The sequence below is a fragment of the Bacillus sp. FSL K6-1366 genome (genome assembly GCF_037976695.1).
In the GTDB taxonomy this organism is placed as follows: Bacteria; Bacillota; Bacilli; order Bacillales; family Bacillaceae; genus Bacillus; species Bacillus subtilis.
In genome coordinates this window covers 1550610-1608280 of the sequence record NZ_CP150268.1, presented here as the reverse complement: position 1 = coordinate 1608280, position 57671 = coordinate 1550610, and the positions used below count along the sequence as shown (strand labels likewise).

At 43.6% G+C, this 57671-nt stretch carries 55 protein-coding genes and 1 pseudogene (2 of these 56 cut by a window edge); 44 read left to right on the top strand and 12 right to left on the bottom strand.

Annotated features, from left to right (window positions below; all coding sequences use genetic code 11):
- The 14 genes from MHI44_RS08475 to minJ form a co-directional block, all read left to right on the top strand.
- A protein-coding gene (locus MHI44_RS08475) for a flagellar hook-associated protein 2 (protein WP_014481042.1) crosses the window boundary here: on the top strand, positions 1–283 show its end. 1214 nt of this gene lie to the left of the window's left edge; only the last 283 of its 1497 coding nucleotides appear in the window; its start codon lies beyond the left edge, outside the window; the stop codon is at positions 281–283.
- A 21-nt stretch (positions 284–304) separates the two neighbouring features.
- Positions 305–706: a flagellar export chaperone FliS gene (fliS, locus tag MHI44_RS08470; RefSeq protein ID WP_003243747.1), complete on the top strand. Its 402-nt coding sequence runs from the start codon at positions 305–307 to the stop codon at positions 704–706.
- The gene (fliT, locus tag MHI44_RS08465) at positions 703–1044 is read left to right on the top strand and encodes a flagella biosynthesis regulatory protein FliT (protein WP_042975227.1); all 342 of its coding nucleotides are present in this window, start codon (positions 703–705) and stop codon (positions 1042–1044) included. Before fliS ends, fliT begins: the two co-directional genes overlap by 4 nt.
- A 9-nt stretch (positions 1045–1053) precedes the next feature.
- Positions 1054–1431, top strand: a complete 378-nt coding sequence (locus MHI44_RS08460) for a hypothetical protein (protein WP_029318318.1) — start codon at positions 1054–1056, stop codon at positions 1429–1431.
- 190 nt (positions 1432–1621) lie between these two features.
- Positions 1622–2191 (top strand): ribosome hibernation promotion factor, encoded by a 570-nt coding sequence (gene hpf / locus MHI44_RS08455; RefSeq protein ID WP_003228031.1) that lies wholly within the window; start codon positions 1622–1624, stop codon positions 2189–2191.
- Positions 2192–2358: 167 nt separating this feature from the next.
- Positions 2359–4884, top strand: coding sequence for a preprotein translocase subunit SecA (gene secA, locus MHI44_RS08450; protein ID WP_024571530.1), 2526 nt, complete (start codon positions 2359–2361; stop codon positions 4882–4884).
- 69 nt (positions 4885–4953) lie between these two features.
- Positions 4954–6055, top strand: a protein-coding gene (prfB, locus tag MHI44_RS08445) for a peptide chain release factor 2 (protein WP_010886623.1) whose coding sequence is annotated in 2 segments (ribosomal slippage) — positions 4954–5025 and positions 5027–6055 — 1101 coding nt in all. Because the reading frame shifts where the segments join, the coding sequence is not laid out codon by codon here.
- A 166-nt stretch (positions 6056–6221) separates the two neighbouring features.
- Entirely contained in the window at positions 6222–7067 is an 846-nt protein-coding gene (locus MHI44_RS08440) for a YitT family protein (RefSeq protein ID WP_003242677.1), read from the top strand.
- A 48-nt stretch (positions 7068–7115) separates the two neighbouring features.
- Positions 7116–7454 (top strand): cytochrome c551, encoded by a 339-nt coding sequence (gene cccB, locus MHI44_RS08435; protein WP_003242725.1) that lies wholly within the window; start codon positions 7116–7118, stop codon positions 7452–7454.
- 233 nt (positions 7455–7687) lie between these two features.
- Positions 7688–8374, top strand: a complete 687-nt coding sequence (gene ftsE / locus MHI44_RS08430; protein WP_003228039.1) for a cell division ATP-binding protein FtsE — start codon at positions 7688–7690, stop codon at positions 8372–8374.
- A complete protein-coding gene (gene ftsX / locus MHI44_RS08425; protein WP_015251119.1) occupies positions 8367–9257 on the top strand; it encodes a permease-like cell division protein FtsX in 891 nt (296 codons plus the stop codon). The genes ftsE and ftsX overlap by 8 nt, the downstream gene beginning before the upstream one ends.
- Before the next feature lie 139 nt (positions 9258–9396).
- On the top strand, positions 9397–10839 hold the full coding sequence (gene ctpB, locus MHI44_RS08420; protein WP_192858045.1) for a carboxy-terminal processing protease CtpB: 1443 nt from the start codon (positions 9397–9399) through the stop codon (positions 10837–10839).
- 383 nt (positions 10840–11222) lie between these two features.
- On the top strand, positions 11223–11576 hold the full coding sequence (swrA, locus tag MHI44_RS08415; protein ID WP_015251121.1) for a swarming motility protein SwrAA: 354 nt from the start codon (positions 11223–11225) through the stop codon (positions 11574–11576).
- A 78-nt stretch (positions 11577–11654) separates the two neighbouring features.
- Complete coding sequence (gene minJ / locus MHI44_RS08410; protein WP_003228042.1) at positions 11655–12848, top strand: cell division topological determinant MinJ; 1194 nt, start codon at positions 11655–11657, stop codon at positions 12846–12848.
- A gap of 47 nt (positions 12849–12895) precedes the next feature.
- On the opposite strand, the gene MHI44_RS08405 is transcribed toward minJ, so the two are convergent.
- The 3 genes from MHI44_RS08405 to MHI44_RS08395 form a co-directional block, all read right to left on the bottom strand.
- On the bottom strand, positions 12896–14230 hold the full coding sequence (locus tag MHI44_RS08405) for an MFS transporter (RefSeq protein ID WP_032726943.1): 1335 nt from the start codon (positions 14228–14230) through the stop codon (positions 12896–12898).
- Positions 14231–14260: 30 nt separating this feature from the next.
- On the bottom strand, positions 14261–14830 hold the full coding sequence (locus tag MHI44_RS08400) for a TetR/AcrR family transcriptional regulator (RefSeq protein ID WP_003244088.1): 570 nt from the start codon (positions 14828–14830) through the stop codon (positions 14261–14263).
- A gap of 75 nt (positions 14831–14905) precedes the next feature.
- Positions 14906–17401: a PEP/pyruvate-binding domain-containing protein gene (locus MHI44_RS08395; RefSeq protein ID WP_181217479.1), complete on the bottom strand. Its 2496-nt coding sequence runs from the start codon at positions 17399–17401 to the stop codon at positions 14906–14908.
- Between the two features lie 446 nt (positions 17402–17847).
- On the opposite strand from MHI44_RS08395, the gene MHI44_RS08390 reads away from it, so the two are divergent.
- From MHI44_RS08390 to hag, 4 genes are all read left to right on the top strand, one after another.
- Positions 17848–18078, top strand: a complete 231-nt coding sequence (locus MHI44_RS08390) for a CsbA family protein (RefSeq protein ID WP_003228053.1) — start codon at positions 17848–17850, stop codon at positions 18076–18078.
- Positions 18079–18263: 185 nt separating this feature from the next.
- Entirely contained in the window at positions 18264–20249 is a 1986-nt protein-coding gene (uvrB, locus tag MHI44_RS08385; RefSeq protein ID WP_003243787.1) for an excinuclease ABC subunit UvrB, read from the top strand.
- Positions 20250–20256: 7 nt separating this feature from the next.
- Positions 20257–23130, top strand: coding sequence for an excinuclease ABC subunit UvrA (gene uvrA, locus MHI44_RS08380; protein ID WP_080529851.1), 2874 nt, complete (start codon positions 20257–20259; stop codon positions 23128–23130).
- Between the two features lie 338 nt (positions 23131–23468).
- On the top strand, positions 23469–24308 hold the full coding sequence (gene hag / locus MHI44_RS08375) for a flagellin Hag (RefSeq protein ID WP_050258599.1): 840 nt from the start codon (positions 23469–23471) through the stop codon (positions 24306–24308).
- A 198-nt stretch (positions 24309–24506) separates the two neighbouring features.
- Here the strand turns inward: hag and MHI44_RS08370 are convergent, their stop codons facing one another.
- Positions 24507–24737 (bottom strand): hypothetical protein, encoded by a 231-nt coding sequence (locus MHI44_RS08370; RefSeq protein ID WP_003235419.1) that lies wholly within the window; start codon positions 24735–24737, stop codon positions 24507–24509.
- A gap of 217 nt (positions 24738–24954) precedes the next feature.
- Between MHI44_RS08370 and yvlA the strand changes: the two genes are divergently transcribed.
- Genes yvlA through MHI44_RS08350 form a run of 4 tightly spaced genes read left to right on the top strand, consistent with a single transcriptional unit; the run spans position 24955 to position 26966 of the window.
- On the top strand, positions 24955–25281 hold the full coding sequence (gene yvlA / locus MHI44_RS08365; protein ID WP_003244375.1) for a protein YvlA: 327 nt from the start codon (positions 24955–24957) through the stop codon (positions 25279–25281).
- A 24-nt stretch (positions 25282–25305) separates the two neighbouring features.
- Positions 25306–26403 carry a DUF4097 domain-containing protein gene (locus MHI44_RS08360; RefSeq protein ID WP_163131435.1) on the top strand — a complete coding sequence of 366 codons (1098 nt, stop codon included), beginning with the start codon at positions 25306–25308 and terminating at the stop codon, positions 26401–26403.
- A 4-nt stretch (positions 26404–26407) separates the two neighbouring features.
- Entirely contained in the window at positions 26408–26605 is a 198-nt protein-coding gene (locus MHI44_RS08355; RefSeq protein WP_015384763.1) for a PspC domain-containing protein, read from the top strand.
- Position 26606: 1 nt separating this feature from the next.
- A complete protein-coding gene (locus MHI44_RS08350) occupies positions 26607–26966 on the top strand; it encodes a phage holin family protein (RefSeq protein WP_003228066.1) in 360 nt (119 codons plus the stop codon).
- 27 nt (positions 26967–26993) lie between these two features.
- Here the strand turns inward: MHI44_RS08350 and MHI44_RS08345 are convergent, their stop codons facing one another.
- The gene (locus MHI44_RS08345) at positions 26994–28205 is read right to left on the bottom strand and encodes an MFS transporter (RefSeq protein ID WP_003228068.1); all 1212 of its coding nucleotides are present in this window, start codon (positions 28203–28205) and stop codon (positions 26994–26996) included.
- Between the two features lie 20 nt (positions 28206–28225).
- A complete protein-coding gene (gene pchR / locus MHI44_RS08340; RefSeq protein WP_029318331.1) occupies positions 28226–28735 on the bottom strand; it encodes a pulcherriminic acid biosynthesis transcriptional regulator PchR in 510 nt (169 codons plus the stop codon).
- 425 nt (positions 28736–29160) lie between these two features.
- On the opposite strand from pchR, the gene pchC reads away from it, so the two are divergent.
- The gene (gene pchC, locus MHI44_RS08335) at positions 29161–29907 is read left to right on the top strand and encodes a cyclo(L-leucyl-L-leucyl) synthase (RefSeq protein WP_003242712.1); all 747 of its coding nucleotides are present in this window, start codon (positions 29161–29163) and stop codon (positions 29905–29907) included.
- Positions 29908–29922: 15 nt separating this feature from the next.
- Positions 29923–31140, top strand: a complete 1218-nt coding sequence (gene cypX, locus MHI44_RS08330; protein ID WP_212059090.1) for a cytochrome P450, cyclodipeptide synthase-associated — start codon at positions 29923–29925, stop codon at positions 31138–31140.
- Between the two features lie 40 nt (positions 31141–31180).
- On the opposite strand, the gene MHI44_RS08325 is transcribed toward cypX, so the two are convergent.
- Positions 31181–31654 (bottom strand): MarR family transcriptional regulator, encoded by a 474-nt coding sequence (locus tag MHI44_RS08325; RefSeq protein ID WP_339203314.1) that lies wholly within the window; start codon positions 31652–31654, stop codon positions 31181–31183.
- Positions 31655–31818: 164 nt separating this feature from the next.
- Here MHI44_RS08325 and MHI44_RS08320 point away from each other — a divergent pair, with 164 nt between their 5' ends.
- Positions 31819–35688: a metallophosphoesterase gene (locus MHI44_RS08320; protein WP_339203313.1), complete on the top strand. Its 3870-nt coding sequence runs from the start codon at positions 31819–31821 to the stop codon at positions 35686–35688.
- 19 nt (positions 35689–35707) lie between these two features.
- Here MHI44_RS08320 and nagR read toward each other — a convergent pair whose 3' ends face one another.
- Genes nagR through nagA form a run of 3 tightly spaced genes read right to left on the bottom strand, consistent with a single transcriptional unit; the run spans position 35708 to position 38372 of the window.
- A complete protein-coding gene (gene nagR / locus MHI44_RS08315; protein WP_134154552.1) occupies positions 35708–36439 on the bottom strand; it encodes an N-acetylglucosamine utilization transcriptional regulator NagR in 732 nt (243 codons plus the stop codon).
- A 17-nt stretch (positions 36440–36456) separates the two neighbouring features.
- Positions 36457–37185, bottom strand: a complete 729-nt coding sequence (gene nagB, locus MHI44_RS08310) for a glucosamine-6-phosphate deaminase (protein ID WP_153256542.1) — start codon at positions 37183–37185, stop codon at positions 36457–36459.
- The gene (nagA, locus tag MHI44_RS08305; RefSeq protein WP_069703637.1) at positions 37182–38372 is read right to left on the bottom strand and encodes an N-acetylglucosamine-6-phosphate deacetylase; all 1191 of its coding nucleotides are present in this window, start codon (positions 38370–38372) and stop codon (positions 37182–37184) included. The genes nagB and nagA overlap by 4 nt, the downstream gene beginning before the upstream one ends.
- 181 nt (positions 38373–38553) lie before the next feature.
- Here nagA and hprK point away from each other — a divergent pair, with 181 nt between their 5' ends.
- Genes hprK through hprF form a run of 5 tightly spaced genes read left to right on the top strand, consistent with a single transcriptional unit; the run spans position 38554 to position 42440 of the window.
- Complete coding sequence (gene hprK, locus MHI44_RS08300) at positions 38554–39486, top strand: HPr(Ser) kinase/phosphatase (RefSeq protein WP_003228097.1); 933 nt, start codon at positions 38554–38556, stop codon at positions 39484–39486.
- A gap of 13 nt (positions 39487–39499) precedes the next feature.
- On the top strand, positions 39500–40309 hold the full coding sequence (gene lgt, locus MHI44_RS08295) for a prolipoprotein diacylglyceryl transferase (RefSeq protein ID WP_119899816.1): 810 nt from the start codon (positions 39500–39502) through the stop codon (positions 40307–40309).
- 23 nt (positions 40310–40332) lie between these two features.
- Positions 40333–41271: a nucleoside recognition domain-containing protein gene (locus MHI44_RS08290; protein ID WP_167408466.1), complete on the top strand. Its 939-nt coding sequence runs from the start codon at positions 40333–40335 to the stop codon at positions 41269–41271.
- Entirely contained in the window at positions 41268–41918 is a 651-nt protein-coding gene (ppaX, locus tag MHI44_RS08285; protein ID WP_116315805.1) for a pyrophosphatase PpaX, read from the top strand. Before MHI44_RS08290 ends, ppaX begins: the two co-directional genes overlap by 4 nt.
- Before the next feature lie 3 nt (positions 41919–41921).
- Positions 41922–42440, top strand: coding sequence for a heptaprenylglyceryl phosphate O-acetyltransferase (gene hprF / locus MHI44_RS08280; protein ID WP_003244270.1), 519 nt, complete (start codon positions 41922–41924; stop codon positions 42438–42440).
- Between the two features lie 19 nt (positions 42441–42459).
- On the opposite strand, the gene pelC is transcribed toward hprF, so the two are convergent.
- Both pelC and MHI44_RS08270 read right to left on the bottom strand, forming a co-directional pair.
- Positions 42460–43125: a pectate/pectin lyase PelC gene (pelC, locus tag MHI44_RS08275; RefSeq protein WP_003242578.1), complete on the bottom strand. Its 666-nt coding sequence runs from the start codon at positions 43123–43125 to the stop codon at positions 42460–42462.
- A gap of 239 nt (positions 43126–43364) precedes the next feature.
- Positions 43365–44117 (bottom strand): C39 family peptidase, encoded by a 753-nt coding sequence (locus MHI44_RS08270; RefSeq protein ID WP_015251136.1) that lies wholly within the window; start codon positions 44115–44117, stop codon positions 43365–43367.
- A gap of 250 nt (positions 44118–44367) precedes the next feature.
- Between MHI44_RS08270 and MHI44_RS08265 the strand changes: the two genes are divergently transcribed.
- The 14 genes and pseudogenes from MHI44_RS08265 to MHI44_RS08200 form a co-directional block, all read left to right on the top strand.
- A complete protein-coding gene (locus tag MHI44_RS08265; protein WP_015251137.1) occupies positions 44368–45543 on the top strand; it encodes an ATP phosphoribosyltransferase regulatory subunit in 1176 nt (391 codons plus the stop codon).
- Positions 45536–46177 carry an ATP phosphoribosyltransferase gene (gene hisG / locus MHI44_RS08260; RefSeq protein WP_339203308.1) on the top strand — a complete coding sequence of 214 codons (642 nt, stop codon included), beginning with the start codon at positions 45536–45538 and terminating at the stop codon, positions 46175–46177. Before MHI44_RS08265 ends, hisG begins: the two co-directional genes overlap by 8 nt.
- Positions 46174–47457 carry a histidinol dehydrogenase gene (hisD, locus tag MHI44_RS08255; protein WP_121572494.1) on the top strand — a complete coding sequence of 428 codons (1284 nt, stop codon included), beginning with the start codon at positions 46174–46176 and terminating at the stop codon, positions 47455–47457. Before hisG ends, hisD begins: the two co-directional genes overlap by 4 nt.
- On the top strand, positions 47454–48038 hold the full coding sequence (gene hisB / locus MHI44_RS08250; protein WP_015714780.1) for an imidazoleglycerol-phosphate dehydratase HisB: 585 nt from the start codon (positions 47454–47456) through the stop codon (positions 48036–48038). Before hisD ends, hisB begins: the two co-directional genes overlap by 4 nt.
- Positions 48039–48677: an imidazole glycerol phosphate synthase subunit HisH gene (hisH, locus tag MHI44_RS08245; RefSeq protein ID WP_121572493.1), complete on the top strand. Its 639-nt coding sequence runs from the start codon at positions 48039–48041 to the stop codon at positions 48675–48677. It begins immediately after the preceding gene.
- Positions 48674–49411, top strand: a complete 738-nt coding sequence (gene hisA, locus MHI44_RS08240; protein ID WP_121572492.1) for a 1-(5-phosphoribosyl)-5-[(5-phosphoribosylamino)methylideneamino]imidazole-4-carboxamide isomerase — start codon at positions 48674–48676, stop codon at positions 49409–49411. Before hisH ends, hisA begins: the two co-directional genes overlap by 4 nt.
- The gene (hisF, locus tag MHI44_RS08235; RefSeq protein WP_015384749.1) at positions 49408–50166 is read left to right on the top strand and encodes an imidazole glycerol phosphate synthase subunit HisF; all 759 of its coding nucleotides are present in this window, start codon (positions 49408–49410) and stop codon (positions 50164–50166) included. Before hisA ends, hisF begins: the two co-directional genes overlap by 4 nt.
- The gene (hisIE, locus tag MHI44_RS08230) at positions 50163–50786 is read left to right on the top strand and encodes a bifunctional phosphoribosyl-AMP cyclohydrolase/phosphoribosyl-ATP diphosphatase HisIE (protein ID WP_339203304.1); all 624 of its coding nucleotides are present in this window, start codon (positions 50163–50165) and stop codon (positions 50784–50786) included. The genes hisF and hisIE overlap by 4 nt, the downstream gene beginning before the upstream one ends.
- 263 nt (positions 50787–51049) lie before the next feature.
- Positions 51050–52708: a DUF2339 domain-containing protein gene (locus MHI44_RS08225; protein WP_181217470.1), complete on the top strand. Its 1659-nt coding sequence runs from the start codon at positions 51050–51052 to the stop codon at positions 52706–52708.
- Positions 52709–52838: 130 nt separating this feature from the next.
- Positions 52839–53570, top strand: a complete 732-nt coding sequence (locus MHI44_RS08220) for a lipoprotein YvcA (RefSeq protein ID WP_181217469.1) — start codon at positions 52839–52841, stop codon at positions 53568–53570.
- 133 nt (positions 53571–53703) lie between these two features.
- Positions 53704–54398: pseudogene (locus MHI44_RS08215) on the top strand (lipoprotein YvcA).
- A 384-nt stretch (positions 54399–54782) separates the two neighbouring features.
- Positions 54783–55505: a lipoprotein YvcA gene (locus MHI44_RS08210; protein ID WP_116315812.1), complete on the top strand. Its 723-nt coding sequence runs from the start codon at positions 54783–54785 to the stop codon at positions 55503–55505.
- 5 nt (positions 55506–55510) lie between these two features.
- The gene (locus MHI44_RS08205) at positions 55511–57418 is read left to right on the top strand and encodes a DUF6792 domain-containing protein (RefSeq protein WP_119899808.1); all 1908 of its coding nucleotides are present in this window, start codon (positions 55511–55513) and stop codon (positions 57416–57418) included.
- A gap of 14 nt (positions 57419–57432) precedes the next feature.
- Positions 57433–57671 carry the 5' portion of a hypothetical protein gene (locus tag MHI44_RS08200; protein ID WP_116315814.1) on the top strand. 121 nt of this gene lie beyond the right edge of the window, so only the first 239 of its 360 coding nucleotides appear in the window; its start codon is at positions 57433–57435; the stop codon falls past the right edge of the window.

Genomic DNA, 57671 nt, shown 5'->3' with positions numbered 1-57671 from the left:
GAACAGCAGCGCCTATAGTGATAAAGGGATTATGAAACGCATCGGTGACACCCTGAAAAGTACGGTGAAGAGCATTGAAGCAAAAGCCGGCAACTCGACAATGGGAACCAATGATTATTCAATCGGTAAAAATTTAAACACGATCAGCACTGATATTACCAAAATGCAGGACCGGTTGACCACAATAGAAAACCGCTATTATTCAAAATTCAGTGCAATGGATTCTGCGATTCAAAAAATGAACGAACAAGCGTCCTATTTATCACAGCTTCTTGTACAATAAATGTAATTTGGAGGATGACACATGGCGATCCAAAATCCATATACAGCCTATCAGCAAAATTCAGTGAATACGGCTACACCCGGGGAGCTGACGCTTATGCTGTATAATGGCTGTTTGAAATTTATAAGACTTGCCGCTCAGGCCATTGAGAATGATGATATGGAACGTAAAAATGAAAATCTGATTAAAGCGCAAAATATTATTCAGGAATTAAATTTTACACTTAACCGTAACATAGAGCTTTCCGCTTCCATGGGTGCGATGTACGATTATATGTATCGCAGATTGGTACAGGCAAATATCAAAAATGATACGGGCATGCTGGCTGAGGTTGAAGGCTATGTAACAGATTTTCGCGATGCTTGGAAACAAGCCATTCAAAGTGAGCGGAAGGACCGGCACGGATCAGGCGGGATCGCATGAATAATATAGATCAACTATACACTGAGACGAAGAGTATGCTGTCACACATACAAAATACGCCGGAAAGCGATGAACTTTTAAAGCAAATTGAAGACTTTGTGGCTACACGGTCTGAACTGATTCAGGAGATATCTCTGCCGCTTTCAGAAGAAGAGCGAAAGCAGATGAAGCTTGTGCTGACATGGGATCAGCTTATTGTGAAGGAAATGGAACGACTGAAGCAGTCAATCGCAGCAGAACTTCAGCAGATGAAAAGAAAACGTGTGATGCATACGACGTATTTAAATCCTTATAACAACATTACGATTGACGGCACATATTATGACAAGCGTAAATAGGTGAGTGCCTTGAAGAGCATTGAAGATTATACGCTTTTATCAGCTTATTATCATCTTCTTTTTACCATTGAAGAAGGGCTGTGTTATTTGATAGAGGCTGAAGAGAATTTATCAAAAACAGAAGGGGATCGGATCTACCAAGATCTGATCCAAGCCTTTTTTTATTTGGATTCAACACATTCAACACTTCTCTTCATTATGGATTCACGGTGTGCTGAAATTTGTGTGAAAGCATTTGACCAAATTTTTGCGGAGTTTGATCAATTGGTCTCTTTCTCTTTTCCCTCTCATGAGTTCTGTGAGTATTTAAAGGAATATTTTCTGATTCATTATAGAAAATGGATGCTGTCTATTCATCAATGTATGGAACCCTTTTTAATCAATTAGGCGTGTTTGAGGTATTTGTTTCGTTCAATCAGCATATACATATACCTCCGAACCGCCAATAACAGAGCAAATACAAACAAAATTCGACAAAGTTCACTGAATTTTCACAAAAGATTTATGTTTCAGCAGGAATTGTAAAGGGTAAAAGAGAAATAGATACATATCCTTAATAAAAGGGAGGCGTTCTTTGATGAACTATAACATCAGAGGAGAAAATATTGAAGTGACACCCGCGTTAAAGGATCATGTCGAGAGGAAGATCGGCAAGCTGGAGCGCTATTTTGACCATAGCGTGGATGCCGATGTGAACGTCAACTTGAAGTTTTACAATGACAAGGAGTCTAAGGTTGAGGTTACGATTCCGATGACAGATCTGGCGCTTCGGTCCGAGGTGCATAACGAGGATATGTACAACGCAATTGATCTCGCAACAAACAAACTGGAACGTCAAATCCGTAAGCATAAAACGAAAGTAAACCGTAAATTCCGTGAGCAGGGCTCTCCAAAATATTTATTGGCAAACGGTCTTGGCTCTGATACAGATATTGCGGTTCAGGATGACATAGAAGAGGAGGAGAGCTTGGACATTGTCCGTCAGAAACGCTTTAATTTAAAGCCGATGGATAGTGAAGAAGCGATCTTGCAAATGAATATGCTTGGCCATAATTTCTTTGTTTTCACAAATGCGGAAACAAACCTTACAAATGTCGTGTACCGCAGAAATGACGGGAAATATGGCTTAATTGAACCGACTGAATAATGAAGAGAAGCCTTCCGTGATGTCCGCGGAAGGTTTTTGTTTTTCTTATTTGCAAATTCTTTGGAAATAACAAAAGGTATGATATGATAATGAGAGGTATACATGGACTAGTAAATTATTTATACATGCCTTTAAAATAGGCATGTGATGATAGAGGAGCGTTATAAATGCTTGGAATTTTAAATAAAATGTTTGATCCAACAAAACGTACGCTGAATAGATACGAAAAAATTGCTAACGATATTGATGCGATTCGCGGAGACTATGAAAATCTCTCTGACGACGCGTTGAAACATAAAACAATTGAATTTAAAGAGCGCCTTGAAAAAGGGGCGACAACGGATGATCTTCTTGTTGAAGCTTTCGCTGTTGTTCGAGAAGCTTCACGCCGCGTAACAGGCATGTTTCCGTTTAAAGTCCAGCTCATGGGGGGCGTGGCGCTTCATGACGGAAATATCGCGGAAATGAAAACAGGGGAAGGGAAAACATTAACGTCTACTCTGCCTGTTTATTTAAATGCGTTAACAGGTAAAGGCGTACACATCGTGACTGTCAACGAATACTTGGCAAGCCGTGACGCTGAGCAAATGGGGAAAATTTTTGAGTTTCTCGGTTTGACTGTCGGCTTGAATTTAAACTCAATGTCAAAAGACGAAAAACGGGAAGCTTATGCCGCTGATATTACTTACTCCACAAACAATGAGCTTGGCTTCGACTATTTGCGTGACAATATGGTTCTTTATAAAGAGCAGATGGTTCAGCGCCCGCTTCATTTTGCGGTAATTGATGAAGTTGACTCTATTTTAATTGATGAAGCGAGAACACCGCTTATCATTTCTGGACAAGCTGCAAAATCCACTAAGCTGTACGTACAGGCAAATGCTTTTGTCCGTACGTTAAAAGCGGAGAAGGATTACACGTACGATATCAAAACAAAAGCTGTACAGCTTACTGAAGAAGGAATGACGAAGGCGGAAAAAGCGTTCGGCATCGATAACCTCTTTGATGTGAAGCATGTCGCGCTCAACCACCATATCAACCAGGCCTTAAAAGCTCACGTTGCGATGCAAAAGGACGTTGACTATGTAGTGGAAGACGGACAGGTTGTTATTGTTGATTCCTTCACGGGACGTCTGATGAAAGGCCGCCGCTACAGTGAGGGGCTTCACCAAGCGATTGAAGCAAAGGAAGGGCTTGAGATTCAAAACGAAAGCATGACCTTGGCGACGATTACGTTCCAAAACTACTTCCGAATGTACGAAAAACTTGCCGGTATGACGGGTACAGCTAAGACAGAGGAAGAAGAATTCCGCAACATCTACAACATGCAGGTTGTCACGATCCCTACCAACAGGCCTGTTGTCCGTGATGACCGCCCGGATTTAATTTACCGCACGATGGAAGGAAAGTTTAAGGCAGTTGCGGAGGATGTCGCACAGCGTTACATGACGGGACAGCCTGTTCTAGTCGGTACGGTTGCCGTTGAAACATCTGAATTGATTTCTAAGCTGCTTAAAAACAAAGGAATTCCGCATCAAGTGTTAAATGCCAAAAACCATGAACGTGAAGCGCAGATCATTGAAGAGGCCGGCCAAAAAGGCGCAGTTACGATTGCGACTAACATGGCGGGGCGCGGAACGGACATTAAGCTTGGCGAAGGTGTAAAAGAGCTTGGCGGGCTCGCTGTAGTCGGAACAGAACGACATGAATCACGCCGGATTGACAATCAGCTTCGAGGTCGTTCCGGACGTCAGGGAGACCCGGGGATTACTCAATTTTATCTTTCTATGGAAGATGAATTGATGCGCAGATTCGGAGCTGAGCGGACAATGGCGATGCTTGACCGCTTCGGCATGGACGACTCTACTCCAATCCAAAGCAAAATGGTATCTCGCGCGGTTGAATCGTCTCAAAAACGCGTCGAAGGCAATAACTTCGATTCGCGTAAACAGCTTCTGCAATATGATGATGTTCTCCGCCAGCAGCGTGAGGTCATTTATAAGCAGCGCTTTGAAGTCATTGACTCTGAAAACCTGCGTGAAATCGTTGAAAATATGATCAAGTCTTCTCTCGAACGCGCAATTGCAGCCTATACGCCAAGAGAAGAGCTTCCTGAGGAGTGGAAGCTTGACGGTCTAGTTGATCTTATCAACACAACTTATCTTGATGAAGGTGCACTTGAGAAGAGCGATATCTTCGGCAAAGAACCGGATGAAATGCTTGAGCTCATTATGGATCGCATCATCACAAAATATAATGAGAAGGAAGAGCAATTCGGCAAAGAGCAAATGCGCGAATTCGAAAAAGTTATCGTTCTTCGTGCCGTTGATTCTAAATGGATGGATCATATTGATGCGATGGATCAGCTCCGCCAAGGGATTCACCTTCGTGCTTACGCGCAGACGAACCCGCTTCGTGAGTATCAAATGGAAGGTTTTGCGATGTTTGAGCATATGATTGAATCAATTGAGGACGAAGTCGCAAAATTTGTGATGAAAGCTGAGATTGAAAACAATCTGGAGCGTGAAGAGGTTGTACAAGGTCAAACAACAGCTCATCAGCCGCAAGAAGGCGACGATAACAAAAAAGCAAAGAAAGCACCGGTTCGCAAAGTGGTTGATATCGGACGAAATGCCCCATGCCACTGCGGAAGCGGGAAAAAATATAAAAATTGCTGCGGCCGTACTGAATAGTTCGCCCCGGCAAGTTTACTGACCGCGGCGCCTGCAGGCGCCTGCGGATCTTTTAATGAGGTGAATGAAATGGAATTATCAGAAATTAGAGCAGAGCTCGAAAATATGGCTTCTCGTTTAGCGGACTTTAGGGGGTCTCTTTGACCTCGAATCAAAGGAGGCCCGCATTGCTGAGCTAGATGAACAAATGGCTGATCCGGAATTCTGGAATGATCAGCAAAAAGCTCAAACGGTTATAAATGAAGCAAACGGTTTAAAGGATTATGTCAATTCGTATAAAAAATTGAATGAATCCCACGAAGAATTACAAATGACTCATGATCTTTTGAAAGAAGAGCCGGACACTGATCTCCAGCTTGAGCTTGAAAAAGAACTAAAATCATTAACAAAAGAGTTCAATGAGTTTGAGCTTCAGCTTCTTCTCAGCGAGCCGTATGATAAAAATAACGCGATTTTAGAACTGCACCCTGGTGCTGGCGGTACAGAGTCACAGGACTGGGGCTCTATGCTTCTTAGAATGTATACAAGATGGGGAGAGCGCCGCGGCTTTAAAGTAGAAACACTCGATTACCTTCCAGGTGACGAGGCGGGAATCAAGTCAGTGACATTGCTCATCAAAGGACACAACGCTTACGGGTATCTCAAAGCAGAAAAAGGTGTCCATCGTCTTGTGCGGATCTCACCATTTGACTCATCAGGCCGCCGCCACACATCTTTCGTTTCATGTGAAGTCATGCCTGAATTTAACGATGAAATTGATATTGATATTCGTACGGAGGATATTAAAGTTGACACGTACCGTGCAAGCGGCGCGGGCGGACAGCACGTCAATACGACGGATTCAGCCGTTCGGATTACTCACTTGCCGACGAACGTAGTTGTGACATGCCAAACGGAGCGCTCACAAATTAAAAACCGTGAAAGAGCCATGAAAATGCTGAAGGCCAAGCTGTATCAGCGCAGAATTGAAGAGCAGCAGGCAGAGCTGGATGAAATTCGCGGTGAACAAAAAGAAATCGGCTGGGGCAGCCAAATCCGTTCTTATGTATTCCATCCGTATTCCATGGTAAAAGACCATCGGACCAATACAGAAATGGGGAACGTTCAAGCTGTAATGGATGGTGACATTGATACGTTTATTGATGCCTACCTGCGTTCTAAGCTTTCATAAGCTGAAAAAACACACCTGATGCATACGGGTGTGTTTTTTTATTTCTTATATCCTTGATTTCACTGCTGCTTTAGCATATTACCACTGTATTTGGGTGTTATTTACATCTAATCAGGGAAGGATTAAAATGCTATCGGAGAGCATTGGAAGAAACGGAGGATATATGATGGACGTACGGAATAAAACATTGTGGATTTTGCGGGATTATGTATACATATTGATAGGAGCAGCGATTACGGCCGTGTCCTTTAATGTATTTTTGCTTCCGAACAAGATTGCCGCCGGCGGTGTCAGCGGGATCAGTACGATTTTACAATCATATGGTTTTGAAGCAGCGTATGTACAGTGGATTATTAATATCCCTTTATTTATTGCTGGCGTCATTTTGCTCGGCGGGAAATTTGGACTAAAGACGCTTGCAGGTTCTGTGTTTTTGCCGCTAGTAGTGTTTCTGACAAGGGATATTCAGCCCGCCACTCATCATGAACTCTTGGCGGCGATTTTTGGCGGTGTCGGGATAGGTATCGGAATTGGTATTGTGTACTTAGGGAAAGGATCGACGGGAGGAACAGCCTTGGCTGCACAGATCATTCATAAGTACTCCGGTCTGTCATTGGGGAAGTGTCTCGCCATCATTGACGGAATGATCGTTGTTACGGCTATGATTGTATTTAATATTGAGCAAGGCTTATATGCCATGCTTGGCGTCTATGTGTCCAGCAAAACCATTGATGTTGTGCAAGTCGGCTTTAATCGTTCAAAAATGGCGCTCATCATTACAAAGCAGGAGCAGGCTGTCAAGGAGGCTGTCTTACAGAAGATTGACAGAGGCGTGACAAAAATTTCTGCAGTCGGCGGATATACTGACGATGACCGTCCGATTTTAATGTGCGTGGTTGGGCAAACTGAATTCACCAAATTGAAACAAATCGTCAAACAGATTGATGAGTCAGCTTTTGTAATTGTAGCAGACGCGAGCGAGGTGCTGGGCGAGGGTTTCAAACGCGCTTAAACGAGGTTATAATATGGAAGAGATCGTAAAGGAGTTGTGCTTCTCAACATGAAATCAAAGTTATCGATACTAATGATTGGATTTGCGCTTTCTGTTCTGTTGGCTGCCTGCGGATCAAACGATGCAAAAGAAGAGAAGACAGACACTGGCAGCAAGACGGAAGCCACTGCATCTGAAGGGGAAGAATTATATCAGCAAAGCTGCGTAGGCTGCCACGGCAAGGATTTAGAAGGTGTGTCAGGGCCTAATCTCCAAGAGGTCGGAGGCAAATACGATGAACACAAAATTGAAAGCATTATTAAAAACGGCCGCGGCAATATGCCAAAGGGGCTTGTAGATGATAACGAAGCCGCTGTTATTGCCAAATGGCTGTCAGAAAAAAAGTAAGATAAAAACATCCTTGTCGAGTGCCGGCAAGGATGTTTTTATGCCTTGACAATATGAATGAAAAGAAACTGTAATAGTATTATGTCTAAATTTGACGTATAATGAAGTGTATTGAAAAAGGGAACTTTCAGATTTTTCATCTTTTTACAAATGAATGGGTCATAAATTGTCGAATGCATTCGAAGAGTATGACCGTGTGATAGATAAAATGATATAAAAGATTAGGTGATTTCATGATAGAGATGAAGGAAGTATATAAAGCCTATCCGAACGGCGTAAAAGCGCTCAATGGGATTTCTGTTACCATTCATCCCGGCGAGTTTGTGTATGTTGTTGGTCCGAGCGGAGCAGGTAAATCTACTTTTATTAAAATGATTTACAGAGAAGAAAAACCGACAAAAGGACAAATTTTAATCAATCATAAAGATCTCGCGACAATTAAAGAAAAAGAGATTCCTTTCGTGCGCCGAAAAATAGGCGTTGTCTTTCAAGATTTCAAGCTTCTTCCGAAACTTACTGTTTTTGAAAATGTGGCATTTGCCCTTGAAGTGATTGGAGAACAGCCGTCTGTCATTAAGAAACGGGTGCTTGAAGTGCTTGATCTTGTGCAGCTGAAGCATAAAGCGCGACAATTTCCTGACCAGCTTTCAGGCGGGGAGCAGCAGCGTGTATCTATTGCAAGATCAATTGTGAACAACCCTGATGTTGTCATTGCTGATGAACCGACAGGAAACCTTGATCCGGATACGTCTTGGGAAGTCATGAAGACGCTGGAGGAAATTAACAACCGCGGGACAACAGTCGTGATGGCGACACATAATAAAGAAATCGTAAACACCATGAAGAAACGTGTCATTGCAATCGAAGATGGTATCATTGTGCGTGATGAGTCAAGAGGGGAGTATGGTTCATATGATTAAAATTCTCGGGCGCCACTTGCGTGAGAGTTTTAAATCTCTCGGGAGAAACACATGGATGACATTTGCATCCATTAGTGCTGTAACCGTTACGCTGATTTTAGTCGGCGTGTTTTTAGTGATTATGCTGAATTTGAATAACATGGCCACGAATGCAGAAAAACAAGTCGAAATCAAAGTGCTGGTTGATCTGACTGCAGATCAGAAGGCACAGGACAAGCTTCAGAACGATATTAAGGAACTGAAGGGCATTCAGAGTGTCACTTTTTCATCTAAAGAAAAAGAGCTTGACCAGCTGGTTGACAGTTTTGGTGACAGCGGAAAATCCCTGACAATGAAGGATCAGGAAAACCCGCTTAATGATGCGTTTGTCGTCAAAACGACAGATCCGCATGATACGCCGAACGTGGCGAAAAAGATCGAAAAAATGGATCATGTTTATAAAGTCACTTATGGAAAAGAAGAGGTCAGCCGTTTGTTTAAAGTGGTCGGCGTTTCCCGCAACATCGGAATCGCGTTAATTATCGGCCTGGTATTTACGGCGATGTTCTTAATTTCCAACACCATTAAAATTACAATTTTCGCAAGAAGAAAAGAAATTGAAATCATGAAGCTTGTCGGCGCGACAAACTGGTTTATCCGCTGGCCGTTTTTCCTTGAAGGATTGCTGCTAGGCGTATTCGGTTCTGTGATTCCGATTGCACTGGTGCTGAGCACTTACCAATACGTCATCGGATGGGTCGTTCCAAAGGTTCAAGGATCATTTGTCTCTCTTCTTCCTTATAATCCATTTGTATTCCAAGTTTCGCTAGTGCTGATTGCAATCGGCGCAGTAATTGGAGTATGGGGAAGTCTGACTTCCATCCGCAAGTTTTTGCGAGTATAAAGTGAAAAAGCCGTTCCGTTTTCGGGACGGCTTTTCATTTGCCTTCTTTTTCTTCTATGATTACATGAAATCTCCATCCTTTACATATACTATCTCTAGGTTTTGGTAAAGACAGTCTGGCATACAGGAGGAGTAAAGGATGAATCAAAAAATAATGGCTGTGATAGCAGCAGGGAGCATGCTGTTCGGAGGCGCCGGTGTATATGCGGGAATCAACCTGCTTGAGATGGATAAGCCCCAGACTGCAGCAGTTCCCGCGACGGCACAAGCTGACTCTGAACGGGATAAAGAAATGGACAAAATCGAAAAAGCGTATGAGTTAATTTCGAATGAGTACGTAGAAAAAGTAGATAGAGAAAAGCTGCTCGAGGGAGCCATCCAGGGAATGCTGTCTACGCTAAATGATCCTTATTCTGTTTACATGGACAAGCAGACAGCTAAGCAATTTTCTGATTCTCTTGATTCCTCATTTGAAGGCATCGGGGCTGAGGTTGGAATGGAAGACGGCAAAATTATTATTGTTTCTCCATTCAAGAAATCGCCAGCGGAAAAAGCCGGGTTGAAGCCTAATGATGAAATTATCAGCATCAATGGAGAATCGATGGCCGGCAAGGATTTAAACCACGCTGTGTTAAAAATAAGAGGAAAAAAAGGGTCCAGCGTTTCAATGAAGATTCAGCGGCCTGGAACGAAGAAGCAGCTGTCATTCCGGATCAAGAGAGCTGAGATTCCGCTCGAAACGGTTTTTGCATCAGAGAAAAAAGTACAGGGGCATTCTGTCGGATATATCGCCATCTCTACTTTTTCTGAGCACACCGCAGAGGATTTTGCAAAAGCGCTGAGGGAGCTTGAGAAAAAAGAAATAGAAGGACTTGTCATTGATGTACGCGGCAACCCGGGCGGATATCTTCAAAGTGTGGAAGAAATTCTTAAGCATTTCGTTACAAAGGACCAGCCGTATATTCAGATTGCTGAACGCAATGGAGATAAAAAACGTTATTTTTCAACATTGACCCATAAAAAAGCGTACCCTGTCAATGTGATTACGGATAAAGGAAGTGCCTCTGCATCAGAAATTCTTGCCGGCGCATTAAAGGAAGCTGGCCATTATGATGTTGTAGGCGATACGTCTTTTGGAAAGGGAACGGTTCAACAGGCTGTGCCAATGGGGGACGGCAGCAACATCAAATTAACGCTTTACAAGTGGCTGACGCCAAATGGAAATTGGATTCATAAGAAAGGAATTGAACCGACCATTGCGATTAAGCAGCCCGATTATTTTTCTGCCGGGCCCTTACAGCTGAAAGAGCCGCTTAAAGTGGACATGAACAATGAAGACGTCAAGCATGCGCAGGTATTGTTAAAAGGTCTCAGCTTTGATCCGGGACGTGAGGATGGCTATTTCAGCAAAGACATGAAAAAAGCGGTTATGGCTTTTCAGGATCAAAACAAGCTGAATAAAACCGGTGTGATCGACACTCGCACTGCAGAGACATTAAATCAGCAGATAGAAAAGAAAAAATCAGATGAAAAAAATGATTTGCAGCTTCAAACAGCATTGAAATCATTATTTGTCAATTAAAGGAGATGGTATTCCATCTCCTGTTTCTTTGTGCTTAAAGAGATTATGGATCATAAGTCACATAAAAAATGAGTTTTTGACAAGAAATTAAAAAAATTTTCACAAATAAACATTTATAAAGGACTGTTATTACCCGATATCAATATATGAGAGAGACTTTCTAACGAGTTAATATGCATTTAAAATGAAACTTTTGCAAGTTGCCTAGTCTTTGTTTACTTCATACAATATAAGAAGGTTCTAAAAAGAACAGTAATCAGGTTAATGGCAGCTGAACGACAGGTATTTAAAGAGTAACGTTAGCGAGAATGCTTGTTAGCACTCCAGTACTGCTGCTTATACTGGCCCGTGCTTATCTGTATAAAGAAAATGGGGGTTCACAATTGAAGAGGGCAAGTATTGTGCGTGAAAAAAAATATTATGAATTAGTGGAACAATTAAAAGACAGAACACAAGACGTAACATTTTCAGCTACAAAAGCACTAAGTCTTCTTATGCTGTTCAGCAGATATTTGGTCAATTACACCAATGTCGAATCAGTAAATGACATTAATGAGGAATGCGCCAAACATTATTTTAACTACTTAATGAAAAACCATAAGCGATTAGGAATTAATCTGACAGATATAAAAAGGTCGATGCATCTAATCAGCGGGTTATTGGATGTGGATGTAAACCACTATTTAAAGGATTTTTCACTATCGAATGTCACGCTGTGGATGACGCAAGAGAGATAAACTCTCCTGAGGATATCCAAGCCATTTAATATTTGATAGAATATGAGTAACATGTTTGGCTTGAGGCGGTGAGAGAGAGTGTCTGTTCAATGGGGAATTGAACTGTTAAAAAGCGCGGGCTTGTTCTTCTTACACCCGCTTTTCTGGTTTTTTATCATCATAACCCTGGCTTTCGGCTATGTAAGAATCAAACGGGAACGAAAAACCTTTCATACAAGAATAGCAGATATTTATGATGATCTGAAATTTACATATACAAAGGGACTGATTCCAGGTCTTCTTTTGTCAGTTATTTTAGGTGGACTCGGAATATCGATTCCTCTCGGTTTACTTGCGATTATTGCCGTTATCACTGCAGCGGCAGCGTTCACTCTTCGCGCAAACTGGATGTCTGCTGCATATATCGTCAGTGTGAGTATGCTGATAGGTTTTGGACTGCAAATATATCAGGCGGAGCCCTTTCTAGAGAGATTTCCGCAAGGATTTGCAGTTGTTTGGCCGGCTGTGGCTGTGTTTCTAGGTTTGCTGATTATCACTGAAGGAGCGGTTGCTTATCGTTCTGCGCATGTGAGAACATCACCGGCACTTGTCGTAAGCAGCCGCGGTTTGCCGATCGGACAGCAGCTGGCAAACCGGGTTTGGCTTTTGCCGCTGTTCCTTCTCGTGCCCGGCAATGGTTTAGAATCGCACCTTAGCTGGTGGCCCGTGTTTACTGTTCCCGGCGGCTCATTTCATTTTCTATGGATTCCTTACTTTGTCGGATTTGGACAAAGGGTACAGGGATCGCTGCCTGAAACGAGTATAAGGATCACAGCGAAACGCGTTTGTATTCTCGGTCTTGCCGTCGCAGTTCTCGGTGCAGCGAGCTTACTGTGGACGCCGCTTGCGGGTGCAGCGGTCTGTACTGCTTTGTTAGGGCGCATTTTTTTGTCCATAAAGCAAAGAGTGAATGATAACGCGGCTCCGTTTTATTTCTCGAAAAGGGATCAGGGCTTAATGGTGCTTGGGATTATCCCCAATACGCCGGCTGAGGATCTGGAATTGAAAATCGGGGAAATCATAACGAAAGTCAATGGCATACCGGTTAAGAACGTTTCTGATTTCTATGAAGCGCTTCAGCATAACCGTGCATATGTAAAGCTTGAAATTATCGGTTTGAATGGAGAAATCCGTTTTGACCAGCGAGCTTCTTATGAAGGAGAACATCATGAATTGGGCATCCTCTTCGTAAAGGATGACCGTGAAGACGAAGCAGCCGCTTCTGGATCATAAAAGGCAGCCCGGCACCGCAGGAAGATGCGATGCCGGGCTGTTTTGCGTTACGCTGAGTTTTTTTCTATCCGTGCCGTTTCATCAGATTTGATGCCCAATGAAACAAAAACGCCGATGATGGATACAGCAAAGAGAATCATAAATAGGATGTGATATCCCGAAATCAGGCCAATTAAGGCTGATGAAATGATGCTTCCGAAATAACGGAAGGTCGAGAAAATCCCAGATGCCACTCCTGACATACCGGGGTCTACTGTGGCAAGGGATGAAACCTGCATGCTGGTCAGACCGACTCCGGAAGCGAGCCCGCCAAGGATAAGAGAGAGCATGAGGAACAAGACAGAATGCGAGCTGCTTAACAGCAAAAATAATAGATTCGCACCAGCCATCATGGCAAATGAAAGAAAAATGATTTTTTTGGCTCCCCATTTGTGATGGAGCTGCGCGCCCACCCAGTTGCTGGCTGACATGAAGATCGAAAATACAGAAAGCGCCATCCCGCTGTTAGATGTATTAAGCCCAAATTGGTTCGTCATAAATAACGGCATAATCAATAAGACGGCATACATCATCAAATTGCTTAACAAGACTGATAAATTCGCATTTGTAAAGGTTGAGCTTTTAAACAGTGCAAAGTCAATGATAGGGTGCTTGGTACGTTTTTCTCTTCTGAAAAAAAGCGGAACAAAAAGAAGTATCAATACACTGTATACCGCATATCCCCATGGAGCCTCATTTTTCGTCAGCAGGATAATGGAAACGATGCTGCCTGCAAGCAAGAGAGAGCCGATGATATCCAGCGGCGCGTCAGATTTATTTTCTTTATATTGAGGAAACATCGTTAATGCCGTAAATAAAGCAATAGCGAGGAACGGGATGTTGACCCAAAAAATCGAATGCCAGCTGAAGCTGTCAATCAGTATAGAGCCGATAAAAGGCCCGAGTGCTGCACCAAGTCCCGCACCCAGTCCGAAAAATCCAAACACTTTCGGTAGGCGTTTTTCAGAAACAACATGCCGGATAATGGCAATGCTGTTTGGCGTAAGCAATGCCCCGCCGACAGCCTGCAATGCCCGAAAAACAATTAACAGGAGCAGACTCGGTGAAAGGGCGCAGCCTAGAGATGCGATTAGAAAAAGGCCGACTCCCCATAAGTACATTGTTTTATTGCCGTACATGTCACCGAGCTTTCCTGCAATCGGCTGTGTGACTGCCATCACGATTAAATAAACGGTAACCACCCAAGTGATGCTTGCGATGGACTCGTTATACGTATGGGAAATAGATGAGAGCGCGACCGCGATCATCGTTGAATTAATGGGAGCCAGAATGGCCCCCAATAATAGCGAGACGATCAGCGCCCATTCTTTTCTTGAGCTCATTGGGATCCTCCTTTTTATTATGCCAAGGAGTTAATCAGCAGAAATTCCTTTGACAAATAGAGCTGTGCTGTGCTCCAGCATTTTTTCCTGGGGCATTGATATGACCCGGTCTCCTAAGTGGAGACGGTGAATGAAATAACCGAAGATAATCGACATGAACACGTCGGCATGCTCCGCTTCATTTCCTGTCTGAATAACCCCTTTCTCACCCATTGTTTTGAGATAATCAACCAATAGCTGTTTCATAGATTGGGGATATTCAGTGACGTGGTTAATGACATCCTGAAACATGGCCGGTTCACGAAAGCTGATTTTAATGATATCTTTTCTATGTTCGAGCTCCTCCAAGAGACAGGTTCCGATATGAAGCAGGTCTTTGTACAAATCCCCTTCTGTTTGTTCCAAAATGCTGCCTCTGTTTGAAGAATGCTGAGAAAGCAAAGCCTCAACTAGTCCTTGTTTGTTTTTAAAGTTCCTGAAAATCGTCGCTTCACTTACATTTGCTTTTTCTGCAATTTCTTTTGTAGTTGTTGCGCGATATCCTTTTTTGACGAGCAGCTGCATGGCAGCGTCAAGGATTCTCTTGTTTGTCGGTCTCAATACGTTTCACCTCACGAGTATACTGGCAGGACAAGTATACACCCGCCCCGCTTGTATAAGAAAGAGGGGGACGCATCAGGACCGGCTGACAACTGTGATTTTGCCGCTGCTTCCGTCAACAGTGATGATGTCACCGTCTCGCAGTCTTTCGGTTGCCGTGCGTGTGCCGAGAACGGCTGGAATGCCGTATTCACGGGCAATAATCGCAGCGTGAGACAAAATGCCGCCTGTGTCTGTAATAATCGCTTTGGCGTCTTGAAACAGGCTGGTCCATAGCGGTGTGGTCATCTTGCAAACGAGTACGTCCCCAGGCGCGAATTGAGAAAATTCATTGGCGTCCCGAATGATTTTCACCGGACCTGTCGCAATGCCGCTTGATGCCGCAATGCCAAAAATATGATTCTCTGTGTTTTTTTCATCCTCTATCACAGCGCCGACAATTTCTTCAGCTGCTTTGAGCTGTTCTTTTGTCGGGGTGCCGAGGTAGGCAGGGGCTTGGGCCAGCTCATACTCATGAAAAATCTGTCTGCGTTTTTCAGCCTTTTCTTGCAGGGATACAGGGTGAAGAAGCGCTTGTTCCACTTCGTCGTCATATAAAAACCAAAGGTCCTCACGATCTTGAATGACACCGTTTTCCGCCAGCAATTCACCTATCTTCAGCAGAAAGATTCTCGCCTTGGCATCCAGCATGGCGTCAATATAAAAGTGGTGATCATCTTTTATATTTGCAGAGTTCAGTGTCCATTGATAATAGCGGTCAAATTCGGTGCGCAAACCGGGATCTTCTATGCTTTCCAAGAATTCATTGTATAATTTCTCTCGTTTTTCTTTCGTTTTCTGAAATTCATTGTCAAAATGATAGCCATTACGGACATAATTTTGAATATTAGCCAGAGCGAAATACGGATTTTCCACCCAGATTTGTTCAATCAGATCATGACTTTTAACAGATCTCCATCCGTATTCTTGCAAGAATTCATGGACGTTCTTCAGGAAGTGTCTCCCCTCATCTGTTTGTTCCAATTTCTCCTGGAGCTGTTCAGGCTTGTTGTTTTCAAAAATGGTCAGAAGGTTCGGGTTCTCCTGAACTTCCATAGAAAATAGCCATAAGCAACGGTCCGTTTCCAGTGATTTGTTCATTTTTCCTGTCAGCATCTCGTAAAAATGAGCGTTTTCGGACTCTCCTTGAATGTCCTGATACATCGCTTGCAGTTTGTTTGTTAAAAGGATTTGCGGGAAAACGATATTAAAGTGCTCTTCATAAGCCGTGAGATAAAAGGCCTTTAGTTTTTGAAAAGCTTCCAGTGCGCTTTCTGCGGTATGCTCAGTTTGTGCGAGCTGGTCCAGTGTCCGGTAAAAAGGGAGGTATGTGTGATTGATGATGTCATACATATGCTCCGATAAAATCGGGAAAAGCTCTTTGCCACAGTCTTCAGAAGGAGGCTGCTGTCCGCCTTGGTTTTTGGAATAAATATGTCCGCGATAAAGTTTTACTTCATCAACAACTACACCAATCGGAAACTTTTGCATGCTCTTCTTCAAGCCATATTCCAATGCCGGCACGATGAAGGATGAAAATAACGGACTCACCGGACCTTCAATATTAGACTCCATGTTAAGCCAGAAATCATTCATATCAGTGTCGGTAATCATGAAGCTGCGTTTTTCTTCTGCCGCTTTTTTGTCCTGATCAATGGTTGTAATCGGGCGAGCTTGCAGAAGGTATATTTGATGATCAGCAATTCCAAATTCTATATCAACAGGATATCCGTACAGGTCTTCGGTTTTTTTTGTGATTTCAGCCAATTCAATCACTTGTTCATCTGTAAGGCAAAAACGGCTGCGCATGTCTTCACTCGTTTCTTTTTCAGCAATTCCTTCTGCCGCAGACTCCATGTAGATTTCCTTTGCACCTATTTCTTTCTGAATCTCAAACGAAGATTTATTAACAATGAACGTGTCTGGGGTAACACTTCCTGAAACAACAGCTTCACCCAACCCGTAGCTGGCGCTGATTAAAAGCTCTCTATCATCATGGGTAACAGGGTTGCGGCTGAAGATAACACCTGACATTTCTGAATCGATCAGCCCCTGAACGACTATTCCCATTAACGGCTCTGCGATTTGATTGTTCATTTTTTTCTTATAGCTGCTGACCCGCCCAGAAAAAAATGAGGCCCAGCATTCTTTCACTTTAGCCAGAAACTCTTCCTCTGTTTTGATATTTAAGTAGGTTTCATATTGACCCGCGAATGAGGCGCCTTCTAAATCTTCCGAAGCAGACGAAGAACGCACGGCTACGGATCGATATGATTCTCTAAGCTTATAAAAGGAACTAGTCAGCTCATCTTTCAGCTCATCCGAAAATGTTCCGGAAATGATCCCGCCTTCGACGTTTTCACTAGTCTCTTGAAGCTGGTTGTCCTCCATAAAACGTGCGAGCGCATTCGTTTGAATAATAAACCCGTCCGGAACAGGAAGACCGTGTTTGGTCAATTTAATCAAATTCATTCCTTTTGCTCCAGCCAGTTGGCTGGACTCTTCTGCCTGGCGAAATAAAACAGAATACATATTTGAAACCCCTCTTTTCTTCATTCATTTTGTTTTTCTCTCTAGTCTTATTATTGCGGAGCCTGTGTTTTAAAAAATGATAGTAAACACTATCATTCAATTGTAGGTTTTCAGGAAAATGCTGTCAAACGCAGAAAGTCCTAAATAAAATGAATAGTTAAGTTAGTTAGATTATCATGAAAAATGCGGCCGTACTGGTACTGTATGCCTATTTTCTTTTATTCTCGGAATCTGGCGGCGGACTTGATGATGTAATAAAAAAAGTGCCGCTGATTAGAACAGCGGCACCATGGAATAAGTTTTGACCGGCACCAAAATGCAAATATGGTGATTGATTTTGGCTGAAAAGGGGTATGGTGTAGTAGAGGGAGCGAATGCACGATTGTCCGATTCTTCATTTTTTACTATAATCAGATCAGATGAAGAATCCCTGAGGAGGGTTTTTGTTGATTACAAAAGCCGTTTTTGCATTGTTTTTCCCTTTTATGCTTGTTGTTCTATTTACTAGAGTCACCTTTAATCATTATGTGGCGATCGCTTTAACAGCTGCATTGCTGTTTGCCTCTTATTTAAAAGGCTATACAGAAACGTATTTTATTGTAGGATTGGATGTTGTGTCTCTTGTGGCTGGCGGACTGTATATGGCCAAAAAAGCTGCAGAGAAAAAAGAAGAATAAATCGGACATAATGAATATAAAGACCGAATACCTGCTTTTACGTTTTAAAAGCAGGTTTTTTATACACAAAAACAGCTGGAAATAAAAAACCACCGAACTTTAGTTCGTATTTTTAGTGATTTTGCTTTCCATTGTGTTACTATATCTATAGGAAGATTTCGTTAAAGAAACGGAGGCTTATTTTTGTGAAAGATCGCTTTGAGTTAGTCTCGAAATATCAGCCCCAGGGAGATCAGCCGAAAGCCATTGAAAAGCTTGTGAAAGGAATTCAGGAGGGCAAGAAGCATCAGACTCTGCTGGGTGCAACAGGAACTGGGAAAACATTTACGGTGTCTAATTTGATTAAAGAAGTCAATAAGCCGACTCTCGTGATTGCCCATAACAAAACCCTTGCTGGACAGCTTTACAGTGAGTTCAAGGAATTTTTTCCGAACAATGCTGTCGAGTATTTTGTCAGCTACTATGATTATTATCAGCCGGAGGCGTATGTGCCTCAAACGGATACATTTATAGAGAAAGACGCTAGTATTAATGATGAAATTGATAAACTGAGACACTCCGCCACATCAGCTTTGTTTGAGCGCAGAGATGTCATTATTATTGCGAGTGTGTCTTGTATATACGGCCTCGGTTCGCCTGAGGAATACCGGGAAATGGTCGTGTCACTGCGGACTGAAATGGAAATTGAGCGCAACGAGCTGCTCAGAAAACTTGTAGACATCCAATATGCCCGCAACGATATCGACTTTCAGCGCGGTACATTTCGTGTGCGCGGGGATGTAGTGGAAATCTTTCCGGCATCCCGTGATGAGCATTGTGTCAGAGTTGAATTTTTCGGTGACGAAATCGAACGGATTCGGGAAGTGGATGCGCTGACAGGAGAAATTCTCGGCGACCGAGATCATGTTGCGATTTTCCCGGCATCCCACTTCGTAACGCGGGCCGAGAAAATGGAGAAGGCGATTCAAAATATCGAGAAGGAGCTTGAGGAGCAGCTAAAGGTCATGCATGAAAACGGAAAGCTCCTTGAAGCGCAGCGTTTAGAACAGCGGACAAGATATGATCTTGAAATGATGCGTGAAATGGGTTTCTGCTCCGGCATCGAGAACTATTCAAGACATTTGACGCTGCGGCCTCCAGGTTCAACGCCGTATACGCTTCTTGATTATTTCCCAGACGATTTTATGATCGTGGTGGATGAGTCGCATGTGACAATTCCTCAGGTGCGCGGCATGTTTAACGGAGACCAGGCGCGGAAACAGGTGCTCGTGGATCACGGCTTCCGGCTTCCATCAGCGCTTGATAACCGTCCGCTTCGTTTTGAGGAATTTGAAAAGCATATGCACAATATCGTGTATGTATCAGCAACACCAGGGCCGTACGAGATTGAACATACAGATGAAATGGTTGAACAGATCATTCGTCCGACGGGGCTTCTTGACCCGCTTATTGACGTCCGTCCAATCGAAGGTCAGATTGACGACTTGATCGGCGAAATTCAAGCTAGAATCGAGCGGAATGAACGGGTGCTTGTGACAACTTTGACGAAGAAGATGTCAGAGGATCTGACCGATTATTTAAAGGAAATCGGCATTAAAGTAAACTATCTGCATTCTGAGATCAAGACGCTTGAACGGATTGAAATTATCCGCGACCTGCGCCTTGGCAAGTACGATGTGCTTGTCGGCATCAACCTGCTAAGGGAAGGTTTGGACATTCCCGAAGTATCCCTTGTTGCGATTTTGGATGCGGATAAGGAAGGTTTCCTTCGTTCGGAGCGGTCGCTGATCCAGACCATCGGACGGGCAGCGAGAAATGCGGAAGGCCGCGTCATTATGTACGCCGATAAAATAACGAAGTCTATGGAAATTGCGATTAATGAAACAAAACGCCGCCGCGAGCAGCAGGAGCGGTTTAACGAAGAGCACGGCATTACGCCGAAAACGATAAATAAAGAAATTCGCGATGTCATTCGTGCCACAGTAGCAGCTGAGGATAAAGCGGAATACAAAACAAAAGCCGCGCCGAAGCTGTCGAAAATGACGAAGAAAGAACGCCAGAAAGTCGTTGAACAGATGGAGCATGAAATGAAGGAAGCCGCCAAGGCGCTTGACTTTGAAAGAGCCGCGGAGCTTCGCGATTTACTTTTAGAGCTAAAAGCGGAAGGATGATGAACAAATGGCTATGGATCGGATAGAGGTGAAGGGAGCCAGGGCGCATAACCTGAAAAATATAGATGTAACGATTCCGAGAGATCAGCTTGTCGTTGTCACGGGTTTGTCCGGATCAGGTAAATCCTCCCTTGCCTTTGACACGATATATGCTGAAGGACAGAGACGGTATGTCGAGTCGCTGTCTGCTTATGCCCGCCAGTTTTTAGGGCAAATGGATAAGCCTGATGTGGATGCAATTGAGGGGCTCTCTCCCGCCATCAGCATTGATCAGAAAACAACGAGCCGCAATCCGAGGTCTACTGTCGGTACGGTAACTGAGATTTATGATTATCTGCGTCTTTTATATGCGAGAGTAGGGAAGCCTCATTGTCCGGAGCACGGAATTGAGATTACATCCCAGACCATCGAGCAAATGGTGGACAGAATTCTGGAATACCCGGAACGGACGAAGCTTCAGGTGCTGGCGCCGATTGTCTCGGGCCGAAAAGGCGCTCATGTCAAAGTGCTTGAACAGATTAGGAAACAAGGCTATGTCAGAGTCAGAATTGACGGCGAGATGGCTGAGCTTTCCGACGATATCGAATTAGAAAAGAACAAGAAGCATTCTATTGAGGTAGTCATTGACCGGATTGTCGTGAAAGAAGGCGTGGCAGCCCGGCTGTCAGATTCATTGGAAACGGCGCTTCGTTTAGGTGAAGGACGGGTTATGATCGATGTCATCGGTGAGGAAGAGCTGATGTTCAGCGAGCATCATGCCTGTCCGCACTGCGGATTTTCAATTGGTGAGCTTGAGCCGCGTCTGTTTTCGTTTAACAGTCCGTTCGGGGCGTGTCCGACGTGTGACGGTCTCGGAATGAAGCTTGAAGTGGATGCCGATCTTGTCATCCCCAATCAAGATTTGTCATTGAAGGAGAATGCGGTCGCCCCTTGGACACCGATCAGCTCACAATATTATCCTCAGCTGCTTGAGGCAGTCTGCACCCACTACGGGATTGATATGGATGTGCCGGTCAAAGATTTGCCGAAGCATCAACTGGATAAAGTGCTGTACGGCAGCGGGGATGACCTGATTTATTTCCGATATGAAAATGATTTTGGACAAATACGCGAAGGTGAAATTCAATTTGAAGGCGTATTGCGCAACATTGAAAGACGCTATAAGGAGACAGGCTCTGATTTCATCCGTGAGCAAATGGAGCAGTATATGTCTCAGAAATCTTGTCCGACGTGCAAAGGCTATCGGTTAAAGAAAGAGGCGCTTGCCGTACTGATTGACGGCCGCCACATTGGAAAAATTACCGAGCTGTCTGTCGCCGACGCACTTGCCTTCTTTAAAGACCTTACCCTTTCTGAGAAGGATATGCAGATCGCCAATTTGATTTTGCGCGAAATTGTGGAGCGCTTAAGCTTTCTGGACAAAGTCGGCCTCGATTACCTGACATTGAGCAGGGCAGCGGGTACATTGTCCGGGGGAGAGGCGCAGCGCATCAGGCTGGCGACTCAAATTGGCTCGCGCTTATCCGGTGTGCTTTATATTTTAGATGAGCCGTCTATCGGTCTGCATCAGCGTGATAACGACCGCTTGATCAGCGCTCTGAAAAATATGAGAGAACTCGGGAACACGCTGATTGTTGTCGAACATGATGAGGACACGATGATGGCAGCAGATTATTTAATAGATATTGGACCGGGAGCCGGCATTCACGGCGGACAGGTGATATCTGCGGGTACACCGGAAGAAGTGATGGAAGATCCAAACTCATTAACGGGCAGCTATTTATCAGGGAAAAAGTTTATCCCATTACCTCCTGAAAGAAGAAAGCCGGACGGACGTTACATTGAAATTAAAGGTGCTTCAGAAAACAACCTGAAAAAAGTGAATGCCAAGTTCCCGCTTGGGACGTTTACAGCAGTTACAGGTGTTTCCGGTTCAGGAAAGAGTACACTCGTTAATGAAATTTTGCATAAGGCGCTGGCGCAAAAGCTTCATAAAGCGAAAGCGAAGCCCGGCAGCCATAAAGAGATTAAAGGTTTGGATCATTTAGATAAAGTCATTGACATTGACCAGGCGCCAATCGGAAGAACGCCGAGATCCAACCCTGCGACATACACCGGTGTATTTGATGACATTCGTGATGTATTCGCGCAGACAAATGAAGCGAAGGTCCGCGGCTATAAAAAAGGCCGTTTCAGCTTCAACGTGAAGGGCGGACGATGTGAAGCCTGCCGCGGAGACGGGATTATTAAAATTGAAATGCACTTCCTTCCTGACGTATACGTTCCATGCGAGGTGTGTCACGGCAAACGCTATAACCGTGAAACGCTTGAAGTGACGTACAAAGGAAAAAGCATCTCTGATGTGCTTGATATGACGGTTGAAGATGCTCTTTCTTTCTTTGAAAATATCCCGAAAATCAAACGCAAGCTCCAAACCCTTTATGATGTTGGTTTAGGTTATATTACGCTCGGCCAGCCGGCGACGACCTTGTCAGGCGGAGAAGCGCAGCGCGTGAAGCTCGCGTCAGAGCTGCACAAACGCTCAACCGGACGCACGCTCTACATTTTAGATGAGCCGACGACAGGTTTGCATGTCGACGATATCGCCAGGCTTCTTGTCGTGCTGCAACGGTTGGTAGACAACGGAGACACTGTACTGGTTATTGAGCACAACCTTGATATCATTAAGACGGCCGATTACATTGTGGATTTGGGACCGGAAGGCGGAGCCGGGGGCGGAACCATTGTCGCGTCAGGAACGCCTGAGGAAATCACTGAAGTGGAAGAATCGTATACAGGCCGTTATTTGAAGCCTGTTATCGAACGTGACAAAACACGCATGAAATCGCTCTTGAAAGCGAAAGAAACAGCTACATCTTAAAACCCTCTGTTAAGAGGGGACAGCTTGTCAGCAAGTCCATCCTTGGGCTTAGCAGGCAAGCTTTTTCTTTACGGCATAATAGGTTTAGAATCGTCTTTGGGTAAAATTTCTTTGGGAAAACGCCTAAACATTTACAAATTGCTGTCGATATATGAATTGAAAGGCGAATGATGATTTCCAAATTAAGCAGACAAACCCTATTAAGGGGCTTAAAGGCATCCTTAAGCAATAACTGAATCTACATAGGTTAGAAGCTTTATTGGAATCTGATACGCCAGAAATCAAAGAAAAGGAAGTCTTTGATTTCAAAAACATATACACATGGAGGTATTTTTCACATGAGAATCAACCACAATATTGCAGCGCTTAACACACTAAACCGTTTGTCTTCAAACAACAGTGCGAGCTCAAAAAACATGGAGAAACTTTCTTCTGGTCTTCGCATCAACCGTGCGGGAGATGACGCAGCGGGTCTTGCGATTTCTGAAAAAATGAGAGGACAAATCAGAGGTCTTGAAATGGCTTCTAAAAACTCTCAAGACGGAATCTCTCTTATCCAAACAGCTGAGGGTGCATTGACTGAAACTCATGCCATCCTTCAACGTATGCGTGAACTTACTGTTCAAGCAGGAAACACAGGTACACAGCAAGATGAAGATCTTGGTGCGATTAAAGATGAAATGGATGCGCTTATTGAGGAAGTTGACGGTATTTCAAATCGTACTCAATTCAACGGAAAGCAATTGTTAGATGGAACTGAAACTAATGGTTTCACATTCCAAATTGGTGCGAATGCTGGTCAACAGCTTAACGTTAAAATTGATAGCATGGCAGCAAAAGACTTAGGTAGTGATACTGTTAAATTGAATACTCTTGATGTAACAAAATTTGATACTACTTCTTTTGATGATCAGCTTAAAGGCATTGATGCAGCCATCAATCAAGTTTCTACTCAACGTGCTAAACTTGGTGCGGTACAAAACCGTCTAGAGCACACAATCAACAACTTAAGCGCTTCTGGTGAAAACCTGACAGCTGCTGAGTCCCGTATCCGTGACGTTGACATGGCGAAAGAAATGAGCGAGTTCACAAAGAACAACATTCTTTCTCAAGCTTCTCAAGCGATGCTTGCTCAAGCAAACCAACAGCCGCAAAACGTGCTTCAATTGTTACGTTAATTTTGAACGGCTATCTCTTTCTGATAGTTACAGCTTGCCGACAGAGTCCATTAACTGGATGTGCCGGCAGGCTTTTTTTGTTACAATCATTTTGTGACAGCCAGGGAATCACTTGTTTTTTCAAAACAAAAAAGGCAAGATATTGTCATCTAACCTTTAACTTTGTTTCAGTTATAATGAATGATATGTTTTCCGCAATTACAAAGTCTTCTTATACAGCTGCTTACTTACACTCATTAAATCTTGAACAATATGCGTGTTGCTGCTGTCGAGCAGCACTTTTATATATTGGATATCGTGAGAGATCGGGAAGGGTCCGTGAATCTGCTCAAGCTCGGCGATCATTTCACGATTCATTCTTTTTTGTTCATGAATCAGCTTTAACACTGATTCTTGTGTTACTGTATAGTCACTGGGATCTTTCTCCATTGCTTGTCCAGCCTCCTTGGTTGCCGTAAGCTTTTTACATATTGTAATCGGTATAGCCGGAAGATTCTACTTCTAAAACTTTTTAAAATCCAATTTCCGTAAATCGGAGCATGTCTAAAGAATGAATTTGAAACCTGAAGAGATTTTAAACGTATAAATAAGTAAAACGTCCCTGATCTTTTGTCATGGACAATTCACAATAGGAGTGTGGAATGAATTGAACCGTAATCAAGCTATTATTGCATCACTTTGTTATTTCAGTGTGTTCATTGCGCCAATCATTGTGCCGATTGTCGCATATTTTGTTGTAAATGAGAAAGAAACAAAACGCCATGCGATACGCTCTCTTATTTCTCACATTGTTCCGTTTGTCGGCTGGCTGTTCCTTTTTATTGCTTTACTTGGCGGAGCCGTTGCGATTGATGGAGACAGCTTGCTTCCTGTATTTGTAATCATCGGGGGAGCGGTTATTTATTTCTTAGTTGTCATTGGCATTATCATTTGGAATGTGATTCAGGGCATTAAGGTCCTGCGTGCAGCATAAGTAGACAATGGGGAGGAGATCGTAATGAAGCAAGAAAAGGAACGAATCCTTAAGCTTGTTGAGGAAGGAAAGCTTACAGCACAAGAAGCTTTGACACTGATTGAAAAGCTTGACAGCGACTACAAGGAAAAAGAAGAGAAAATCACAGCGCTCTCAGTTCACGTTCATGACGAGGAAGAGCCATTTACAACGGCAAAAAAAGAAAGCGGCAAACCGTCTTTAGGAGCCAAGCTGTTTGACTGGATTGATTCTGCTGTGAAAAAGGTCAAGGAAGTTGACCTTGATTTAAACTTTGGCCATGCGTATGATGTTCAGCACATTTTTCAATTTAAAGATACTGACTTTTCCAGTGTTGAGCTGCAAATTGCCAATGGCAGCGTAAATATCGTCCCTTGGGAAGATGACGATATCAGAGCGGAATGCCAGGCGAAGGTATATCGCGCTGACAGCCAGGATGCGGCGAGACACGCATTTCTTCAGCATATTGAATGTGAAATCAAAGGTAATAAGTTTTTTATCCGTACTGAGAAAAAGACGATGAAAACGAATGTCACTTTGTATATTCCTCAGAAGGAGTATGATAAGATTCGGGTGAAGCTGTTTAACGGTCCGGTCAGAGGGGAACATTTACATGTAAAAGAGTTCTCAGCGAAAACGACAAACGGCGTGCTGTCGTTCTCGTATTTAACAGCCGAAAAAGCCATAGCTGAAACGGCCAACGGGCAAATTAAGCTCGCAAGCCACAGCTGCGGTACGATAGAAGCGGAAACCATTAACGGATTGATCGATCTCCGAGGGAAAAGCGAATCCATTGACGTTCAAAGCTTTAACGGAAATATTGCGATTAACGTAACAGAATCAGACTGCCGCTCCATTTATGCAAAAACAACGACTGGAAATGTAGAGCTTGCAATTCCGGACGATCTGGCAGTGAAGGCGGAACTCAAAAGCAATCTGGGTTCGCTGTCCCATGAATTAATGGATGTTGAGATGCTGAAGGAAAAAAATGATACCATTCAAAAAGAAATGATGTTCACTTCAAATCAGGCACATGATCAAAACATCACCGTCTTCTCAGAATCACTAACAGGCGCCATCAAACTAAAGTACTCACAGAGGTGATCGAATGAATAAGCTTTATCGCTCAGAAAAAAATAAGAAAATCGCCGGTGTTATCGGAGGTCTCGCGGAATATTTCAATTGGGACGCATCACTCCTCAGAGTCATAACTGTCATCTTAGCCATTATGACAAGTGTCTTCCCGGTTTTGCTCATTTATATCATTTGGATTTTTATCGTCCCGTCAGAAAGGGATATGAAATGACATGGTAAAATGGGCAGTCAGCATTTTAGTCAATGCATTGTTATTAATCGTCATTGATGGATATATTGACTCCATCCATATCAGCAGCATTGGGGCAGCGATTATCGCCAGCCTCATTTTATCGATCTTAAACGTGCTGATTAAACCGCTTTTAATTATCTTTACACTGCCGGTCACCATGGTGACGCTTGGGCTCTTCTTGTTTGTGATTAACGCCATCACGCTTATGATGACCGCATCCATTATGGGTGACAGCTTTCAAATCGACGGCTTCGGCACAGCGATATGGGCATCCGTTATCCTGTCGGTCTTCCATTTGCTAATTCAAAAAGGCATTTTAGAGCCGCTTAGAAAAAAATAAAAAAAGCTGCCCGCAAAGGCAGCTTTTTTACATGTGGTGCTTTTTTTGTTTCGTGCGCTTCTGCGGCGAAAACATTGGCGGAAGAAGGCAAAAGCTCAATGCGGCAAATCCAAGGCCTAGGAGGCTAAAGGACATGGCAGACGGCATCATTGTGAGCAAGTAGGCAGATACCATCGGACCTGCTGCCATGCCTGTATATCGGATAAAGTTAAACATTCCGATTGCACTCCCTCTGTTGTGCTCAAATTCATTAGTAATCATTGTAGAGTACAAGGGAGGAATAACCCCCATCGAGATGCCAAACAGTGCCAGCGTCAGAGCCATGAGAACGAGAGAAACGGAATGTGTAACAGCAAATAAAATGATGCTGCAGGCGGCAATCACATTGCTTCCGATAAACAAGGTGTGCAGCCCGATTTTTGCCTGTATTCTTTTAAACAGAAACGTACCTGCAATCGTGCTCAGCGCCAGCGGCAAATATAACAGTCCTGCTATACCCACATCTATATGGTAATGCTCTGTCAGCAATATTGGGAGGTAGACAATTACTGCAAAATAAATGAAAAAGAGAACAAAACTTAAAGTCAAAATGACGTTCCCTGTTCGATTTGTAAATATTGATTTATAATGAGCGAACACATTGCCTTTGGCTTGCTGCATAGATTCAGTTGGAGAATCTTTAGGAAAGGTGATGCTGTTTGTCACCAGCAAAACGATCGAGATGGCCGCAAGTATCCAAAAAATCCCTTCGTATCCGGCTGCTCCGCCTATGAATCCTCCTAGAACTGGGGCAATAGCCGGTGCGACAGACAGGAGCATTTGATACGTTCCCATTGCACTCCCGCGTTCATTGCCTGTAAACAGCTGTCCGATCGTTGTGGCAGCAATAAGAGGCAGTGCTGCGGAACCGGCTGCCTGTATCATTCTGAATATCAGAAACAAAGTAAAGTCAGTAGTCACCGCACAGCCGATGCTGGCTGCTGCCGTTGCCAGAATACCGGTAATCAAGACGATCCGAGCGCCTTTAAAATCAATGATCGCTCCTAATATAATTTGCATTATTGCTGTCACAATCATAAAAACTGAGACTGACAGGTTCACCATAGCTGTGGAAACATGGAATGATTCTTTAATGATCGGAAGAATAGGTGAATAAATGTTCTGGCTTAAAGATGCAAAAAATGCACTGAAGCAAACAGTGTATAAGATCAATACTGCCTTTGATTTTGTATGAGCCAAAGTGTACACCGCCTTTTTGTTTACTTTACAGGTTTGTCCGGAGTCCCATCGGTTTGTTCTGCTTCAAGTGTTGACGTCAACTGCTCTAGAAACTTCAATACAGCCTTTTGTTCTTCTTGTGAAAATGAATCAAGGAATTGGTAAAAAGCCAGCTCCTTTTTTTTATGCAGTTTCTCATGTAAGTCGAAAATCCGTCTGCCTTTACGGGTTAATTTAAAATAAACTTCTTTTTTGTTATCTGTCAGCTGATAGCTGTTAATGAATTCTTCCTTGATCAGTTTTGTGCTGATTTTCGTTACATTCGCTTTCGATAAGTTCATTTTTCTGGCAATTCCGGCATTATTAATGGGTTCATGCTGGCCGATACAGTCAATGACATGTATGCTTGTCATGTTTTTAGGGATATCAATCACATCCTCTTCTGCGGCCTCCTTAAAAAATTGCTGAAGTGAAGTATTCGCTTTTTGTTCATTAAGGTGCAGCAGTCTCACGTATATGTCGTATATCATCTGTTTTGTCAAATCAGACATAGGCTACCTTCTTTCTTAGTAATAATAGTTTACGATGAAACAATAAAACAAATCGTTTACTGGTGAACAATTTCATTTTATCTTTTCTTGTTTTCGTTGTCAATTGTTGGTGTTTAGACTATTTGTTGATCTGTCATGCTGAATATGCGTGTAAAAAGTGTGTGGAAAATGTGATGTTTACATTTATTTTCAAATATTTGGGCGCAGATCATATTGACGTTTGGAAGGAAAAGGGATAAAATGACTAATGTTTACTAGTAAACATTTATCATGATATGTGAAATGGAAATAGTTATTAAAATTTTAAAAAACATTTGGAAACTTTAAGTGCTGCCTGCCATTCGTCTTGTTCAGTTGTTCTAGCTATTCCATCTTGTATTTGAGGGTGATGACTTAAAGCGGGATAAGTTTTAGGGGTGAATGAGATGACCGGAATGGTAACGGAAAGAAGGTCTGTGCATTTTATTGCTGAGGCATTAACAGAAAACTGCAGAGAAATATTTGAACGGCGCAGGCATGTTTTGGTGGGGATCAGCCCATTTAACAGCAGGTTTTCAGAGGATTATATTTACAGATTAATTGGATGGGCGAAAGCTCAATTTAAAAGCGTTTCAGTTTTACTTGCAGGGCATGAGGCGGCTAATCTTCTAGAAGCGCTTGGAACTCCGAGAGGAAAGGCTGAACGAAAAGTAAGGAAAGAGGTATCACGAAACAGGAGATTTGCAGAAAGAGCCCTTGTGGCTCATGGCGGGGATCCGAAGGCGATTCATACATTTTCTGATTTTATAGATAACAAAGCCTACCAGCTGTTGAGACAAGAAGTTGAACATGCATTTTTTGAGCAGCCTCATTTTCGACATGCTTGTTTGGACATGTCTCGTGAAGCGATAATCGGGCGTGCGCGGGGCGTCAGTTTGATGATGGAAGAAGTCAGTGAGGATATGCTGAATTTGGCTGTGGAATATGTCATAGCTGAGCTGCCGTTTTTTATCGGAGCTCCGGATATTTTAGAGGTGGAAGAGACACTCCTTGCTTATCATCGTCCGTGGAAGCTGGGTGAGAAGATCAGTAACCATGAATTTTCTATTTGTATGCGGCCGAATCAAGGGTATCTCATTGTACAGGAAATGGCGCAGATGCTTTCTGAGAAACGGATCACATCTGAAGGATGATAGGGGGAGTAAAACATGAGCCAATCGATTAAATTGTTTAGTGTGCTTTCTGATCAATTTCAAAACAATCCATATGCTTATTTTTCACAACTGCGGGAGGAAGATCCGGTTCATTATGAAGAGTCGATAGACAGTTATTTTATCAGCCGCTATCATGATGTCCGCTATATCCTTCAGCATCCGGATATTTTCACGACGAAATCACTTGTTGAGCGTGCCGAACCAGTCATGCGAGGCCCTGTGCTGGCCCAAATGCATGGAAAAGAACACTCTGCCAAAAGAAGAATTGTAGTGAGAAGCTTCATCGGTGACGCACTGGATCATCTGTCTCCATTGATTAAACAAAATGCAGAAAACTTGTTAGCGCCTTATCTTGAAAGAGGGAAAATTGATCTCGTCAATGATTTTGGAAAGACGTTTGCGGTGTGCGTCACGATGGACATGCTCGGGCTGGATAAAAGAGACCATGAAAAAATCTCTGAGTGGCACAGCGGAGTTGCCGATTTTATCACGAGTATCTCTCAATCTCCTGAAGCGCGGGCACATTCGTTATGGTGCAGCGAACAGCTTTCCCAATACTTGATGCCGGTCATTAAAGAACGTCGCGTCAATCCGGGATCAGATTTAATTTCCATCCTATGTACTTCTGAATATGAAGGCATGGCGATGTCGGACAAGGATATACTCGCACTGATTCTTAATGTGCTGTTAGCCGCAACGGAACCGGCTGATAAGACGCTGGCACTGATGATCTACCATTTGCTCAACAATCCTGAGCAGATGAATGATGTTTTGGCTGACCGTTCGTTAGTTCCGAGAGCCATTGCGGAGACATTGCGTTATAAACCGCCGGTTCAGCTGATTCCGCGGCAGCTGTCCCAAGATACAGTGGTCGGCGGTATGGAAATCAAAAAAGATACGATTGTTTTTTGTATGATCGGTGCGGCTAACCGGGACCCTGAAGCATTTGAACAGCCTGACGTGTTTAATATTCATCGGGAAGATATTGGCATCAAGAGCGCTTTTAGCGGCGCCGCCCGGCATCTCGCTTTCGGATCCGGCATTCATAACTGTGTAGGAGCAGCTTTTGCCAAAAACGAAATCGAAATTGTAGCTAATATTGTGCTGGATAAGATGCGGAATATCAGATTAGAGGAAGATTTTTGTTATGCTGAGTCCGGTCTGTATACACGCGGGCCTGTTTCACTTCTCGTTGCGTTTGACGGGGCATAATAGAATTCCAAAGGTCTCTCCCATGCGGGTGAGACTCTTTTTACATATATTTGATCCACAAGTTGAAAAACGCAGTCACTGTTTTTAAATCATCAATTGAAAATTCATTGAAAAGCTGTTTATATTGCTCCTTTGCTTTCTCATGAAGCTGTTCATGTAATACCGCCAATTTTCTGCTGCTATCAGTTAGCGTATAAAAAATTTCTTTTTTGTTGCCAGGCTTTTTTGTCACTGTAATGATATTGTGTTTCAACAAAGCATGAACCGCTTTTGAAACAGCGGCTTTTGAGATGTGTAAACGGGATGCTAAGAAGCTGTTGTTCACATTTTGGCTGGTATGTATGCAGGAAACAATGTGAAGCTGGGTCAAAGTCCAGTCTTTTTTGAGGTGATCGTGATGTTGTGAGGATATGCCAATGGATGGTATCTGCACCTTTTGCCAGACGCGTTTATCCCTTTTTAATGCGAATTGTTGTATAGCTTGAAATAATTCATCATGAATGCTGTTGTCCATCAATTTGCCTCTCTGATTTAATTGTTAACTGGTTAACTATCCTTAGTTTACTGGGTAATAGTGGAATTTTCAAGAGACAGACGTTTTTTTGTTCTTTATGCACAAAAATGAACTCATAAGCTTCCCTGTTCAGACGCAAAATACATGAAAAGGGAGGTGCTTTGATGAGGAAATACACGGTTATTGCTTCTATATTATTGTCTTTTCTTTCCGTTTTGTCTGGCGGCCATCATGAATCGAAAGCTTTTCCTGTTGTTCAGCAGGAACCATTTCAGACGCCTCATTACATACCCTTGCTTGAAAATCCTCCTCAAATTGATGTGAAAGCTGAAATGAGAAGCAATCTAATGATTGAGGCTCAAGTTCGCGATAATTCGTATCAAGCATTTTCCGCCTTTCTTTTTTATAAACAAAGTAATGAGCTGGGCTACAAAATGGTGCCGATGGACCCGACCCCCGGAGCGGTCCGCAAGTTTTTGGCACAAATTCCGAAACGTTTGATTTGGAACAGCGAGCTTGAGTATTACATTGTGATGTCGAATGGGAAGCAGCGGGTTGAGTCGGAGACGAAGAAACTGAAGCTTGAAGGATACCAGGCTGACCTTGCCCATATTCCGGAGCTTCTGATCACAGAGCTGGCGGTTGATACGAAGAATATAGGACGCGCAGACGGTTATGAATTTATTGAGATTTTTAATACGACTGACAGAACGATTGATTTTAAAGACTACCATATCCGTTACCGCTACCCAAAAGAAGGGCCTGACTCCGATCTGATTTGGAGACCTGATGAAAGGATCTTGATACCATCCGGCGAAACGTTTGTCGTCTGGCTGAAGCCTGCCGGGCATCCAGAATTGACGGCGGAGGATTTCAATCGATATTACCAGACACAATTAACGGAAGGAAAAAATCTCGCGGTGATAGACGAGACAGAGGGTATGGCCAATACGAGGCCGCGGGCCGTTGTGATATCAACGAATACAGGAAAGGACATTTCGGTTGCGCATTATCGGAAACATGCGCTGCGCCGGCTGTCATCAGTGCTTTATAAGTATCCGTTGAACGGAACCGCAGAACTTCTGAACATTTCAATCGGAGAAAAGAATCCGTCTCCCGGAACCGTATTACAGGCACAGGTGCCCGAGCAGAAACGGAAAATCAAGCTCGATAAAGAAAAGCCGGTCATTGAGGATTTGACTGACCGCAAGCCTGTCCGCCCTGCTGAAAGCATTGAGCTGCGGGCTGACATACGGGACCGAAGCCTAGTGAAAACAGCGGCCTTTTACTACCGGACGGATGAGAACAAACCGTTTAAGCGAATTCTTGCTGAAAAAGACCGTAACGATAATCTCTTCCATTATATTGTGTATTCGCCTGAATTGATCGGGAAGGATCAGCTAGAGTATTATGTGGCGGCCGGGGACGGGATCAATGAAGCGAGAACGCCGGTCAAAATGATTGATATTAAACAAACAAGCAAGGCGCACGGTCTGCGGATGAATATTGAAAACAGAGACACGCTGTCGGGAACTCAATTTCTCAAAGCCACGACAGAAGGGCGAGCTGACAGCATTAAGCTGTGGATTGACGGGAAAAAACAAGTGACAGAGCCCGCGATGGAAAAAGAAGTATATTTTGCATTCGATACGAGGAAAACGAACCTTTATTTTAAAAACGCGGTAACGATGGAAGGCAAAGTGCTGAAGGTGTTCGATGATACAACAAATAAATACCGCACCTATTCTGTTCCATTGCCAGAGACACTGCTTCGGAAAGGGAAGCAGCTGCAGCGTATTACGATACGATCGGGTTCGAAGGTGTCCCCGTTTGATACGGCTGAAAACCGTGATGACTTCTTAGTCAAAAACGCCCGATTGGTGTTATCGGATGGAACGGTGATCAGGGATCAGAGGGTGTCCCCTGAGAAGGAACTCTTTATTGGCGATAATCAGCGCTCAAATAAAAGCTGGCAATTTCAGTTCAATCTGCCTGACGGACTATTTACATCACAGCTGCTGGAGTGGGATACATCAAAGCTTTCTGAAGGCGCTCACCATATTCAAGCAAGCGACGGGAAGGAAAATGTCAGCCTGGTTGTACGGGTAGATAATTCAGGACCTCACATTGAGCCGAATATCACCGAGGGGCAAACGTATAAAGGAAACCTTATCCTGCAGGCGGATATGTATGATAAATGGAGCAGAATTGAGGAAGCGGAGGCGTCGTTAGATGGAGAAAGCATTACACTCCCATATCATACGTCATCTTCTGACCTTTTGCCGGGAAAACATTCTCTAAAAGTGACAGCAACGGATCTCGCGGGCAATAAAACAGTGATTGAGAGGATATTTAAAACCGAACGAGAGCATCCGGACCAGCCGGAGGTTATAGACAGCGAAGCCGACACGCATAAGGCCAAGCTTTCTGTACGGGTGAAAGATCCGACGAATGATGCCATGGATGTTGGTTTTTATAGGGGATTTCAATATACAGCGCGCAATCATGTGAAAATATTTAAACACGCGTCACTGACTGAACCGCCGAAAAGCTTTGTGCCGGAAAGGGAGACCCCATTTACGAATAAAGAATTGGAGCGGGTATCAGCTGCTGATGGAAAAACAGTATCGACAGAAAACAAAGAGCTTTTCCCTTATCATCGCTTTGAAGTGACGGTTGATCCATCAATTGATGAGAATGATCTGGCAGAAGCAGTCTGGAAGGGCAGTTCTTTGCCGGGGAGAAAGGTGACGATGTATGCTTGGAATTATCGGACAAACGAATGGCAGCCTGTTGACAGCTTCGTAGCGAAGGATGACAAACCGTTTACGCTGAAAGCGTCTGTGATTGCCGCCGATTTTGTACGGGAGTCGAAAATGAATGTGATTGTACAGGATGAAATTCCTCCTGCGAAGGATATGTACACATTTGTCTGGATGTCTGATACACAGTATTACGCCGAAAGCTATCCGCATATTTTTGATAAACAGACCGAATGGATAAAAGATAATCAAAAGCAGCTCAATATCAAATATGTGTTCCACACGGGTGATATTGTAGATGATTCCGCCGATATCAGACAGTGGAAAAACGCTGATCGGTCAATGTCCGTTCTGGATAAGAGCGGAATTCCTTACGGCGTGCTGGCCGGCAATCACGATGTCGGACATAAGGACGGCTCCTACAGGGCGTTTGGCAAATATTTTGGCAGCGATCGTTTTGATAAAAAATTGCATTATGGCGGTTCCTATAAAAACAACCGCGGACATTATGACCTGATTTCTAGCAACGGCAATGATTATATCATGCTGTACATGGGATGGGGCATTACGGATGAAGACATCGCGTGGATGAATCAGGTGCTGAAGAAACACCCTGACCGGATGGCCATTTTAGCTTTTCATGAGTATTTGCTGGTCAGCGGAAACAGAAGCCCGATCGGAGAGAAAATATTCAAAGAAATCGTAAAGCCGAACCCGAATGTCGTGATGGTATTGAGCGGGCATTATCATAGTGCGATGAGAAAAACAGATGAGCTGGATGATGATGGTGATGGGAAGCCGGATCGTCTTGTGCATCAAATGCTGGCCGATTATCAGGGCGGGCCAGAAGGCGGTCAAGGGTATTTGCGTTTGCTTCAATTTGACCAGGCCAATGACATGGTGCACGTATCGACGTATTCTCCGTATGTAAAGGATAAGAATTACTATGATACGGATACCTATGGCAACAAGGATGAATTTTCCCTTTCGCTTGATTTGAAGCCAAGAATCAAAAAGGTGGAAACCGATTATTTTGAATGTAACGTATATACCAATGAAGAGCTCGGAAAACGGGAGCAAGTGAAGAGCGGGGATACAGCTGAATTCCGCTGGGATCATCTTGAACCGCAGTCTGTTTATTATTGGTACATTATAGTGGAAGACAGTTTTAACGGCAAAACGAAATCACCGATCTGGAAGTTCAAGACGAAAAAAGAAACATATCGTCCGGCACCAGACCAGTTTGATTTTCGCCATGTCTCCAATCCTTAAAAAGGGTTGGAGGCTTTTTTTATGAAAGACGATCCATATAGTGGACAAATGTATAACGGTCGCCTCTGTATACGGATTTTGCATGCTCAAAAGCAGTTCCGTTCTGCAGATATGTTGTTCGTTTAATTAATAGGACTGGCGCTCCCTTTTGAATACCAAGAATGTTCGCTTCTTCCGTGGTGGCAGCGCTTGGCTCAAGCTCCTGTTTTGCACGGGAAATCGGTATGCTGTTGTACCTTTCAATATGATCATAGATCGACGACTGAAAATGCGATTCGTTCAATTCACCCGCAAGCTCAAACGGAATATGTGAGGACTCAATCGCCATCGGAATATCATTTGCCAGCCGCACCCGAGTGATTTTATGGATAGAGTAGGGGTGCCCGCAGCCTAATATAGCCGCGAGCTCCTCAGTCGAATCAATAAGCTGATAATCAATGAGCCTGCTGCCCGGTGTCATCCCGCGGCTTTTCATATCCTCGGTAAAGCTTGTCAGCCCTTGAAGTGCTTGTTCCATTTTTGGCTTGCTGACAAAGGTGCCCCGCCCCTTCAGGCGATAGAGCAAGCCTTCATTAACTAAATTAGAAAGCGCCTGGCGAACTGTCATCCGGCTGATCCCGAATTGTTCGGCATATTCGCGCTCAGAAGGAAGAGGCATATCCGGCTGCAGCTCTCCGCTCTTAATTTGGTTTTTTAATTGCTCCATAATCTGGTAATAAATCGGAATAGGCGATTGTTTATTGATATTCATAAGTCAGCATGTTCCTTTCAAGGTCTTAATGACGCGGCTTCACGATCAATCAAAACCGTAACATCGGAATGCAGGTGCAAAGCAGATGCGGGAAAATCTTCGCTTATGTTTCCTTCTAACAGCTTACGAACAGCTTCCGCTTTGCTTTTTCCAGAAATGAGCAGCAGAATACGCTTGCTTGAGAGTATCGTTTGAATTCCCATTGTGAGTGCTTTTTTCGGCACGCTGTCTATGGAAGGAAAATATCTGGCATTCGCCTGGCGGGTTTGCTCATTTAATGTCACAACATGAGTTCGCGACTTGAAAGACGTTCCCGGTTCGTTAAAGCCGATGTGTCCGTTTCGGCCGATGCCGAGAAGCTGAATGTCAGTGCCGCCGAGGGAATCGACTAGCTGTTCATACCGTCTGCATTCGGCCTCCAAATCGTCTGCATTTCCATTCGGAATAAAATGCCGGCTAGGCTTGCTGTCGATATGCTGAAAAAAACGGTCGTTCATATAGAAGTGATAGCTGTTCGGGTCGTCGCTTGAAAGTCTGGCGTACTCATCCAAATTAACTGTAGTGACGTTTTGAAATGAGAGATTCTCAGTTTGGTGCAGGCGGATCAGCTCGCGATACGTGCCTTCCGGTGTGCCGCCTGTCGCTAACCCGAGAACGGCATCAGGTTTTTCCTTGATTGTATCTGCCGTTATTCTGGCTGCTTTTTGGCTTAGCTCTTCATACGTTTGACATTCCATTACTTTCATATCTGGTCAGCCTCCTTGGATATAAATGCAATGTTTCCGCGGCAAATGGTGAGAATCACCTCGCAATCACTGTTGACAATCACCAAATCTGCATCTTTTCCCACAGTTACACTGCCTTTTCGGTCAAAGATGCCCAGCTGTTTGGCCGCGTTTGCAGAAGTTATATTAGCTATATCCGTCCAAGAGCAATTTGTAAACTCACGCATATGCCGTGCGCCTTCGTTCATTTTGAGGATCGAACCGGCAAGGGTTCCGTCTGAAAGAAGAGCTGTTCGTCCTCTTACCGTCACACTTTGGCCGCCGAACTCATAAACGCCGTCTTTCAGGCCTTTTGCCCTCATGGAATCGGTAATTAAAATGAGCTTGCTGCTGCCTTTCGCCAAAAAAGCAAGCTTAGCCGCTAAAGGATGGGAGTGGATGCCATCGGCTATTAGCTCTGTCACAAACCCATCATGGGCCAGCGCCGTTCCGATCACTCCGGGCTCTCGGTGATGAAACGGGCTCATCGCGTTGTACAGATGGGTCATATGGCTCGCCCCTGCTTTTGCGGCATCCGACAGCAATTCGGAATCGGCATCCGTGTGCCCCATGGACGCGATAATCGATTCGTCTTTCAAATGGCGGATCAGTTCAAAATGCTGATCCTCCTCCGGCGCAAGTGTAACAATTTTGATCAGTCCGCCCGCCTCCTGCTGCCACTTTCTGAAAAGCACAACATCCGAAGGCCTAATCCACTCCTTTGGCTGCGCTCCGGCTCTTTTAGGCGAAACAAAGGGGCCCTCTAAATGAATGCCGAGCAGTTCTGCACCTAATAAAGAGGACTCTTCAGCCGCTTTCCACTCTCTTGCGTTCACCAAAGCTTGAGAAATGTTCCCATGCTCTTGGGTAATCGTTGTGGCTAAAAAGCTCGTCGTGCCTTCTTCGGGAAGTCTTGACGACATGATGTCGAGCGCAGAAAAGCTTGCATCCATCGTATCTGCGCCATAGCCGCCGTGGATATGAATGTCAATCATGCCGGGAAGCAAAACGGAATTCGCAGGTGCTTGAATCTCTTTTGAATATGACTCCTTGGGCAGTTCTGTTGAGACTGTGCTGATTTTTCCGTCATTGATTCCGACATAGCCGTTTTTGATTACTTCATTTTCTGTCACGATCGCAATGTCTTTGATAAGAAGACTCTCTGCCATAGATGATCCGCCTTTCTGGAATTTGAATACCTTTATTTTACTCTTTTTCAGACTAGTGATCTAGACCAGCTGAGGTGTTTTCCCGCCTTTTATAAAATCTGTTTTAGGTTCAAGCCTGAAAGTGATAAAATGAAAGTATTGTGAGCAAGCTCGGGGCAGCCCGGAACAGGAGGAACATATCGTGGCAAAGGTTCGCACAAAAGACGTAATGGAACAGTTCAATTTGGAATTAATCAGCGGAGAAGAAGGAATTAACCGCCCGATTACAATGAGTGACCTATCAAGACCAGGCATTGAAATTGCCGGATATTTTACATATTACCCGAGAGAGCGCGTGCAGCTTCTCGGAAAAACAGAGCTTTCTTTCTTTGAACAGCTTCCTGAAGAGGAGAAAAAACAGCGAATGGATTCTCTGTGCACTGATGTAACACCAGCTATTATTCTTTCTAGAGATATGCCCATCCCGCAGGAGCTGATTGACGCCTCCGAGAAAAATGGGGTGCCTGTCCTCAGATCGCCGCTGAAAACGACAAGACTGTCAAGCCGTTTAACCAACTTCCTTGAGAGCAGGCTGGCGCCTACCACAGCAATTCATGGCGTTCTTGTCGATATATATGGTGTCGGCGTGCTGATCACAGGAAAGAGCGGCGTCGGAAAAAGCGAAACAGCGCTGGAGCTTGTGAAAAGAGGGCATCGCCTTGTTGCCGATGATTGCGTTGAAATACGGCAGGAGGATCAGGATACTCTTGTGGGAAACGCTCCGGAATTAATTGAGCACCTTCTTGAGATCAGGGGCCTTGGCATTATCAATGTGATGACGCTATTTGGCGCTGGCGCGGTCAGAAGCAATAAACGAATCACGATTGTCATGAATCTTGAACTCTGGGAGCAGGGCAAGCAATACGACCGGCTCGGACTTGAGGAAGAGACCATGAAAATCATTGATACAGAAATTACAAAACTGACGATTCCCGTCCGCCCAGGCCGAAATCTTGCAGTCATTATCGAAGTGGCAGCAATGAACTTCAGATTGAAGCGGATGGGGCTGAATGCCGCTGAACAATTTACCAACAAGCTGGCGGACGTCATTGAAGACGGTGAACAAGAAGAATAGGAGTTGGCGTTAAATGAATGAAGCGATAGAACCACTCAATCCGATAGCATTTCAGCTGGGGCCGTTAGCTGTCCATTGGTACGGAATCATTATCGGTCTCGGTGCTTTGCTCGGGCTGTGGATTGCGATGAGGGAAAGTGAAAAACGGGGGCTGCAGAAAGATACGTTTATTGATCTTGTCCTGTTTGCCATTCCAATTGCGATTATTTGCGCACGAATTTATTACGTTGCCTTTGAATGGGACTATTATGCGGTACATCCGGGAGAAATCATTAAGATTTGGAAGGGCGGCATTGCCATTCATGGCGGATTAATCGGCGCCATTTTAACGGGTTATGTGTTTTCGAGAGTGAAAAACCTTTCGTTCTGGAAGCTTGCGGATATTGCCGCGCCCAGCATTTTGCTCGGCCAGGCGATCGGGCGCTGGGGGAACTTCATGAATCAGGAAGCGCACGGCGAGGCTGTCAGCAGAGCCTTTTTAGAAAACCTGCACCTGCCTGAATTTATTATCAATCAAATGTATATCAATGGGCAATATTATCATCCTACTTTTTTATATGAATCACTATGGAGTTTTGTCGGCGTCATTGTTTTACTGCTGCTTCGCAGAGCGAATTTGCGTAGAGGCGAGATGTTCTTGATCTATATCATTTGGTATTCAATCGGAAGATACTTTATTGAAGGAATGCGGACTGACAGCTTAATGCTTACTGATTCACTTCGCATCGCTCAGGTGATTTCAATCGTATTGATTGTTTTGGCTGTGGCAGCCATCATCTTCAGACGCGTCAAGGGATATTCGAAGGAGCGGTACGCGGAGTAGACGTCAACAAAGGGGGATGAGGGATGAAGAAGATCCTTCTTGCCGGTCTTGCAGCAGGTTTTCAAACAACATGGACGCTGGGTAAAGTGATTTTCCCGGTAACGCTATTGGTCACTTTGATTCAGCATACCCCTGTCATGGATTGGCTTGTACGGCTGATCACACCGGTAATGGGTCTCTTCGGGCTTTCTGGTGAAGCGGCCATTCCGCTTGTACTGGGAAATATGCTGAATCTGTATGCGGGAATTGCCGGGATTTTAACATTGGATTTATCTGTGAAAGAAGTCTTTATTTTAGCTGTTATGCTTTCTTTCTGTCATAACTTGATTATCGAATCGACAGTTGCCGCAAAGGTTGGTATCAGAATTGGCGTCATATTGGCCGTGCGCATCGGTTTGGCCGCTGTGTCAGCCATCGTCATCAACCTCATTTGGCATGGCGGAAAGGAAACGGCGCAGTACGGTTTTATCGCTGCGAAGAGCGCGGCGCCAGACAGCTGGCTGGCAATGCTGACAGAAGCCTTAACGAAAGCCGGACTTGGTGTTTTGCAGCTGGCGGCAATTGTCATACCTCTGATGATCATCATCCAGTTTTTAAGAGATTTAGGCTGGCTGCATCGGTTCTCCAGGTGGCTGTCTCCGTTTACGCAGCTGCTTGGCATGAATAAAAATACGTCTATGACAATGGTGGCGGGACTGACGATTGGTCTGGCCTACGGAGCGGGTGTCATGATCAAAGCTGTCGAGGATGACGGCGTGAGCAAGCGGGACATGACATTGGCATTTATATTTCTCGTTGCCTGCCACGCGGTCGTGGAAGATACACTTGTCTTTATTCCGCTTGGCATACCGGTCTGGCCGCTTCTTTTGATTCGTGTCACCACAGCAGTTCTGCTGACAATGGCTATTGCGCACACGTGGAAAAAATGGAAACCCTCAGCGGTTGGAAAGGAAGCAATATGAGTGACAAACAAGTAACGACGATTCTGTTTGATTTAGACGGAACGCTTATTAATACGAATGAATTAATTATCGCGTCCTTTTTGCATACCCTGGAGCATTATTATCCGAGCAAGTATAAACGAGAAGATGTCCTTGCATTTATCGGGCCGTCTCTTTTTGAAACGTTCTCTTCGATGGACCCTGATAAATGCGAGGATATGATCGCTATGTACAGAGCGTACAATCATGACATGCATGATTCTCTCGTGACTGAATATGAAACGGTATATGAGACCCTGGATGCATTAAAAAAAGCCGGCTTTACATTAGGGATTGTGACAACAAAATTAAGAGATACTGTCAATATGGGCCTCAAGCTCACGGGAATCGGCGAATTCTTTGAAACGGTTGTTACCCTTGATGATGTGACAAATGCAAAGCCTGATCCCGAGCCTGTGCTTTTAGCGCTGAAACAGTTAGGAAGCAAGCCCGAGGAAGCCATTATGGTCGGTGATAATTACCACGATGTGCTAGCTGGGAAAAACGCCGGCACAAAAACGGCAGGAGTCGCATGGACGATTAAAGGGCCGGAAACGCTGGCGAAGCATGAGCCGGATTTTATGCTTGAGAAAATGAGTGATCTATTACAAATCGTTGGAGTGAAGTAATCTGTGAGAAAAACAGATCGTCATCCGGTCTCGGGGGCCAACTCACTGTGGCATGTCTATCAAACGGTACCTTTTTTAAAGGTCGTCAAAAATTTCATTGTCATTCAAATTGCGAGATATACGCCGTTTATAGGGATGAAAAACTGGCTGTACCGCACATTTCTGCGGATGAAGGTTGGAAAACAGACATCCTTTGCCCTCATGGTGATGCCAGATATCATGTTTCCGGAAAAGATCTCAGTCGGAACAAATACAATCATCGGGTACAATACGACCATTCTGGCCCATGAGTATTTGATTCACGAATACCGGATCGGCAAAGTTCTGATCGGGGACGAAGTGATGATTGGTGCCAACACGACCATTCTGCCCGGGGTGAAAATAGGAGATGGCGCAGTTGTGTCCGCCGGAACGCTTGTCCATAAGGATGTGCCTGACGGGGCATTTGTCGGCGGAAATCCGATGAGGATCATCTATACGAAGGAAGAAATGCAAGAAAGATTGAAAAAGTCCGCTGAATAACATCAGCGGACTTTTTTTGTTAAAATTGAGTGTTGTTGTTTTCGTAAATATGCTGAACACCAATCCATTTTTGACCGACATTAGAGTAGCGTGTATTTGTCATTCTGACCGTGCTTGTTTTGCTGTCCGTCCGGAATATCGCTTCCTTCATGTTTGTGATGGTGCACTTGTCGATGATCACATCAACGTGGAAGGTTGAACCGCCAAGCTGTCTAATGAACTTCCCGCCATTGTCCGCCGTGAAATTTTTCACTGTGAAGGTACTGGCTTTATTGATTTGGAATATCTTATCTGACGCTTTTTGAGCAGAACCGCCGTCGATCGTCACTTTTCCTTCCTTCTTCACCGTTAACGCATCCTCACCAACATCTTCCCATTTCACATTCTGAATGTTAACGTTTCCATAAGTGTGCACGCCATCAGCTGCAGGTGCACCAAGCACCACGTTTTTCAGGGTTGCTCCATCCTCCACACGAAAAACAGGGTCTTGGTTTTCTGACTGGCTTCCGTCGCCTAATTCTTTCCCTGCCACAAACCGCTGTCCTTTCCCGTCATATGTTGTATTTTTTGGTACGATAATTGTTTCGTGCACCACTTTGTCAGCTGCAAAAACGGTTGATGGCTGAAACTGGCTGAAACCCATAACCAAACCGAACATAAATAGGATAGACACGATTTTTTTCAATGATAAATCCTCCCCGGATATCTTTCATTTTTTGCAAGAGAAGCGTCAGCGACTTGCACCGGCTTCTCTCGCATAGATCGGGGCAAGGCTGAATCTGCTTTAATCATAAAAACAGACAGCCTGAAAGTAAAGATAATTTTGGGTGAAAAATGGAAAATGAATCGATCTTACCGATTGATACAAAAAGCATGAATATTGTCGTATTTGCTCAGGATAGAGCATAGTGAGGCTTCAGGTGTTTACTTTTGAATAACCACGGCCTGGCTGCCCATTTGTTTCCACGCTTTTTCAAAGCTTGTTCTATCGGTTTTTCTGTTTTTATAGCCATACGGATCATTGAGATACACATATTTATCATCATATCCCGTAACGGCGACGCTGTGTTCGCTGTACGTAATCTCTATCGTTCCGTTTGGCGTTTTCCATGTCTGCATGTTGTCAACTGGCGTAAAGTTGGCTGTCGTAATAACCCAAACTGGATTGCCTTTTTCAAGCTGTTCATAAACAGCAGAAATGCTTTTTCCAGTCAGGTCAAACACTTTGTCTCCCGCATAGGTTTTCGCCAGCTGATAGATCGGTCGATGGTAGACACCGAGACCAGGGCCATTCGCCATATCCCCGACAAATCCGTCATTCGGATCACCCTTTAATCCGCTGCTGTATGTCAAAGGCACTGTGGCAACCTGATTTGCCAGGGTGTTTTTTGTCACGTCGTATCCCGCGTAATTCAGCACCATTGCAAGGCTTGTTACTTCACAGCCGTTATAGAGCCGGGGTGCGTCCATTTGATTGTAAAGGATGACATCCAGCGGTTTTGCGCTTCCCTTCAGCTCCTTTTTGCTATTCGCAGCTGAGTCTGTATCGCTATCAGAAACCACTTTTTTAAGGCTGTTCAAAAAAGGAATATCTATATCTTTTGCATCTATTTTAAGTCCGAAAAAAATAACGCCTGAAAGAATCATCAGGACACATAGAGTTCGCAGTGTTTTCATCTTTATCTCCTTGTTCTCTATTTGATTTGTATTATAGCATGCCAAACATAAAGAATTTGAGATATTACGTACCTTTAATACATTATTCATGATTTTTTCATAATGAGGAGAAGGATATTTGAACTAAAAATATCCTTACTGAAGTTAAGCGTTGATTTTCATTCTTTCATCTGCTAACATATTATCATATTAGCGAACTAAAGGATTCGGAATTTTCCTTCATAAGATAACAGCGGAGGTGCTCGGGTTGATGTTTATGTTTGAAAAACCGCACGGCATGAGAGATACACTGCCCGGTTTATACGAAACGAAAAAAAAGGTGAGACGATCGTTAACCGATTTGATTGATAAATGGGGATACCAATTTATGGAAACGCCGACACTGGAGTTTTACGATACGGTTGGCGTCCAGTCAGCAATTGAAGAGCAACAGCTGTTTAAGCTACTTGATCAGGACGGCAAGACATTGGTGCTTCGCCCGGATATGACGGGGCCGATTGCAAGGGTAGCGGCATCGAAGCTTCTGAAACACGGTCATCCGCTAAGAGTCGGCTATGCGGCAAATGTATTCAGGGCTCAGGAGCGTGAAGGCGGACGTCCGGCTGAGTTCGAGCAGGTCGGAGTGGAGTTAATCGGTGACGGCACGACGAGCGCGGATGCGGAGGTCATTGCTTTAGTCGTCGGGGCATTAAAAAACGCTGGGCTGGCATCCTTTAAAATTGCCATCGGCCATGCCGGCATTGCGGATGCTTTGTTTGTTGAGGTGCTCGGAAACGTTGAACGAGCTGATGTGCTGCGGAGGTTCTTATATGAAAAGAACTACGTCGGCTACAGAGAGCATGTCAAGTCTCTCCCGCTTTCCTCCATTGATAAAAGCAGACTGCTTGAGCTCCTCGAATTGCGGGGCGGCATAGAAGTATGCGGACGTGCCGAGGAAATCGTCGATTCTGCGCAAGGAAAAAGCGTGGTTGATGAGCTGAAGGCGCTGTGGGGCATTCTTGAGGATTACGGATGTACGGAAAATGTCCGCCTGGATCTGAATATGGTCAGCCACATGAGCTATTACACAGGGATTTTATTTGAAGTGTACGCCGAGAATGTCGGTTTTGTCATTGGAAGCGGCGGCCGTTACAACAAGCTGCTGGGCCATTTTGATTCACCTGCACCGGCAACAGGCTTCGGGCTTCGGATCGACCGGCTGATTGAAGCCCTTCATATGAAAGAAGAACCTTGTGATATAGACGCTGTTATTTTCAGCAAAGAGCAGCGGGCGCAAGCCATCGCTTATGCGAATGAAGAACGCATGAAAGGGAACAAAGTGGTTCTTCAAGATTTATCGGGAATAGAAAATATCGACCAGATGACAAAATCTTTTGCAAACGTCACTTATTTTATCGGTGCCAGAAAGGAAGAGCAAAATGGGTAAGTTACTCACAATGGCGATGCCAAAGGGCCGGATATTTGAAGAAGCGGCAGGGCTGCTGAGGCAGGCAGGCTACAGGCTCCCTGAGGAGTTTGAAGATTCGAGAAAACTGATCATCGATGTGCCGGAGGAAAATCTTCGTTTCATATTAGCGAAGCCGATGGACGTAACTACGTATGTGGAGCATGGCGTGGCAGACGTCGGAATTGCGGGCAAGGATGTCATGCTGGAGGAGGAATGCGATGTGTATGAGGTACTGGATTTAAAAATCAGCAAATGCCACTTAGCTGTCGCCGGATTTCCGAATACAGACTGGAGCGGAGTGGCGCCAAGAATCGCGACAAAGTATCCGAATGTGGCTTCCAGTTATTTCAGAGAGCAGGGAGAACAAGTCGAGATCATTAAGCTCAACGGTTCAATTGAACTGGCTCCGCTCATTGGGCTTGCAGATCGGATAGTGGACATTGTTTCCACAGGACAGACGCTGAAAGAAAATGGGCTTGTTGAAACGGAGCACATTTGTGACATTACCTCTCGCTTTATTGTCAACCCGGTAAGCTATCGCATGAAAGACGATGTGATTGACGAAATGGCATCCCGCCTATCTCTCGTTGTGGAAGGAGAGACGGCAAAATGAAGATCAAAACCATCAGCGGAGCGGAACGGCTTTCTCTCAAGCGTTCCATCGATGCCGGAACGGAAGAGCAAAGAAAGACGGTCCGGTCCATTATTGAAGATGTTAAAGCAAACGGTGATCAGGCGGTTCGCAGCTACACGGCGAAATTTGACGGCATCGAAATAGACAGTCCGCTGGTCACAAAAGAAGAATTTGAGGAGGCATACACCTCACTGGATTCACGTCTTCTTCAGGTGATTAGGCAGGCAATCGAAAATATTAGGGAATATCACGAAAGACAGCTGCAATCCTCCTGGTTTTATCACAGAAAGGACGGCACAATGCTGGGGCAGAAAGTGACGGCGCTGGATTCCGCCGGTGTATATGTGCCGGGGGGAACGGCCGCATATCCTTCATCTGTTTTGATGAATGTGATTCCGGCGCTCGTAGCGGGCGTTGAAAGAATCGTTCTCGTCACGCCTCCGGGAAAAGACGGTCTGCTGTCTCCTGGAGTTTTGGTTGCAGCAGCCGAGCTGGGCATAAAAGATATTTACAAAATGGGCGGCGCTCAGGCGATTGCGGCGTTAGCATACGGAACAGAAACCATTGAGCCGGTGGATAAAATCACGGGTCCGGGCAACATTTATGTCGCGCTTGCCAAACGAGAAGTGTTCGGCGATGTCGATATCGATATGATTGCCGGACCTAGTGAAATCGTCGTGCTGGCTGATGAAACAGCGATTCCGAGCGAAATTGCAGCCGATCTGCTGTCACAGGCGGAACACGATAAGCTCAGCTCATGTGTGTTTGTCACAGATTCCATGGCGCTGGCCGAGGCGGTTTCAGCCGAGGTGAGTAAGCAGCTGAAAACCTTGCCGCGAAGAGAAATAGCGGAAGCTTCAGTGAGAGATTACGGTTGTATATATGTGGCGGAAACAATGGTGGAAGCGATTAATACTGTCAATACACTCGCGCCAGAGCATTTAGAAATCATAACACAGTCTCCGGAAGCTTTGCTTGGCAGTATCAAACATGCGGGTGCAATTTTCTTAGGCAGATACAGCCCTGAGCCTGTCGGTGATTATTTTGCCGGACCGAACCATGTGCTTCCGACAAACGGAACAGCCAGATTTTCAAGTCCATTAAACGTAACTGATTTTCAAAAGAAATCGAGCATTATTTCTTACAGTCAATCAGCCTTTGAAGAACATGCCGAAAGCATCGCGGCTTTTGCCAGACTGGAAGGGTTAGAAGCCCATGCCAGATCAATTGATGCGAGAGAACGGAGGATTTCTAAATGAGAAAAGCGGAACGCGTCAGGAAAACAAACGAAACAGATATTGAACTGGCATTTACAATAGACGGCGGGGGACAAGCGGATATCAAAACAGATGTGCCGTTTATGACACATATGTTGGATTTATTCACGAAACACGGCCAATTCGATCTTTCCATTAACGCAAAAGGCGATGTTGATATAGATGATCACCACACGACTGAAGATATCGGCATCTGCTTAGGGCAGGCGCTGCTCAAAGCGTTGGGCGATAAAAAAGGAATCAAACGCTACGGATCGGCGTTTGTGCCGATGGATGAGGCACTTGCTCAAGTTGTGATTGATTTAAGCAACCGGCCGCACTTAGAAATGCGCGCTGATTTCCCGGCTGCTAAAGTCGGAACTTTCGATACGGAGCTTGTACATGAATTTTTGTGGAAGCTGGCGCTCGAAGCCCGAATGAACCTGCACGTCATCGTTCATTATGGCACAAACACCCACCACATGATTGAAGCCGTTTTTAAAGCACTGGGACGTGCGCTTGATGAAGCGACAACGATCGATCCGCGAGTTAAAGGAATACCGTCAACGAAAGGGATGCTGTAAATGATCGGCGTGATAGATTACGGAATGGGGAATTTATACAGTGTCTCAAAGGCGCTTGAACGTGTCGGCGTGCCGCATTTTGTTTCTGAAAAGCCGGAGGAGCTGAAAGAAGCTGATGCCTTCATTTTGCCGGGAGTCGGTTCATTTGGAGACGCGATGGACAATTTGCGCTACACGAAGCTTGATCAATTGATTTACGATATGGTCTCAGAGGGAAGGCTGCTTCTCGGGATCTGCCTCGGCATGCAGCTTTTATTTGAAGAAAGCGAAGAAAACGGCACCGCTTCAGGACTCGGGCTGTTAAAAGGAAAAGCAGTCAGGCTGAAAGCAGAAGATGAAAAAGGAAACAAGCTGAAGGTTCCGCATATGGGCTGGAATCGTCTTTCCTTTCATAATGAATCTCCGCTGCTGACTAAAACAGAACAGGGCTACGCTTATTTCGTTCATTCCTATTACATTGACGGGATGGAGGAGAACGCGCTTCTGGCAAGCGCCGATTATGGTGTACGAGTGCCTGCTGTAGTCGGAAAAAGAAACGTCTTCGGCGCCCAATTTCATCCGGAAAAAAGCAGCACGGTCGGAATGTCTATTTTAACTCAATTTACGAAAATGGCAGCAGAACAGAAGGTGAAAAAATGAGTGCTTTTACATTATATCCGGCAATTGATATGAGAAACGGCAAATGTGTCCGCCTTGTTCAAGGGGATTATAATAAGGAAACGATATATGGCGATTCACCGTACGACATGGCTGCGTTATTTGCGAAAGAGGGTGCCGAATGGATCCATCTCGTTGATCTCGACGGGGCCAAAGAAGGGAAAAGAGTGAATGACCGCCATGTGATTGAGATTACGCAAAAGCTGAACCTGAAAGTCGAAATCGGTGGCGGGATCCGTTCCGAAAATGACGTCTATGAATATTTATCAGCAGGAGTCGATCGGGTGATCCTGGGAAGCTCAGCAGTTTCTAACCCTCCGTTTGTCAAAAAAATGCTGAAACAATATGGCGAGAAAATTGCAATCGGACTGGATGCGAGAAACGGTTTTGTTTCAACAGAGGGATGGCTTGAAACATCAACCCTTAAGGCAACTGAACTGGGCAAAGAGCTAGCCAATGAAGGTGCGGAAGTCTTTATTTTTACTGACATCGCGACAGACGGAATGCTGTCAGGCCCCAATGTTAAAAGCACGGTCGAGCTTGCTAAGGAAACGGGGAAATCGGTGATCGCTTCCGGCGGAGTCAGCTCCGTCGCGGATCTCGAAGCTCTCGCCCGCTATGAGGCGGACGGCGTCTCTGGAGCGATCATCGGAAAAGCGCTGTATACCAATCAGTTTACGCTGAGTGAGGCGCTTGAAAAGGTGAAGCGCAAATGATCACAAAACGGATTATTCCATGCCTTGATGTCAAAGAAGGACGCGTTGTCAAAGGAATTCAATTTCTCGAATTGAAGGATGCCGGTGACCCAGTTGAACTCGCCGAAGTGTACGACCGGGAAGGTGCGGATGAACTTGTTTTTCTTGATATCTCCGCCTCGCACGAAGGACGAAAGACGATGGTTGACGTTGTGGAGCAGGTTGCCGCGAAGCTTGCCATTCCGTTTACAGTCGGCGGCGGCATCAATCAGCTCAGCGATATGAAAACGATACTGCGTGCCGGAGCGGACAAAGTGTCGGTGAACACGGCAGCTGTTCTCCGCCCTGAGCTGATTGCAGAAGGAGCCGAGTTTTTCGGTTCTCAATGCATCGTTCTTGCCATTGATGCCAAGTATGACAAAGAATCTGACACATATAAGGTCTACACGCACGGCGGCAGAAAGAAAACAGATTGGGAGGTCACCGCGTGGGCAAAAGAGGGCGTCAAACGCGGGGCAGGAGAAATATTGCTGACAAGCATGGACTCCGACGGTGAGAAAAAAGGCTTCGACCACACGCTGACAAAGCTTGTTTCCGAAGCTGTCCCCGTCCCTGTTATCGCTTCGGGAGGCGCGGGAAACGCACAGCATATGCTTGAGGCTTTTACAAAAGGAGAAGCCGACGCCGCGCTGGCCGCCTCAATTTTTCATTATAAAGAAACATCGATTAAAGAAGTGAAATCATACTTGAAAGAATACGGGGTGAATGTGAGATGAAACAGGCAGATGAACTGCGTTTTAACGAGGACGGATTAATCCCTGCCATCGTGCAGGATGCGGCAAGCAAAGAAGTGCTGACACTTGCGTATATGAACAAGGAATCGTACGAAAAAACGCTGGAAACGAAGGAAACATGGTTTTACAGCCGCTCACGCCAAGCGTTATGGCATAAAGGAGAAACCTCAGGGAACACGCAAGCCGTCAAAGGTATCCGGTATGACTGCGACCAGGACGCATTGATCGTATTTGTAGAGCCGTCCGGCCCGGCATGCCACACTGGCAGCTACAGCTGTTTTACGAAGGAACAAACAGAAGAACAGGCCGCAGGCCGATTCGACATCGTGAACGAACTGGAGCGCGTGATCGCGGAACGCCAAGCGGAGATGCCTGAAGGAGCTTACACCACTTACCTTTTCCGTGAAGGCGTCGATAAGATTTTGAAAAAAGTAGGAGAAGAAGCATCCGAAGTCATCATCGCCGCGAAAAACCGGGATCATGAGGAACTCAAATGGGAAGCGGCAGACCTGCTGTATCACCTGCTTGTCCTGCTCAGAGAACAATCCCTGCCGCTGGATGATGTGCTTGACGTATTGAAAAAACGCCATTCTGAGAAATAAAAGGATTGGAGCTGCTCATATGTCAGCTCCTTTTTTATGTATTTGTTTCAGCTGAACCATTTGTCTTGTCCTAATAGAAGAAATAAAAAAACCAATCGAATTTCCTATTTAACAAAAATTTCCCATGATGTAACATGACTTAGAATGAAAATCTCAAATGGATATCAGGTCTTTAGGATTATTTTATACAAACCGGTCAGGATAGTGAGGAAAAGACATAGTATGAAAAAGCGGCTGCTAATTATTCGAAAAATGAGGAGAGAATGGTGAACGAAAAAATTGATGAACTGAACAAAAGAGTTGGACGTTTAGAACAAGAACTGGAAAGTGTCAAAAGGGAGATCGCAAATCTCGCTGCTGGCAAGAAAGAACAAACAGTAGTCAAAACGGATGAGCACCCAAAAATCAACAAGGAAACCGAAGTTCCACAAAAGACGCCGGCTCCGCGAAAAGAGAACCGTACTTTAGAAAACATGGCGGGAAATTGGCTTCCGAAGATCTTTATTTTTGTTTTTCTTCTTGGTATGATTTGGGCATTTGTGGCAGCTGCAGAAAAAGGCTGGATCAACGCATATATGAGGGTAGGGGCAGGACTTATTGTCTCTATTGTGCTATATGTTCTCGGTAGCAGGTCACATAAGAAAAATGCCAGTGTATTGGGCAGTTCATTATTGGCGGGCAGTAATATTGTCTATATTGTTTCTTTGTTTGCGGGTAACATGCTGTACCAGATTATACCGACGCCGCTTACAATGATCCTTCTTGCTGCAGGCGTTGCGGGCGGTGTGTACATATCAAGGAAATACCGATCACAAACACTGATTGCGATTATCGTCGCAGGTGTTTACTTGTATCCTTTTTTATTTGGCGGGAAACAAGGAAATGAATACATCTTTTATGTATATGAGTCATTGGTTTTCGCAGGCTTAATATATGAGACAGTTAAACAAAAGTACAGCGTAGCATGGAATATAGCAAACTATGCTTTCATATTAGCGATTTTTGCTTTCTTATCATTTACAGATGCGCAGGTGACGGGTTGGACACTTGCTGTATTTATCCTACAGCAGGCGATTACGATCCTATCAGCCTTACGATCGAACAGCCAATTTAAAAAAGCTTTCTATCTTACAGCTGTTACAATCGGAGCTTTTGTCGTTTTCATCACAGGGGTTGTCCTGTACATGAAAAACGATACAGCCTTATACGTCTTTTATACTGCTGCATTTGTGTTTTACCTGTTGTTAAGCTTATGGAAAAGTAAAGAACTTGCCGAAATCAAACATACGTTTTTATTCATTTCTATGATTTATTTTAATGTATTGGCAGCGGATGCATTAGCTGAAAATGTGATCTTGCTGTACATCATATTCACCTTACAAGGAATCATGATGTGTTACGTGTCATACCGCAAAAAAAGCTGGTTGATCGGCATTGCCGGAGTGATTGTATTATTACAGGCAGCCTGCGGCCTCATACAATACCCGGCACGTTCATTACACGTTCTCAGCATTGTCTCTTGGCTGCTGCTGATCAGCTCACTTTTTGGCGGCTATCTGTATTCGAAGAAAATACATTATAAACAAGTCACAACTGTTGTTTCGTCCGCTGTTTCATTGTTGCTGCTTGTATTCTTCAGCAAATTATCCATATGGATGTCGGATAGGATTGACGGCGTATCAGTAAACGTCGGAGTATCCCTGTCATGGTTTATATTTGTCATTGTGATGTATGCTGTTTATTACGCAACCAAAGACAAGACATGGAACCGAATTGGGCTGATCTTTTTATTCATTACACTTGCCAAAATAATTTTAATAGATTCTGCTTCGATTGATATTGTTTGGAGAGCGGTCTTATTCATCTTGTTAGGAGTCATTGGCCTGTTTATATCCAGAGTATTTTATTCGAAAAAAGAGTAACAATCATGTCTGGTCAAGACTGCCGATAGAACGCGGCGGTCTTTTTTCAGTATGATTCTATATTGTAATACGGATAGAACTAAATAATCATGTTGTAACAATCTATCAGTTAAACGCGTGGAGGTTTGTCATGAAAAAAATCATCTTGCTTTGCTTCTGCTTATTACTTACTCTGACAGGCGGATGCAGTATGAACACCAATGAAAAAAACAACACAAAAGACAATAACACAGAAGCCTTAAAACCAAAAGATATGGATCCAAAAGACCTGCCGCAAGTTCCGGCATTTCAAGATGAGAAGACGAGAGAGTACATGGTGTCAACGAAGGAAGAGGAGCCGGGGTATTATTTGCTGGAGTCTAGGCTGAAAGGGTTTAGGATGTTGTTTCCGGAGGATGGCGAGTATCTTCCTAATTATTCCACATCAAATGGAAAGAATAGCGAATCGATAGGATTTCAAAGCTATAATGAAAAATCAAATATACTCTTAGATGCACAAATTAGCTACTATAACAAATCTTCTTTTATTAATAATCCAGAGACAATGTTGCGCCAAATTAGTAATGAGAATGGTTACAAAGGTGAATTTAAGAAAGAAAAAACTGACGGGAAAATAGTATATACTGCATCAAAAAAAAGCACTTTTAAAAACAGTGATCGTAAATACAATTATTCCTTTCGTTATTTTGGATATATAAAATCTAGTGATGAAGAGTACTTGGGAATAGTATATTCTTTTATAGTTCGTTGTAAAAAGGTTGATCAACCCTGTGCTTTGAATGGAGATCAAGCAAGAGAAAGAACTGATACTCTCATTCATTCTATTATCTTTTATAAGAAGAGGAGTAGAGATGGACAATAAGAATGTTTTCATGAACGAAAATATAAAGCTCTTTATAATTAACTCAGAGTATGACTATAAAGAAAAGTTTACACAGAATCACTTTTCAATTGGATCAGTAATATTGATTAGTTAAACCTATTGGAGGTTCGTCGTGAAAAAGACCATCTTGCTTTGCTTCAGCTTATTACTTGCCCTGACAGGCGGATGCAGTATGAGCGTCAGTGATAAATACACCACAAAATACAATAAAACAGAAGCCGTAAAACCAAAAGACATGGATCCAAAAGACCTGCCGCAGGTTCCGGCGTTTCAGGACGAGAAAACGAGAGAGTACATGGTGTCAACGAAAGAAGAGCAGCCGGGGTATTATTTGCTTGAATCTAGCTGCAAGGGTTTAGGATGTTGTTTCCGGAGGATGCGGAGTATTCCGACTCAGAAACTTCAAAGACAAACGAGTCACTATTTTTTGATAGTTTTAATAAAAAAACGAATATAGTAATGAATGCTTCAGTTAAGTTTTATCAAAATGAATCGTTTATAAACGAACCGGAGAATATGTTGGATATTATTAGCGGTAAAAATGAATACAAAGGTGATTTTGAGAAATTAGAAACGAAGGATAAAGATATTTACTTTGCCTCAAGACAAGAAAACTTTGACAAAGAAGAGACACCATCTTATATCTTCCTTGGTTATATAAAATCGAAAAAACAAGATTATTTAGGGATGGAATATTCTTTTATGTTTAGCTGCTCCGCCAATGCAAATACATGTAAACAAAACCCGAAAGACAATGAAGAAAAAGTTAAAAAAATAATAAACTCTACTACCTTTGGCGATATGTAAAGGAAAATACGAAGAAAGAGAGATATCTGCTCAAAGAAAAAGGCTTTTGATGATATAGAGGGAAAGAATAGTTTTTCTTATAGAGAATTAAGGGAAATAGAGTATTCGTTTCGATTCACCTACTATAAAGATGAAGAGGTTAAGTAAGAGCCGTATGATAAACGATTTTATGAAAAAAGAAATAGGTATTTTGATGTGTTTGTGGTGTTTTGCTTGATTTGTTAGTGAAAGGAGATCAAAACCAAGTCGGATTTCCTATTTATCCAAATTCCACCATGATGTAACATAGAAAAGGATAAAATAATCACGTATTAACCAGGTCAATAGGATTATTTTCGGTATGAAAATAGAATTCTATTCTCACAAAACCCGTGGAGGTTCGTAATGAAAAAGATCATATGTATTTGCTTTAGCTTATTACTTGCCCTGACAGGAGGATGCAGTATGCAAGACAATGATAAAAACACCACAAATGACAATAAAACAGAAGCCGTAAAACCAAAAGACATGGATCCAAAAGACCTGCCGCAAGTTCCGGCGTTTCAAGATGAAAAAACGAGAGAGTACATGGTGTCAACGAAAGAAGAGGAGCCAGGGTATTATTTGCTTGAATCTAAGCTGAAAGGGTTTAGGATGTTGTTTCCGGAGGATGGGGAGTATGTACCTGATCTTTCAAGTAAAGGTGAAAATGAGGAAACAATAGTATTTGATAGTTTCAATAAAAAAACTAACATTCAATATGACGGGCAATTAGATTATCATCAAGAAAAAAGTTTTGCGAATGACAAGGATACAATGCTTGACATTGTAAGCGGCAGAAATAGCTATAAAGGAAAATACGAAGAAAGAGAGCTATCTGATAAAATTGTATATTCTGCTCAAAAGAAAAGCAGTTTTGATGATGTGGATGAAAAGAATAATTTTTCTTATAGATTTTTTGGTTATGTTAAATCTAAAAAAGAGGAATATTTAGGAATAGAGTATTCTTTTCGTTTTTCTTGCTATAAGGGTAAAGAGGTTTGTTCATTAAAGAAAGAAGAAGCAGAAAAAAAAGTTCGAAAAATAATTGATTCTATTACCTTTTTAAAAGTTAAAAAGGAGAAATAGAGAAAATGGAAAATAAGAATATATTTGAAAATGAAAATGTAAAGCTGCGTTTAATTGACTTGGAGTACGATTATAAAGAAAAATTTGCTTCTAATATTGAAAGTGAAATAAAGAGAGCTAAAACAGATTTTGAAGTCGAGGTGCGTCGAATATACAAAGAAGAAACACATCGAGATCTTCCAAAAAATCTGGAAATATACACATCTAATGAACTTATTAAAAAAAATTCGAAAATAGATACATCAATAAGAGAGTCCGGATATGATGGTACAGCTATTTATATTAAGGATGATAAACAACACGTTAATCAACTTCATATTATTTCAGAGGGGAGTGCTGATAACGAAGACTGGTCATACAATTTCTTTGGTCTCTTTTTAGGGATAGATGACAGCCAGTACCAAGCGACAAAAGAGTTTGTAAGAAATGCCAAAAGAGAAACAGAGAATTCTCATGATTTAAAGACCTTTGCTATGGGCCACTCACTGGCAAATAATAATCAGGTGATGGTTCAATTAATTGACGGAGAATTTGATGAGGTTTATGGGGTTAACGGAGCTCAAATAAGCGTTGACCACCTGCTAGCAACTGATTTGAATTTGAGAGATAGGCTAATGCATAAATTTCATATTAGACGCTTAAAAGATATAAATGATATCCCACCAGATAAGCTAAAAAAAGAAATCCAAAAATATTATGAAGACAAAGGCGTAACAGCAAACATCACCCAACGCATCTCAAAAGATGACCCGCTGTATGGAGTCAGCGGCAAGGCCGATTTCATTACATTCGGTGATGTGAAGATGGCAGATACAAATACAAGTGTAAAAGGCATCCGAAATATTATGGATGGGGTTCCTGACGAAGATGTGAGGTCAATTCAAAAATTCCTTCAAAAATATAAGGATGACTATGAAAAAGACGGCTTGAACGGTTTTATAAAGGCAGCCAGCGGGATAGACATAGACCTGATTGAAAAAGTGAAAAACACAGACGGCGCTTTAAAGAAAGTAAGTGTCCTATATGAGCATTTTGATGATGTTAAGCAAATGTATGGCCGAATAAAAGAGGAACTGCCGTCGTTTTTAGGTTTTCTTCATACCTTGTTGAGAAACAGCGGACCGGTCGTAGATCAGTTAGCTGAAAACGGTTATATTGATGAAACGCAAAAGAAAGTCATCAAAAAAGAATTAACGAATATTAATGCGAGTATGCGAGGCATAGAATTACGGTACGAACATTTCATTGACCATTTAAAGCATGGCCAATTTATGCAAGCTTTGAAAGACGTTGGTGAAATAGTGGACTATGTAAAATCAATTCTATCCTCATTGAAAACACTCGACACAGAAACAAAAGACGCACTAAAACTTATCGTCGACGGCCACAGCATCGTTCAAATGCTCAACGCCTTGTCAAAGGAAAAAGGCTTCAGCTATAAAGGCTCCGATATTTATTTTACAGGGAAGAGCGGCTCGGGAGAAACGATTCAAGTCAATCTCTCATCCGCTGTCAGAATCTATCAAAACGGTATGAAAATCGTTGAAGATATGGAAGATGCGATTTCTAAGTACCAGAAGGTTTACAGTCAGGAAATCGATGAAGATTTCATAGACAAAAAGCAGGCGATCATCACGGCTATTCATCATATGGAAGAAAACCCTTCGCATTATGCCTTCGATCTTCAATTCCGGCTTGCAGCTGGTTTCAGCCACACATTCGATAAATTGGAGAAAATCTCTGTTCATGAATCATTCCACACAGGTGCGCTTCCTGCAAATGATGGAATTGTTGCTGAATTAAAAAAACAGACAACAGAAAAAAGAGATTTTATCAAAAATATCCGCGAGAGTATTGAAAAGCTGTTTGAAAAAGAAGAAATGATTTCTCAGTTATTTGATTTTCAGCCTTAGGAGGAATATGAAGAGTGACTTCCTTATTTTCAGAAAGTGAAACAGAAATTGTATCAACGACCTATATGTTTCTTACCCAAGATGAAATGAAGGGGAAAGCGGGCACCCTCAATCAACCGATCAACGACTTTCTCAGCCTGACAAAGAAATTTGAGTCTTCATTAAAAGAGGAAATCAAAGGGCAAAAAGGGTTGATTGTAAAAAAAATAAAAAAAGAGCTTGAGTCTAAAAGCGAAAAACGAAAAGCTGCCCT

Excerpts from the sequence above, each read along its gene's own strand:
- fliS (WP_003243747.1), top strand. The coding sequence starts at position 305 with ATGGCGATCCAAAATCCATATACAGCCTATCAGCAAAATTCAGTGAAT.
- fliT (WP_042975227.1), top strand. The coding sequence starts at position 703 with ATGAATAATATAGATCAACTATACACTGAGACGAAGAGTATGCTGTCA.
- hpf (WP_003228031.1), top strand. The coding sequence starts at position 1,622 with ATGAACTATAACATCAGAGGAGAAAATATTGAAGTGACACCCGCGTTA.
- secA (WP_024571530.1), top strand. The coding sequence starts at position 2,359 with ATGCTTGGAATTTTAAATAAAATGTTTGATCCAACAAAACGTACGCTG.
- MHI44_RS08440 (WP_003242677.1), top strand. The coding sequence starts at position 6,222 with ATGGACGTACGGAATAAAACATTGTGGATTTTGCGGGATTATGTATAC.
- cccB (WP_003242725.1), top strand. The coding sequence starts at position 7,116 with ATGAAATCAAAGTTATCGATACTAATGATTGGATTTGCGCTTTCTGTT.
- ftsE (WP_003228039.1), top strand. The coding sequence starts at position 7,688 with ATGATAGAGATGAAGGAAGTATATAAAGCCTATCCGAACGGCGTAAAA.
- ftsX (WP_015251119.1), top strand. The coding sequence starts at position 8,367 with ATGATTAAAATTCTCGGGCGCCACTTGCGTGAGAGTTTTAAATCTCTC.
- ctpB (WP_192858045.1), top strand. The coding sequence starts at position 9,397 with ATGAATCAAAAAATAATGGCTGTGATAGCAGCAGGGAGCATGCTGTTC.
- MHI44_RS08405 (WP_032726943.1), bottom strand. The coding sequence starts at position 14,230 with ATGAGCTCAAGAAAAGAATGGGCGCTGATCGTCTCGCTATTATTGGGG.
- MHI44_RS08395 (WP_181217479.1), bottom strand. The coding sequence starts at position 17,401 with ATGTATTCTGTTTTATTTCGCCAGGCAGAAGAGTCCAGCCAACTGGCT.
- uvrA (WP_080529851.1), top strand. The coding sequence starts at position 20,257 with ATGGCTATGGATCGGATAGAGGTGAAGGGAGCCAGGGCGCATAACCTG.
- hag (WP_050258599.1), top strand. The coding sequence starts at position 23,469 with ATGAGAATCAACCACAATATTGCAGCGCTTAACACACTAAACCGTTTG.
- MHI44_RS08370 (WP_003235419.1), bottom strand. The coding sequence starts at position 24,737 with ATGGAGAAAGATCCCAGTGACTATACAGTAACACAAGAATCAGTGTTA.
- MHI44_RS08360 (WP_163131435.1), top strand. The coding sequence starts at position 25,306 with ATGAAGCAAGAAAAGGAACGAATCCTTAAGCTTGTTGAGGAAGGAAAG.
- MHI44_RS08355 (WP_015384763.1), top strand. The coding sequence starts at position 26,408 with ATGAATAAGCTTTATCGCTCAGAAAAAAATAAGAAAATCGCCGGTGTT.
- MHI44_RS08350 (WP_003228066.1), top strand. The coding sequence starts at position 26,607 with ATGGTAAAATGGGCAGTCAGCATTTTAGTCAATGCATTGTTATTAATC.
- pchR (WP_029318331.1), bottom strand. The coding sequence starts at position 28,735 with ATGTCTGATTTGACAAAACAGATGATATACGACATATACGTGAGACTG.
- pchC (WP_003242712.1), top strand. The coding sequence starts at position 29,161 with ATGACCGGAATGGTAACGGAAAGAAGGTCTGTGCATTTTATTGCTGAG.
- cypX (WP_212059090.1), top strand. The coding sequence starts at position 29,923 with ATGAGCCAATCGATTAAATTGTTTAGTGTGCTTTCTGATCAATTTCAA.
- MHI44_RS08325 (WP_339203314.1), bottom strand. The coding sequence starts at position 31,654 with ATGGACAACAGCATTCATGATGAATTATTTCAAGCTATACAACAATTC.
- MHI44_RS08320 (WP_339203313.1), top strand. The coding sequence starts at position 31,819 with ATGAGGAAATACACGGTTATTGCTTCTATATTATTGTCTTTTCTTTCC.
- nagR (WP_134154552.1), bottom strand. The coding sequence starts at position 36,439 with ATGAATATCAATAAACAATCGCCTATTCCGATTTATTACCAGATTATG.
- nagB (WP_153256542.1), bottom strand. The coding sequence starts at position 37,185 with ATGAAAGTAATGGAATGTCAAACGTATGAAGAGCTAAGCCAAAAAGCA.
- nagA (WP_069703637.1), bottom strand. The coding sequence starts at position 38,372 with ATGGCAGAGAGTCTTCTTATCAAAGACATTGCGATCGTGACAGAAAAT.
- lgt (WP_119899816.1), top strand. The coding sequence starts at position 39,500 with ATGAATGAAGCGATAGAACCACTCAATCCGATAGCATTTCAGCTGGGG.
- MHI44_RS08290 (WP_167408466.1), top strand. The coding sequence starts at position 40,333 with ATGAAGAAGATCCTTCTTGCCGGTCTTGCAGCAGGTTTTCAAACAACA.
- ppaX (WP_116315805.1), top strand. The coding sequence starts at position 41,268 with ATGAGTGACAAACAAGTAACGACGATTCTGTTTGATTTAGACGGAACG.
- MHI44_RS08270 (WP_015251136.1), bottom strand. The coding sequence starts at position 44,117 with ATGAAAACACTGCGAACTCTATGTGTCCTGATGATTCTTTCAGGCGTT.
- MHI44_RS08265 (WP_015251137.1), top strand. The coding sequence starts at position 44,368 with ATGTTTATGTTTGAAAAACCGCACGGCATGAGAGATACACTGCCCGGT.
- hisG (WP_339203308.1), top strand. The coding sequence starts at position 45,536 with ATGGGTAAGTTACTCACAATGGCGATGCCAAAGGGCCGGATATTTGAA.
- hisD (WP_121572494.1), top strand. The coding sequence starts at position 46,174 with ATGAAGATCAAAACCATCAGCGGAGCGGAACGGCTTTCTCTCAAGCGT.
- hisB (WP_015714780.1), top strand. The coding sequence starts at position 47,454 with ATGAGAAAAGCGGAACGCGTCAGGAAAACAAACGAAACAGATATTGAA.
- hisH (WP_121572493.1), top strand. The coding sequence starts at position 48,039 with ATGATCGGCGTGATAGATTACGGAATGGGGAATTTATACAGTGTCTCA.
- hisA (WP_121572492.1), top strand. The coding sequence starts at position 48,674 with ATGAGTGCTTTTACATTATATCCGGCAATTGATATGAGAAACGGCAAA.
- hisF (WP_015384749.1), top strand. The coding sequence starts at position 49,408 with ATGATCACAAAACGGATTATTCCATGCCTTGATGTCAAAGAAGGACGC.
- hisIE (WP_339203304.1), top strand. The coding sequence starts at position 50,163 with ATGAAACAGGCAGATGAACTGCGTTTTAACGAGGACGGATTAATCCCT.
- MHI44_RS08225 (WP_181217470.1), top strand. The coding sequence starts at position 51,050 with ATGGTGAACGAAAAAATTGATGAACTGAACAAAAGAGTTGGACGTTTA.
- MHI44_RS08220 (WP_181217469.1), top strand. The coding sequence starts at position 52,839 with ATGAAAAAAATCATCTTGCTTTGCTTCTGCTTATTACTTACTCTGACA.
- MHI44_RS08210 (WP_116315812.1), top strand. The coding sequence starts at position 54,783 with ATGAAAAAGATCATATGTATTTGCTTTAGCTTATTACTTGCCCTGACA.
- MHI44_RS08205 (WP_119899808.1), top strand. The coding sequence starts at position 55,511 with ATGGAAAATAAGAATATATTTGAAAATGAAAATGTAAAGCTGCGTTTA.